Annotated in this window: 47 protein-coding genes and 3 pseudogenes (2 of these 50 running past the window's edge); 29 read left to right on the top strand and 21 right to left on the bottom strand. The window is 63.1% G+C overall.

The window, feature by feature from the left end; genetic code table 11:
• Positions 1-597: the end of a prephenate-dependent tRNA uridine(34) hydroxylase TrhP gene (gene trhP, locus AC3ISR_RS10140; RefSeq protein WP_192300331.1), read on the top strand. Its footprint begins 717 nt before the window's first position; only the last 597 of its 1314 coding nucleotides appear in the window; its start codon lies off the left edge, out of view; the stop codon is at positions 595-597.
• A gap of 28 nt (positions 598-625) precedes the next feature.
• Here trhP and AC3ISR_RS10135 read toward each other — a convergent pair whose 3' ends face one another.
• The 3 genes and pseudogenes from AC3ISR_RS10135 to AC3ISR_RS10125 form a co-directional block, all read right to left on the bottom strand.
• Positions 626-1381, bottom strand: a complete 756-nt coding sequence (locus AC3ISR_RS10135) for a methyl-accepting chemotaxis protein (RefSeq protein WP_412547884.1) — start codon at positions 1379-1381, stop codon at positions 626-628.
• 102 nt (positions 1382-1483) lie between these two features.
• Positions 1484-2305 (bottom strand): annotated as a pseudogene (locus AC3ISR_RS10130) (cache domain-containing protein); the annotation flags it as partial.
• Between the two features lie 200 nt (positions 2306-2505).
• The gene (locus tag AC3ISR_RS10125; RefSeq protein WP_192300425.1) at positions 2506-3825 is read right to left on the bottom strand and encodes a Na+/H+ antiporter family protein; all 1320 of its coding nucleotides are present in this window, start codon (positions 3823-3825) and stop codon (positions 2506-2508) included.
• A 338-nt stretch (positions 3826-4163) separates the two neighbouring features.
• Here AC3ISR_RS10125 and AC3ISR_RS10120 point away from each other — a divergent pair.
• Together AC3ISR_RS10120 and AC3ISR_RS10115 are read left to right on the top strand one after the other, a co-directional pair.
• A pseudogene (locus tag AC3ISR_RS10120) lies at positions 4164-5453 on the top strand (methyl-accepting chemotaxis protein); the annotation flags it as partial.
• A gap of 348 nt (positions 5454-5801) precedes the next feature.
• Positions 5802-6311, top strand: a pseudogene (locus tag AC3ISR_RS10115) (methyl-accepting chemotaxis protein); the annotation flags it as partial.
• Between the two features lie 58 nt (positions 6312-6369).
• Here AC3ISR_RS10115 and AC3ISR_RS10110 read toward each other — a convergent pair.
• Genes AC3ISR_RS10110 through AC3ISR_RS10095 form a run of 4 tightly spaced genes read right to left on the bottom strand, consistent with a single transcriptional unit; the run spans position 6370 to position 8958 of the window.
• Positions 6370-7683 carry a sensor histidine kinase gene (locus AC3ISR_RS10110; protein WP_192300328.1) on the bottom strand — a complete coding sequence of 438 codons (1314 nt, stop codon included), beginning with the start codon at positions 7681-7683 and terminating at the stop codon, positions 6370-6372.
• Positions 7680-8348, bottom strand: coding sequence for a response regulator transcription factor (locus AC3ISR_RS10105; protein ID WP_192300327.1), 669 nt, complete (start codon positions 8346-8348; stop codon positions 7680-7682). Before AC3ISR_RS10105 ends, AC3ISR_RS10110 begins: the two co-directional genes overlap by 4 nt.
• Positions 8348-8659: a PepSY domain-containing protein gene (locus AC3ISR_RS10100; RefSeq protein WP_192300326.1), complete on the bottom strand. Its 312-nt coding sequence runs from the start codon at positions 8657-8659 to the stop codon at positions 8348-8350. The genes AC3ISR_RS10105 and AC3ISR_RS10100 overlap by 1 nt, the downstream gene beginning before the upstream one ends.
• The gene (locus AC3ISR_RS10095) at positions 8659-8958 is read right to left on the bottom strand and encodes a PepSY domain-containing protein (RefSeq protein ID WP_192300325.1); all 300 of its coding nucleotides are present in this window, start codon (positions 8956-8958) and stop codon (positions 8659-8661) included. Before AC3ISR_RS10095 ends, AC3ISR_RS10100 begins: the two co-directional genes overlap by 1 nt.
• A gap of 159 nt (positions 8959-9117) precedes the next feature.
• Here AC3ISR_RS10095 and AC3ISR_RS10090 point away from each other — a divergent pair, with 159 nt between their 5' ends.
• The 3 genes from AC3ISR_RS10090 to codA all read left to right on the top strand — a co-directional run bounded on the left by AC3ISR_RS10090 (position 9118) and on the right by codA (position 11964).
• Positions 9118-10197: a patatin-like phospholipase domain-containing protein gene (locus AC3ISR_RS10090; RefSeq protein ID WP_192300324.1), complete on the top strand. Its 1080-nt coding sequence runs from the start codon at positions 9118-9120 to the stop codon at positions 10195-10197.
• 76 nt (positions 10198-10273) lie between these two features.
• A complete protein-coding gene (gene queD, locus AC3ISR_RS10085; protein ID WP_003173033.1) occupies positions 10274-10630 on the top strand; it encodes a 6-carboxytetrahydropterin synthase QueD in 357 nt (118 codons plus the stop codon).
• Between the two features lie 92 nt (positions 10631-10722).
• Positions 10723-11964, top strand: coding sequence for a cytosine deaminase (gene codA, locus AC3ISR_RS10080; protein WP_192300323.1), 1242 nt, complete (start codon positions 10723-10725; stop codon positions 11962-11964).
• Here codA and AC3ISR_RS10075 read toward each other — a convergent pair.
• Positions 11957-12931 carry a diaminopimelate epimerase gene (locus tag AC3ISR_RS10075; RefSeq protein ID WP_192300322.1) on the bottom strand — a complete coding sequence of 325 codons (975 nt, stop codon included), beginning with the start codon at positions 12929-12931 and terminating at the stop codon, positions 11957-11959. The genes codA and AC3ISR_RS10075 overlap by 8 nt on opposite strands.
• 142 nt (positions 12932-13073) lie before the next feature.
• On the opposite strand from AC3ISR_RS10075, the gene AC3ISR_RS10070 reads away from it, so the two are divergent.
• A complete protein-coding gene (locus tag AC3ISR_RS10070) occupies positions 13074-14225 on the top strand; it encodes an MFS transporter (RefSeq protein ID WP_192300321.1) in 1152 nt (383 codons plus the stop codon).
• A 48-nt stretch (positions 14226-14273) separates the two neighbouring features.
• Here AC3ISR_RS10070 and AC3ISR_RS10065 read toward each other — a convergent pair whose 3' ends face one another.
• The 6 genes from AC3ISR_RS10065 to bglX form a co-directional block, all read right to left on the bottom strand.
• The gene (locus tag AC3ISR_RS10065) at positions 14274-15212 is read right to left on the bottom strand and encodes a hypothetical protein (RefSeq protein ID WP_225595661.1); all 939 of its coding nucleotides are present in this window, start codon (positions 15210-15212) and stop codon (positions 14274-14276) included.
• Between the two features lie 561 nt (positions 15213-15773).
• Positions 15774-16679: a hypothetical protein gene (locus AC3ISR_RS10060; protein ID WP_225595660.1), complete on the bottom strand. Its 906-nt coding sequence runs from the start codon at positions 16677-16679 to the stop codon at positions 15774-15776.
• 167 nt (positions 16680-16846) lie between these two features.
• Entirely contained in the window at positions 16847-19243 is a 2397-nt protein-coding gene (locus AC3ISR_RS10055) for a TonB-dependent siderophore receptor (protein WP_192300320.1), read from the bottom strand.
• A gap of 97 nt (positions 19244-19340) precedes the next feature.
• Positions 19341-20291 carry a FecR family protein gene (locus AC3ISR_RS10050; protein WP_192300319.1) on the bottom strand — a complete coding sequence of 317 codons (951 nt, stop codon included), beginning with the start codon at positions 20289-20291 and terminating at the stop codon, positions 19341-19343.
• 14 nt (positions 20292-20305) lie between these two features.
• Complete coding sequence (locus AC3ISR_RS10045) at positions 20306-20806, bottom strand: sigma-70 family RNA polymerase sigma factor (protein ID WP_192300318.1); 501 nt, start codon at positions 20804-20806, stop codon at positions 20306-20308.
• A 73-nt stretch (positions 20807-20879) separates the two neighbouring features.
• Positions 20880-23135, bottom strand: a complete 2256-nt coding sequence (gene bglX, locus AC3ISR_RS10040; protein WP_463984871.1) for a beta-glucosidase BglX — start codon at positions 23133-23135, stop codon at positions 20880-20882.
• Between the two features lie 184 nt (positions 23136-23319).
• Here bglX and AC3ISR_RS10035 point away from each other — a divergent pair, with 184 nt between their 5' ends.
• The 4 genes from AC3ISR_RS10035 to AC3ISR_RS10020 are packed head-to-tail and all read left to right on the top strand — an operon-like array spanning position 23320 to position 27017.
• The gene (locus tag AC3ISR_RS10035) at positions 23320-24120 is read left to right on the top strand and encodes a glucose 1-dehydrogenase (RefSeq protein ID WP_226456159.1); all 801 of its coding nucleotides are present in this window, start codon (positions 23320-23322) and stop codon (positions 24118-24120) included.
• Positions 24113-25939 (top strand): glycoside hydrolase family 15 protein, encoded by a 1827-nt coding sequence (locus AC3ISR_RS10030; RefSeq protein ID WP_463984872.1) that lies wholly within the window; start codon positions 24113-24115, stop codon positions 25937-25939. The genes AC3ISR_RS10035 and AC3ISR_RS10030 overlap by 8 nt, the downstream gene beginning before the upstream one ends.
• Positions 25940-25980: 41 nt before the next feature.
• Entirely contained in the window at positions 25981-26460 is a 480-nt protein-coding gene (locus AC3ISR_RS10025) for an isochorismatase family protein (RefSeq protein WP_192300314.1), read from the top strand.
• Entirely contained in the window at positions 26457-27017 is a 561-nt protein-coding gene (locus AC3ISR_RS10020) for a GNAT family N-acetyltransferase (RefSeq protein WP_463984873.1), read from the top strand. The genes AC3ISR_RS10025 and AC3ISR_RS10020 overlap by 4 nt, the downstream gene beginning before the upstream one ends.
• A 199-nt stretch (positions 27018-27216) precedes the next feature.
• Here the strand turns inward: AC3ISR_RS10020 and AC3ISR_RS10015 are convergent, their stop codons facing one another.
• Entirely contained in the window at positions 27217-28224 is a 1008-nt protein-coding gene (locus AC3ISR_RS10015; RefSeq protein WP_463984874.1) for a GlxA family transcriptional regulator, read from the bottom strand.
• Positions 28225-28314: 90 nt separating this feature from the next.
• Between AC3ISR_RS10015 and inhA the strand changes: the two genes are divergently transcribed.
• Positions 28315-28995 carry an isonitrile hydratase gene (gene inhA / locus AC3ISR_RS10010; protein ID WP_463984875.1) on the top strand — a complete coding sequence of 227 codons (681 nt, stop codon included), beginning with the start codon at positions 28315-28317 and terminating at the stop codon, positions 28993-28995.
• Between the two features lie 164 nt (positions 28996-29159).
• On the opposite strand, the gene AC3ISR_RS10005 is transcribed toward inhA, so the two are convergent.
• Positions 29160-29789 (bottom strand): LysE family translocator, encoded by a 630-nt coding sequence (locus tag AC3ISR_RS10005; protein ID WP_305392372.1) that lies wholly within the window; start codon positions 29787-29789, stop codon positions 29160-29162.
• A gap of 160 nt (positions 29790-29949) precedes the next feature.
• Between AC3ISR_RS10005 and AC3ISR_RS10000 the strand changes: the two genes are divergently transcribed.
• From AC3ISR_RS10000 to AC3ISR_RS09930, 15 genes are all read left to right on the top strand, one after another.
• Positions 29950-30465 carry a sigma-70 family RNA polymerase sigma factor gene (locus AC3ISR_RS10000; protein ID WP_192300309.1) on the top strand — a complete coding sequence of 172 codons (516 nt, stop codon included), beginning with the start codon at positions 29950-29952 and terminating at the stop codon, positions 30463-30465.
• Positions 30452-31402 carry a FecR domain-containing protein gene (locus AC3ISR_RS09995; RefSeq protein ID WP_463985033.1) on the top strand — a complete coding sequence of 317 codons (951 nt, stop codon included), beginning with the start codon at positions 30452-30454 and terminating at the stop codon, positions 31400-31402. Before AC3ISR_RS10000 ends, AC3ISR_RS09995 begins: the two co-directional genes overlap by 14 nt.
• Before the next feature lie 107 nt (positions 31403-31509).
• Positions 31510-33996, top strand: coding sequence for a TonB-dependent siderophore receptor (locus AC3ISR_RS09990; protein WP_463985034.1), 2487 nt, complete (start codon positions 31510-31512; stop codon positions 33994-33996).
• A gap of 428 nt (positions 33997-34424) precedes the next feature.
• Positions 34425-35864, top strand: a complete 1440-nt coding sequence (locus tag AC3ISR_RS09985) for an undecaprenyl-phosphate glucose phosphotransferase (RefSeq protein ID WP_463985035.1) — start codon at positions 34425-34427, stop codon at positions 35862-35864.
• Complete coding sequence (locus tag AC3ISR_RS09980; RefSeq protein WP_192300305.1) at positions 35864-37324, top strand: mannose-1-phosphate guanylyltransferase/mannose-6-phosphate isomerase; 1461 nt, start codon at positions 35864-35866, stop codon at positions 37322-37324. The genes AC3ISR_RS09985 and AC3ISR_RS09980 overlap by 1 nt, the downstream gene beginning before the upstream one ends.
• A 1-nt stretch (position 37325) precedes the next feature.
• The gene (locus AC3ISR_RS09975; protein ID WP_192300304.1) at positions 37326-38237 is read left to right on the top strand and encodes a glycosyltransferase family 2 protein; all 912 of its coding nucleotides are present in this window, start codon (positions 37326-37328) and stop codon (positions 38235-38237) included.
• Positions 38238-38266: 29 nt separating this feature from the next.
• The gene (locus AC3ISR_RS09970) at positions 38267-39043 is read left to right on the top strand and encodes a polysaccharide biosynthesis/export family protein (RefSeq protein ID WP_463985042.1); all 777 of its coding nucleotides are present in this window, start codon (positions 38267-38269) and stop codon (positions 39041-39043) included.
• Between the two features lie 14 nt (positions 39044-39057).
• Complete coding sequence (locus AC3ISR_RS09965; RefSeq protein ID WP_192300303.1) at positions 39058-41049, top strand: GumC family protein; 1992 nt, start codon at positions 39058-39060, stop codon at positions 41047-41049.
• A complete protein-coding gene (locus tag AC3ISR_RS09960) occupies positions 41049-42239 on the top strand; it encodes a glycosyltransferase (protein ID WP_463985036.1) in 1191 nt (396 codons plus the stop codon). Before AC3ISR_RS09965 ends, AC3ISR_RS09960 begins: the two co-directional genes overlap by 1 nt.
• Complete coding sequence (locus AC3ISR_RS09955; RefSeq protein WP_192300301.1) at positions 42229-43557, top strand: GH39 family glycosyl hydrolase; 1329 nt, start codon at positions 42229-42231, stop codon at positions 43555-43557. The genes AC3ISR_RS09960 and AC3ISR_RS09955 overlap by 11 nt, the downstream gene beginning before the upstream one ends.
• Before the next feature lie 6 nt (positions 43558-43563).
• A complete protein-coding gene (locus AC3ISR_RS09950) occupies positions 43564-44781 on the top strand; it encodes a glycosyltransferase family 4 protein (protein WP_463985037.1) in 1218 nt (405 codons plus the stop codon).
• Positions 44772-45875, top strand: coding sequence for a glycosyltransferase family 4 protein (locus AC3ISR_RS09945; RefSeq protein ID WP_463985038.1), 1104 nt, complete (start codon positions 44772-44774; stop codon positions 45873-45875). The genes AC3ISR_RS09950 and AC3ISR_RS09945 overlap by 10 nt, the downstream gene beginning before the upstream one ends.
• Positions 45872-47305: an O-antigen ligase family protein gene (locus tag AC3ISR_RS09940; RefSeq protein ID WP_192300298.1), complete on the top strand. Its 1434-nt coding sequence runs from the start codon at positions 45872-45874 to the stop codon at positions 47303-47305. The genes AC3ISR_RS09945 and AC3ISR_RS09940 overlap by 4 nt, the downstream gene beginning before the upstream one ends.
• Positions 47305-48714: a lipid II flippase MurJ gene (locus AC3ISR_RS09935; protein WP_463985039.1), complete on the top strand. Its 1410-nt coding sequence runs from the start codon at positions 47305-47307 to the stop codon at positions 48712-48714. Before AC3ISR_RS09940 ends, AC3ISR_RS09935 begins: the two co-directional genes overlap by 1 nt.
• Before the next feature lie 43 nt (positions 48715-48757).
• Complete coding sequence (locus AC3ISR_RS09930; protein ID WP_192300296.1) at positions 48758-49792, top strand: acyltransferase family protein; 1035 nt, start codon at positions 48758-48760, stop codon at positions 49790-49792.
• Positions 49793-49849: 57 nt separating this feature from the next.
• Here the strand turns inward: AC3ISR_RS09930 and AC3ISR_RS09925 are convergent, their stop codons facing one another.
• The 3 genes from AC3ISR_RS09925 to AC3ISR_RS09915 all read right to left on the bottom strand — a co-directional run bounded on the left by AC3ISR_RS09925 (position 49850) and on the right by AC3ISR_RS09915 (position 53646).
• Positions 49850-50425 (bottom strand): DUF4174 domain-containing protein, encoded by a 576-nt coding sequence (locus AC3ISR_RS09925; RefSeq protein ID WP_226456175.1) that lies wholly within the window; start codon positions 50423-50425, stop codon positions 49850-49852.
• A 165-nt stretch (positions 50426-50590) separates the two neighbouring features.
• Positions 50591-51223: a glutathione S-transferase N-terminal domain-containing protein gene (locus tag AC3ISR_RS09920; RefSeq protein ID WP_192300294.1), complete on the bottom strand. Its 633-nt coding sequence runs from the start codon at positions 51221-51223 to the stop codon at positions 50591-50593.
• A 65-nt stretch (positions 51224-51288) separates the two neighbouring features.
• Complete coding sequence (locus AC3ISR_RS09915; protein ID WP_192300293.1) at positions 51289-53646, bottom strand: DNA polymerase II; 2358 nt, start codon at positions 53644-53646, stop codon at positions 51289-51291.
• Positions 53647-53827: 181 nt separating this feature from the next.
• Here AC3ISR_RS09915 and AC3ISR_RS09910 point away from each other — a divergent pair, with 181 nt between their 5' ends.
• Positions 53828-56053, top strand: a complete 2226-nt coding sequence (locus AC3ISR_RS09910) for a TonB-dependent receptor (RefSeq protein ID WP_192300292.1) — start codon at positions 53828-53830, stop codon at positions 56051-56053.
• A 138-nt stretch (positions 56054-56191) separates the two neighbouring features.
• Here AC3ISR_RS09910 and AC3ISR_RS09905 read toward each other — a convergent pair whose 3' ends face one another.
• Positions 56192-56650, bottom strand: coding sequence for an SRPBCC family protein (locus AC3ISR_RS09905; protein ID WP_192300291.1), 459 nt, complete (start codon positions 56648-56650; stop codon positions 56192-56194).
• Positions 56651-56945: 295 nt separating this feature from the next.
• Between AC3ISR_RS09905 and AC3ISR_RS09900 the strand changes: the two genes are divergently transcribed.
• Entirely contained in the window at positions 56946-57347 is a 402-nt protein-coding gene (locus AC3ISR_RS09900) for a GFA family protein (RefSeq protein WP_192300290.1), read from the top strand.
• 1 nt (position 57348) lies between these two features.
• Here AC3ISR_RS09900 and mrdA read toward each other — a convergent pair whose 3' ends face one another.
• Positions 57349-57671: the end of a penicillin-binding protein 2 gene (mrdA, locus tag AC3ISR_RS09895; RefSeq protein ID WP_463985040.1), read on the bottom strand. Its footprint extends 1570 nt past the window's final position; 323 of the gene's 1893 nt are visible here — the last part of the coding sequence; its start codon lies off the right edge, out of view; the stop codon is at positions 57349-57351.

The following is a 57671-nucleotide window of genomic DNA, read 5'->3' as shown; positions in this document are numbered from 1 at the left end:
GCCAACCGTCCCGACGAGCAGATGCCCGCCTTTGAAGACGAACACGGCACCTACATCATGAACGCCAAGGACCTGCGCGCTGTGCAGCACGTGGAGCGCCTGACCCACATGGGCGTGCACTCGCTGAAAATCGAAGGCCGCACCAAGTCCCACTTCTACTGCGCACGCACCACCCAGGTGTACCGCCGGGCGATAGACGACGCGGTGGCCGGGCGTGAATTTGACCGCAACCTGATGACCGACCTGGAGTCCCTGGCGCAGCGCGGCTACACCGAAGGCTTCCTGCGTCGGCATGTGCACGACGAATACCAGAATTACCAGAACGGCAGTTCAGTTTCGGAGCGCCAGCAGTTTGTCGGGGAATTCACCGGCGAGCGTCGGGGCGAACTGGCCGAGGTGAAGGTAAAGAACCGTTTTGCCGTAGGCAATCATTTGGAATTGATGACGCCTGCGGGCAATTTCCACTTCGACCTGGAGATGATGCACAACGCCAAAGGCGAAGCCGTCGAGGTGGCGCCGGGGGACGGGCACACGGTGTATGTGCCGGTCCCGGCGCAGATGGATCTGCGTTTTGGTCTGTTGATGCGCGATGTCTGAACACGCCTAGGCTGTGTGCTTGTCGGGCTCAGATCCGGAACTGCCCGACCAACTGCCCCAAGCGCTGGCCCAGGTCCGCCAGGCTGCGCGAGGTCTGGGCGCCCAGTTGGGTCTCGTCGGCAACGCTGTCCACCGCCACGGCGATCTGATGCACGCTGCGGTTGATCTCTTCGGCTACGGCCGTCTGTTCTTCAGCGGCGCTGGCGATCTGCGCGTTCATCGAATTGATGGTACCGATCAACTGCGCCATGGTGTCCAGGGACGCGCCGGCCTGGTTGGCCTGTGCCGAGGTGCCGTCGCCGGCATCGCTGGAGCGGCGCATCGCATCCACGGCGGCTTCCGTGCCCTTTTGCAGGCGGTCGATCATGCCCTGGATTTCCTGGGTGCTGGTCTGGGTGCGGCTGGCCAGGGCGCGTACTTCGTCGGCGACCACCGCAAAACCACGCCCGGCCTCCCCCGCCCGTGCGGCTTCAATCGCGGCGTTGAGTGCCAGCAGGTTGGTCTGTTCGGCGATAGAGCGGATCACGCCAAGCACGCTGACAATCGATGACACGTCCTGTTGCAGGCTGTCGAGGGACACGCCACTGCTGCGAATATCGCTGACCAGCGCGTGGATCTGCGCGATGCTGCCGTCCACCACGCGCTTGGCAGCCTGGCCTTCGGCGTCAGTCTGTTGCGCGGCGACGGCAGCGCCCTGGGCACTGCGCGCCACTTCATGGGCGGCCGACGACATCTGATTGATCGCCGTCGCCACCTGATCGGTTTCGTGGCGTTGGCGCTCCATGGCCTGCTCGGAACGCTGGGCCTGGTCGGAAACCTGGCTGACCAGCCCGGTGAGCTGCGCCGTCATTTCAGTGATCTGGCGCACCAGGCCATGGATCTTGTCGACAAAACGGTTGAACGCCCCGGCCAGATCGCCCAATTCGTCCTGGCTGGTGATGGCCAGGCGGCGGGTCAAATCGCCTTCGCCGGCGGCGATGTCATCGAGGTTGGCTTTCATCAGGTGCAACGGCCGCAGGATGGTATTGGCCACCACCAGGCCCACGGCGGCAATGACCAGCAGCACCACCACCGCCACGCCGAGGATGCTCAACAACACGCCTTCCATGCGCGTCTTCACCTTGGCTTCGACCACCGCCACCTGGGCTTCGATGCCGTCCAGGTTCACCGATGTACCGATGACCATGTCCCATTTGGGCAGGTATTCGGTGTAGCCCATTTTGGGCACCAGTTCGGTTTGCCCCGGCTGGGTCGAGCTGTATTGCAGGTAATGGGTGCCGTCCTTGCCGACCTTGACCAGGTCACGGTTGACGTACACGCCGTTGGGGTCGCGGTTGTCCTTGAAGCTCTTGCCCACGCCGTCGGGGCTGTTGCCCTTGAACAGGCGGATGGTCTCGGAGTCGTAGCCGAAGAAGTAGCCGTCCTTGCCATAGCTGGTGTTGGACAACAGCTTGACCACCTCGGCGCGTGCGCCGGTATCACCGGGGGCGGCTGCGTCGTAGAGCGGCTTGATGGTGGTCATGGCCACTTCGACATAGCTTTGCAGGGTGGCCTTGGCGTCGTTGAGCAGGCGCTGGCGGGTTTCATCCACCTCGTTGCGCGCCTGGCCCTGGAGAATCCACACGGTGGTCAGGCTGATGACCACGGCAAACAGCAACACCGGCACGACAGCCAGGGACAAGACTTTGGCCTTCAGGCTCAGACGCATGGTTTTTCTCTCTTATTAGGGGCGACTTGAGAGGTTAACGGCTGCGCAGGAAATAACTGTAGTGAGCGGGCTTGCCCGCGCTGGGGGGGCGAAGCCGCCCTAAATCCAGCCACCGCGGTCCTCCTGAAACACCGAGGCGGACTGGTTGGGGCGGCTTCGCAGCCCGGCGCGAGCAAGCTCGCTCACTACAATCAGCGGTGTCAGAGGGTCATTGCGGCCAACCAGCCGAAGGCCAGCAGCGGAATGTTGTAGTGCAGGAAGGTCGGCACCACCGTGTCCCAGATGTGGTGGTGTTGGCCGTCGATGTTCAGGCCGGAGGTCGGGCCCAGAGTTGAGTCCGACGCGGGCGAACCGGCATCGCCCAGCGCGCCAGCGGTGCCGACGATGCAGACGATGGCCATCGGGCTGAAGCCCAACTGCACACACAACGGCACAAAAATCGCCGCCAGGATCGGCACCGTGGAGAACGACGAACCGATGCCCATGGTCACCAACAACCCCACCAACAGCATCAACAACGCACCCACGCCACGACTATGGCCGATGAACGCCGCCGAGGCTTGCACCAACGAGCGCACATCGCCGGTGGCCTTGAGCACTTCGGCAAAGCCCGAGGCGGCGATCATGATGAAGCCGATCATCGCCATCATCTTCATGCCTTCGGTGAACAGGTCGTCGGTGTCGCTCCAGCGCACGATGCCCGACACCGAAAAGATCAGGAAACCCGCCAGCGCGCCGATGATCATCGAGTCCAGCCACAGCTGGATGATGAACGCCGAGGCGATCGCCAGGCCGGCCACCAGCAGGGTCAGCGGGTTGTACTGCACCGCCACTTGTTCGACCCGTTCGATTTTCTCCAGGTCGTACACGCGCTTTTTGCGATAACTGACAAACACCGCCACCAGCAGGCCTACAACCATGCCCAGTGCAGGCAGGCCCATGGCGTGGGTGACGTTGACCTGGCTGATGTCCACGCCGCTCTTGGCCACGTTGGCCAGCAGGATCTGGTTGAGGAAGATGTTGCCAAAACCCACCGGCAGAAACATGTACGGCGTGATCAGGCCGAACGTCATCACACAGGCGATCAGGCGGCGGTCCAGTTGCAGCTTGGTCAGCACGTACAGCAGCGGCGGCACCAGCAACGGGATAAACGCGATGTGAATCGGCAGGATGTTCTGCGAAGCAATTGCCACCACCCACAGCAGGCCGATCAGCAGCCATTTGACGTGGCTGCCGCCGCTGGCTTCCTGGCGGTCCACCAGCATCAGCGCCTTGTCGGCCAAGGCGTGGGCCAACCCGGATTTGGCAATGGCCACGGCGAACGCGCCGAGCAAGGCGTAGGACAACGCCACGGTGGCGCCGCCGCCCAACCCGCCATTGAAGGCCTTGAGCGTGGCGTCGATGCCCAACCCGCCGGTGAGACCACCGACCAGCGCGCCGACGATGATGGCGATGACCACATGCACGCGGGACAGGCTGAGCACCAGCATGGTGCCGACCGCGGCAATGACTGCGTTAATCATGGATACCTCAAGCAGAAACATAAAAAACAGGCATGCCCGCGCCAAGACAGGCCAAGGGTGGCTGCCAGCGTGCAGGCTTGAAGGAGGTCTTATTAGAGGGCGCGCACTTTGCCGCAGGTGGGGCTGCATGTCAAAAAACCAGCTTTGTAGCGAGCGAATTTACTCGCGCTGGAGTGCGCAGCGCTCCCACTCTTTTTTGGGGCCGCTACGCAGCCCGGCGCGAGCAAGCTCGCTCACTACCGGGCAAAATTCAATTGAACGTTTAAATAATAAAGATCGAGAAAGATCGGCCGATAGCCTGATTCACTGTGTTTTAAGGTTAAGGATGCTCCTCGATGTCCCTCAGACAGCTGTCCATTCAATGGAAAATCACCCTGCTCGCCGGCCTTTGCCTGCTGGGAATCGTGACCCTGCTGGTGGGTCTGTCGCTGTATCGCATGGAGCAGAGTTCGCTGCAGGTCAAGGCGTCCAGCATGCAGATGCTCGACGAAGCGGCCCAGGCGCGCATCGAGGCCCAGGGTGAAGGGCAGGCACTGGGCATCCGTCGCCAGTTCATGGACGCCTATCAATACGGCCACGGCTTTTCGCGCCAGGTGCTGTTCTTGCGTGAACAGGCAGAAAAGCGCTTCCTCGACGCCTTCGACACCCGCGAAGACCTGACCCGCCAGGTCAAGGCCGCATTGCAGGCCAACCCGGACCTGCTCGGCCTGTCCCTGGTGTTCGAAGCCAACGCGCTGGATGGCAAGGACGAACTGTTCGCCAACCAGGCCGAGCTGGGCAGTAACGACAAGGGCCGCTTCGCCTTGTACTGGTCGCAGCCAACCCCCGGCAAACTGGAGTCGATGGCCCTGCCGGAAAGCGATATGACCGACACCAGCATCGGCCCCAGCGGGGAAAAAGCCAACGCCTGGTTCACCTGCCCGCGCACCACCCTCAAGCCGTGTGTGATCGAGCCCTACTTCTATGTGATCAACGGACAAAACGTGCTGATGACCAGCATCGTGTTCCCGCTGATGGTCAACGGTAAAGTCGTCGCCTCGCTGTCGGTGGACATCAACCTCAACAGCCTGCAGGCCGTGAGCCAGCAGGCCAGCCGCAAGCTGTATGACGGCCAGACCCAGGTCAGCATCCTCAGCGCCACCGGCCTGCTCGCCGGCTACAGCCCGGATGCGAGCAAGCTCAGCCAGCGCCTGGATCAGGTCGATAACGCCAGCGGCGCGCAACTGATCGGTTTCTTGGCCAGCGGCACGCAGATCCGCAGCCTGCGCACCGACCACCAACTCAAGGTGCTGGCACCCTTCGCGCCGATCCCCGATGGCAAATCGTGGGGGGTGTTGCTGGATGTGCCGGAAAAAGTCCTGGTCGCTCCCGCCGAAGCGTTGAAAACGCAGCTGGATGCCGACAATGCCAGGGGCACCTTGCTGGAGCTGGGCCTGGGCTTGTTGGCAGCGGTCGTCGGCCTGATCCTGGTGTGGCTGATGGCCCGCAGCGTGACCCGGCCGATCCTCGGCGTGGCGCACATGCTTGAAGACATCGCCAGCGGCGAAGGCGACCTGACCCGTCGCCTGGCCTACGACAAACAGGACGAACTCGGCCAACTGGCTGGCTGGTTCAACCGTTTCCTCGACAAACTGCAACCGATCATTGCCGAAGTGAAACGCTCGGTGCAGGACGCCCGTGGCACCGCTGACCAATCCGCCGCGATTGCAACGCAAACCAGCGCCGGCATGGAGCAGCAGTATCGCCAGGTCGACCAAGTGGCCACCGCTTCCCACGAAATGAGCGCCACCGCCCAGGACGTCGCCCGCAGCGCGGCCCAAGCGGCGCAGGCGGCACGCGACGCCGACCAGGCCACCCGTGACGGCCTGACCGTGATCGACCGCACCACCACCAACATTGGCAACCTGGCGGCCGACATGAGCACCGCCATGGCCCAGGTCGAAGGCTTGGCCGCCAACAGCGAGAAAATCGGTTCGGTGCTCGAAGTGATTCGCGGTATTGCCGAGCAGACCAACCTGCTCGCACTCAACGCCGCGATTGAAGCCGCCCGCGCCGGTGAGGCCGGCCGTGGTTTTGCGGTGGTGGCCGACGAAGTGCGCAACCTGGCACGCCGTACCCAGGAATCGGTGGAAGAAACCCGCCTGGTGATCGAACACCTGCAAAGCGGCACCGAGGAAGTGGTGGGGTCCATGGGCAACAGCTATCGCCAGGCCCAGGGCAGCGTCGAACAGGTCGGCCAGGCCGTCACCGCCCTGCGCCAGATCGGCGAGGCGGTCACGGTGATCAGCGACATGAACCTGCAAATCGCCAGCGCCGCCGAAGAGCAAAGCGCGGTGGCTGAAGAGATCAACAACAACGTCGCGACGATTCGCGATGTGACCGAGTCGCTGTCGGAACAGGCCAACGAATCGGCGCGGGTCAGCCAGGCATTGAACAGCCTGGCGAATCAGCAGCAGGGCTTGATGGATCAGTTCCGGGTCTGAAGACTGGAGCAACACCACTGCGGGAGCTGGCTTGCCAGCTCCCCCATTTTTAACCGCGTCAGCGCTTGGGCAGTTCGATCAACACTTTGAGCCCGCCCAACTCGCTTTCCTGCAACTGCAACACCCCCCCCCAGACCTCGACGATATCCCGCACGATCCCCAACCCAAGGCCATGTCCATCGATTTGTTCGTCCAGGCGCGCGCCACGGCTGAACACCTGGTCACGCTGGATTTCGGGGATGCCGGGGCCATCATCGTCCACCGCCAGCCAGAAACTGTGCGCTGTTTCGCTGACGGTCAAACGCACATCGGCATCTGCCCATTTGCAGGCGTTGTCCAGCAGGTTGCCCAACAGCTCCAGCAAGTCGGCACGGTCCCACGGCAGGTGCAGGCCGGGCGCTGCGTGGTAGCTCAGGTCCAGGTGGTCGCCGTGGATCATGGTCAAGGTGGCCAGCAGGTTCGGCAATTCCTGATCACAGTCGAACAAAGCGCCAGGCAGGGTTTCACCGGCCAGGCGGGCACGATTGAGTTCGCGGTTGAGGCGCTGCTGCACCTGTTCCAACTGCTCGCGCAGGAGTTTGCCGAGTTCAGGGTGATCCTTGAGCGCCTCGCTGGAAGCCGCACTCAGCAACACCGCCAGCGGGGTTTTCAGGGCATGACCAAGGTTGCCCAGGGCATTGCGCGAACGTTTGAGACTGTCCTCGGTGTGCGCCAGCAAGTGGTTGATCTGCGCCACCAGCGGCTCCAGCTCCTGTGGCACCTGGGTGTCGAGCTGCGAGCGCTGGCCCTGTTGCAACTGGGCGATCTGGTTGCGCGCGGTTTCCAGCGGGCGCAAGGCGCGACGCACCGTGACCCGTTGCAGGATCAGCACCAACAGCAAGGCGGCCAGGCCCAGTACCAGACCGATCTGACGCATCAGGCGAAAGCTTTCGCGCACCGGCGTGTAGTCCTGAGCCACGCTGATGGAAATCGACTGGCCGAAGCGCTTGTAGTCCTCACGCAACACCAGCAGTTGCTGGCCTTCCGGTCCCAGTTGCAGGTTGCCCTTGAGCCCGGCCTCGGGCAGGTGCGGCAGGTCCTGGTCCCACAAAGAGCGCGAGCGCCAGTGTTTGTCGGCAAAATCAATGCGGAAATAGTGCCCGGAAAACGGCCGCTGATAGGCCGGCGACACGCGCTTCTCATGCAACTCCAAACCGTCCGGGCCACGTACCAGCGCGACCAGCAGGCTTTCACTGTCATTACGCAGCCCCGATTCCAGGTAGCGCTGCAGACCCGCTTCGAACAGCCACAGACTGGTTTGCGCCAACGCGATGCCGACGATCACCATCACACTGACCAACCCCAGGCTCAGGCGCCGCTGGATCGACCTCATGCAGGGGTGGCGCCAAAGCGGTAACCCTGGCCGCGCCGGGTTTCGATCACGCTGCGGCCCAACTTGCGGCGCAGGTGGTTGACGTGGACTTCGAGCACGTTCGAGTCGCGCTCGGTTTCGCCGTCATAGAGATGCTCGGCCAGGTGGCTTTTCGACAGGATCTGTTCGGGGTGCAACATGAAGTAGCGCAGCAGGCGGAATTCGGCGGCGGTCAGTTGAATCTCCGCGCCATCGCGCAGCACGCACTGGCGCCCTTCGTCCAGGTGCAGGCCGGCGGCTTGCAAGGTGGGTTGGTTGGCGTGGCCGTGGGCGCGGCGCAACAGCGCCTGGATGCGCAAGTACAGTTCTTCCGGGTGAAAGGGTTTACTCAGGTAGTCGTCGGCACCGGCCTTGAGCCCTTCGATGCGCTCGGCCCAGGAATCGCGGGCGGTAAGGATCAGCACCGGGATGGACAGGGCGGCTGCACGCCATTGTGCCAGCACCTCGAGCCCCGGCAGGCCAGGCAGACCGAGGTCGAGGATAATCAGGTCATAGGGCTCGCTGCGGCCTTGATACGCTGCGTCGCGGCCATCAGCCAGCCAGTCGACGGCATACCCCTGGCGCTGCAGGCCAGCCAGTAACTCGTCGGCCAGCGGGACGTTGTCTTCCACCAGAAGCAGGCGCATCAGTCTTCCTCGTCTTTGATCAGCACACCCGTGCTGGCGTCCAGCTTGATCTCGCGCACCACGCCCGCCGCGGTGACCAGTTCCACTTCATAGGCGTACTGGCCGTGCTTTTTCTCAAGCTCGGCCTCCAGCAAACGCGAGCCGGGGTGACGCGCCATGGCTTGTTGCAGCAACTGCTCCAGCGGCAGGATCACCCCTTGCTGGCGCAGTGCCAAGGCTTCGTCCTGATCCAGGTCGCGGGCCGTCAGGCTTGAGCAAAAAACCAGCAGGGCCAGCGCAACTGCACTGCCGGCGCGTCGATATACCTTCATTACGTTTCCTGATGATTCTTGAGGACATGCCCGGTCAGCGCGTCCAATTCAACGTCCCATTCAATGCCGTTGGGGTCTTGCAGCTCGACCTGGTAGAGGTACCTGCCGTATTCCTCGTCCAGGTCGGTGTCGAGCACGGTTGAACCGGGATGCAGCGCCAAGGCCGTGGCCTCCAACTGGTCGAAGGCGACAATAGTAACAGTGCCGGGCAATTTCAGCGGTTTGTCGGGGTCCACTGCACCCGCCTGTGCCGCCACGACGGCGGTGATAGCGGCGACCAGCACTGTAAGGCGCTTCATAGGGAGTCTCCGTTTCAAGGTGTTTTCCTACGCCGGCCACCCTACCTGCAGCAACTTAACTGAAACTGAATTGCCACCATGGCAATTGCCGACAAGCCTCTTTACCCATCATCGTGCGAGATTTCCTATACTGCCCCGCTCGCTTCAACAGAGACCGGTATGACAGCCATCCACATCAAGTTTCCCGCCCTGACCCTCAAGGCCGGTAAGCGGGCCTTTACGCGTATTCGTGAACAAGGCCTCAAGCCGGCTGACGTCGGCATCCTGCCTGGCGCAGCCGGTGGGCCCAAGGCGCTGGGTATCCAGGGCCTGGACCTGGCGCTGTTTGGCGATTGGCTGGCGCGGGCGCCCCGCGAACGAGCGCTGATCGGCGCGTCGATCGGCTCCTGGCGGTTTGCCAGCGCCTGCCTGCCCGACCCGGTGCAAGGCCTGCTCGACCTCGGCCGCTTGTACAACGAGCAGCGTTTCGCCAAGGGCGTGACCATGGCCGAAGTCAGCCAGAGCTGCCAGCGCATGCTCGACGACCTGCTGGCCGGGCGCGATGCACGGGTGCTGGACAACCCGGACTACCGCCTGAACATCATGGTGGTCAAGAGCCACGGCCTGCTCGCCGATGACCACCGCGGGCGCCTCGGGCTGGGCCTGTCGTCGGTGATCGCCGATAACCTGCGCGGCCGTGCGCGGTTGTCGCGGCATTTCGAGCGGTTGATCATCCATGACCCGCGCCAGGCGCCCCCCGTGCATCCGCTGCAGGATTTCCCGTCGCGCTTCCTGGCCCTGGAACTCGGCAACCTGCGCCAGGCCCTGCTTGCCTCCGGCTCGATCCCCATGGTCATGCAAGGCGTGCGCGACCTGCCCGGTGCCGGCGCCGGCACCTACCGCGACGGCGGCCTGCTGGACTACCACCTCGACCTGCCCTACCACGGCGACGACATCGTGCTGTACCCGCACTTCACCGACCGGGTCATCCCCGGCTGGTTCGACAAAGGCCTGCCATGGCGGCGCAGCAACCCAGCCGGCTTGCAGGACGTGTTGCTGCTCGCCCCGTCCAGGGACTACCTGGCCCGCCTGCCCCACGGCAAGCTGCCGGACCGCAGCGACTTCAAGCGCTTCATGGGCGATGACGCGAGCCGCAACAAATACTGGCAAACCGCGATGAGCGAGAGCCGGCGGTTGGGGGATGAATTTCTGACGCTGGCCGATAACGACCAATTGGGCGAGCACCTGCAGGCCCTTTGACCCAGCGGTATGCGCGGCGGTGGGTCAAGCTGTTAAACTCGCCGCCTGCCAGATACCTGACCGAGCTGAAAATACTGTGGAAATCTTCAAAGAGTTTACCTTCGAATCCGCCCACCGCCTGCCGCACGTACCGGACGGCCACAAATGCGGGCGCCTGCACGGGCATTCGTTCAAGGTGGCGATCCACCTGAGCGGCGACCTGGACCCCCATACCGGCTGGATTCGCGACTTCTCGGAGATCAAGGCGATTTTCAAGCCGCTCTACGAACGCCTCGACCACAACTACCTCAACGACATCCCCGGCCTGGAAAACCCGACCAGCGAAGTGCTGGCCAAGTGGATCTGGAACGAGCTCAAACCCCTGCTGCCGGAACTCAGTGCAATTCGCATCCATGAGACGTGCACCAGCGGTTGCATCTATCGCGGCGAATAAACCGCCCGTACGAAAAACCACCCCAGCGGTGGTTTTTTTATGCCTGGCTCCCTTACAGTCATGGCTTCCCGCCGCTCAAAAGGAACTTGCCCATGCACATCATCAACGCCCGCCTGCGCAACCGTGAAGGCCTGCATGATCTGCACCTGGAACAGGGCCGGATTGCCAGCATCACCCCACAGACCACGCCACCGCCGTTGCAGGCCGACGACCTGGATGCCGCCGGCAACCTGGTGATCCCGCCCTTCGTCGAGCCGCACATCCACCTCGACGCCACCCTCACCGCCGGCGAACCGCGCTGGAACATGAGCGGCACGCTGTTCGAGGGCATCGAGTGCTGGGGCGAGCGCAAAGCCAGCATCACCTTTGAAGACACCAAGACCCGCGCCAAGCAAACCATCCAGGCCCTCGCCGCCCACGGCATCCAGCATGTGCGTACCCACGTCGACGTCACCGACCCGGACCTCACCGCGCTTAAGGCCATGCTCGAAGTACGCGCGCAAAGTGCGCACCTGATCGACCTGCAAATCGTCGCGTTTCCCCAGGAAGGCATCGAGTCCTACCGCAACGGCCGCGAACTGATGGAAGAAGCCATCCGCCTGGGCGCCGATGTGGTTGGCGGCATCCCGCACTTTGAATACACCCGCGACCAGGGCGTGAGCTCGGTCAAATTCCTGATGGACCTGGCCGAGCGCAGCGGTTGCCTGGTGGACGTGCATTGCGACGAAACCGACGACCCGCACTCGCGTTTTCTCGAAGTGCTCGCCGAAGAGGCCCGCAGCCGTGGCATGGGCGCTCGCGTCACGGCCAGCCACACCACCGCCATGGGCTCCTACGACAACGCCTACTGCGCCAAGCTGTTTCGCTTGCTGGGGCACTCCGGGATCAACTTCGTCTCCTGTCCGACCGAGAGCATCCACTTGCAAGGCCGCTTCGACAGTTTCCCCAAACGCCGGGGCGTCACCCGCGTCAACGAGTTGCTCGAAGCCGGCATGAACGTGTGTTTCGGCCAGGACTCCATCGTCGACCCCTGGTATCCGCTGGGCAACGGCAACATCCTGCGCGTGCTGGAGGCCGGGTTGCATATCTGCCACATGCTCGGCTACAGCAACCTGCAAAGCGCCCTCGACCTGGTGACCGATAACAGCGCCAAGGCCATGGCCCTGGGCGACCGCTACGGTCTGGAGCCGGGTCGCCCGGCCAACCTGCTGGTGCTCTCGGCGGACAGCGACTATGAAGTGATTCGCAGCCAGGGACTGCCGCTGTATTCAATCCGCCACGGCAAGGTGTTGATGAAACGTCAGCCGGCGCAGGTGGAGTTTTTGCTCAGCTGATTTGCCGCCGGGCGGTGCCGAACAGGCTGACACTGCGCAGCGTCTCGGCCTGCACCTGCAAGCGCACCGGCGCCGTACCGCCCGGCATCACCACCGCGACCTCCCCCGCCGCGACCCAACCCGCCCGCCACGCCGCGCAGGCCACTGCGCTGGCGCTGGTGCCGGACGACGCCGTAGGGCCCTCTCCACGTTCAAACACCCGCGCGAACACACGGTTGGCGCAGTCCCGCGCAGCCCATTGCAAATTGACTCCGGCCGCACAGGGCTGGCCGCGGCCAACCGGCGGCGCAAAGGCAATTGCCTGCAGCGCTTCGAACAACCCGGGCTGCTGCATCTGTGCGTTGTCGGGCAACGCCGAAAGGTGTTCGACCAGCGTCACGCAATGGGGGTTGCCCACCCGCACAAACTGACTGTGCGCCCACTGCGGGTTGATCGCCGCCAGTGCGCTCACGTGGCTGGGTTCAGCAGCGCCGACGCCCGTCGCCCCCACGGCCGACGGCCCGAACGCAGGCTGGCCCAATGCGAGCCAGAACCCGCTCACCTGGGCATACACCGCCGGTTCCACCCAGGTGCTCAACGGCGAGGCGCCAGCCGGTTGGTCGTGATGCACACGTAACTCGCTGGCCTCGGTCATCATGCCTTGGTCCGTCAGGGCCTGGGCAAAGATGGTCAGCCCGTTGCCGCTGCGCTCGGCCAGGGTGCCGTCGGTGTTGACGATCAATAGGTCAAACGGCGGCGCAGCCTGGAACGGCCCCACCAACAGGCCATCGCAGCGGTGGGCCTTGGCCTGCGGCGGGCGCGGGGTTGATCCCCAGCCGCATTCGGCCGCGACCGCCGCCAGCGCCCAGGCCTGGCGGTGATGCGCCGCCACGACGGCAGTGTCGGGAACCGCTATCCCCTGGCGGCGCAAGGCAGCCGGGCTGACCACCCCATAAATATTGCCCCGCGCATCGTAGAACTGAGTCATACCCACGTCCGCCAGGATTGTTTCATTGGCTCATCCATCCACTTGCCCACACACAGGGTCGGCAGCGTATTACAGAACCTTCCATCTGTGGGAGGATGTCGCGCCGGACACCGTTCGTTGAACGCAAAACCAAGGATTTTTCATGACTGCCATCCCCACCTCAGCACCCGTGGTTCCCGGGCGACTGGAGCAAATGTCGACCCGCATCGCGTTTTTCATCGCCGGTTTCGGCATCGCCGCCTGGGCACCGCTGGTGCCGTATGCCAAGGCCCGCGCCGGACTCGATGAAGGCACGCTCGGCCTGTTGCTGTTGTGCCTGGGGGTGGGCTCGATCATCGCCATGCCAGTGGCCGGCCTGCTCGCCTCGCGTTTCGGCTGTCGGCGCGTGCTCTGCGCCGGCACGCTGCTGATCTGCCTGGCCCTGCCGATGCTGGCGACGGTCAGTTCGATTCCCTTGTTGATCGCCGCGCTGTTTCTGTTCGGTGCCGGGTTGGGCACGGTGGACTCCACGGTCAACCTGCAAGCGGTGATCGTTGAGCGCGCCAGCGGCAAAACCATGATGTCGGGATTTCACGGCTTGTTCAGTCTGGGTGGGATTGTCGGTGCGGCAGGTGTTTCGGGGTTGCTCGGGCTGGGCTTGTCGCCGTTGCAGGCAATCCTGGTGGTGGTCGTGATCACGTTGGCGGCGCTGCTCAAGGCCGCCCCGCACTTGCTGCCTTACGGCAGTGAAAGTTCAGGCCCGGCGTTTGCGATTCCCCATGGCGTGGTGCTGTTTATCGGCTGCCTGTGTTTTGTCGTGTTTCTTGCCGAGGGCGCGGTGCTGGACTGGAGCGCTGTGTTCCTGAGCGGCGAACGCGGCCTCGACGAAGCCTATGCGGGTCTTGGTTACGCGGCATTTGCCCTGACCATGACGGCCGGGCGTTTGACCGGTGATGCGATCGTGCGTCGACTTGGGCCTACCCAGGTGATCGTGGCCGGTGGTTCGCTAGCGGCCGCCGGTATGTTCCTCGCCACCTTATCGACGGCCTGGGAAGTGTCGCTGCTGGGTTATGCCCTTATCGGCGCAGGCTGTTCCAACATCGTGCCGGTCCTCTACACCGCGGTGGGTAAACAAAAGGTGATGCCCGAACACATTGCCGTGCCCGCCATTACCACGCTGGGGTATGCCGGGATACTCGCCGGGCCTGCTGTGATTGGCTTCATCGCCCATGGCAGCAGCCTGGCCATCGCCTTCCTGCTGATCGGCGGGTTGCTGGCAGCAGTCGCGGCCAGCGGCAAGATATTGCGGGTGTAGCCATGAGCTTTTTGTGCCAGACAAAGAGCTCATGAGCCCGTCAGGGCATCATTTGCCCTTCTCTTTCTTGTCGTTTTCCAGCCAGCGATCAAGGCTGTAGTTTTTCAGCCAACCGTCACTGTTATGGCTGCCGAAAATGCTGGTGCCGTTGGCTTTATTGCTGTCCAGGGACGCCAGCAAGCCTGGCCGCTCGACCAGGTTCTTGGCCATGTACACCTGCGGCGGACTGTATTTTTTCATCGCAAACCCGGTGTCCGGATCCCGCACCAATGCGCCTTTCTCGTCGGTCAAGTTGGGGTCCTTGCTCATTTCAATGATTTTGTCGGTCTTCACGTAGCGGTGTTTTTCGAAGAAGAAACTGCGGTCTTCCGAGCGATCGCGCAGCTCGTCAAACATGCCCCTGAACGCCTCGACCACCTGCGCATCGGTTTTCGCATGGAACGGGTCGGCACTTTTCGTATTGTTGGGGTTGGTGTTGCCAAGCAGGGTGCTGGCCGCCTTGGAGAGGCTTGAAGGCGTGATTTTTCCGCCTTTGCCCAGGATCGCATCGTTCAGGCGCGGGCGGTTGATGATCTCGTTGGCCAGCATGATCGTGCGTTCGGAAACGGTGCTTAGGTTCGGGTCCTCATCAGCGATTTTCTTCAGTCCCGCCTGGTCCAAGCTCCCGTCCTTGGTGAATTTGTCGAGCAATGAAAAGCTGTTGCTCAACGCCGTGGCCAGCAGGTGGTCATCTGAACTGACATACGGGTTACCCGCCTTCATGCCGCCGTAAAGATTCTGAGCATCGAAATGCGGGTTGTTTAATTGCATCAGCGGACTACCGGTAAAACCCGACATTACCGGACGCTGCCCCACGCCCTGAGGAGCGTAACCCGAGGCTGACGCCTGTGCGTTCGCACCCGGCGTGTTGGCCCGCGCAGCCCCCGAATTCAGCTGGTCTAACGAAGGTAGCAGCCTGAAGCCAGGTTGATTGATCCCGTTACTCATATTTCACTCCACATGATTTGGACGACGTCGCCCGCTCCCCGAATCCTCAATCAGCAAAATGCTCCGATTGAGGATGCAGGTCTGGCGCAAGTTGTGTGGCGTTGCAAAACCGATGGTTCCGGCAAAGCGCAACTCTGCACCCGGACAACCTTGAACATTTGTAACCGCCTGGGCTTCAGTCCTCCTGAAGCGATGATTACCCTCGAAGGGACAACTTGCTCCAGAAGCTCGAAAGTCTTGAAAACAATGGATCGCCGACCGGCGTATCGCTGAGCATGTGAGCGCCTCTGTCAAAGTCCGCAGCCGTCGGCGCCTTGAAGCTGCATTTGGGTGAAGAGGTAAGGTTGAGACTCGGCTGCTGCGCGCTTTGGCAGGGTGCCTCAGGCAACGCAGTCATCAGCGCGGTGACTGAGCTTGGGCAGTGACGAGAGGCAGAGGATGTCGAGTTCATGGGTCCGATCCTGATCCAGTAGATAAAGACTCCCACAGGCCGTCAACCACCAGTGGGTGTCTTCTTCGTGGCAAATCTGCGTAAACGGTTCCCCATATGCAGTGCCGGATTTAACCGAGCAAAGCCAACAGTCTTCGCAGTTCTTCGCGCGAAATCTTGTTATCGCGCTGCGAGCCAAACACGTTGTCCATCAAGTCCTTGACGTCCGAACGGCCCATCACGGCCTTGGCCAACTGGATGGGATAGTCCTTTTGGGGGATGCCCGTCAGGGGTTTATTGGCGAGTGCCTGCAGGTGGTTGAGATTGATGTCGCGGTTCCACCAGCCACCTTTCAACGCATCGAAATTGCGGAGCACCTCCTCAACGAGTTGTTTGTTGTCCAACCGCTTCAACGGGTTATCGGAATGCACGAAATTTCTGACGTCGGCCTTGGAAAAGCTATCGTTTGTCGCCCCGGTGGAGCGGTCCCGATCCAGGGCTTCCATCAGTCCAGGACGACGCTGCAACTCCCTGGCCAGTTTGATATTGGCGTCGGTCCGGGGATTGCCGGTCAGCTCCTGCCTGGCAATTTCCCCCAGGCTCTGGCGCGTGACTTCACGTGAAGGCCAGGGGCCCTTGAACGCATTGAAGTTATCCAGAAGCATCTGCGCCAGTTGTTCATCGCTACGCCTGGAATAGTGAGGGTCCGGTAGCGTCGGGTTTGGACGCGGAGGCGGGCCAGGTTGCGCAATTGGCCGGTAGGGAGGACGGTGATAGTAGCCAGCAACTTTTCCCTGTGGCGTATCACCAAACATCGGGCCGGACAGATATTGCGGTTGCGCAAAGCCCACACGCGCCGAGTATTGTGGAGGTAGCGACCGGGCAGGGAATGCCGCCTGTGGGTCAGCCTGGGTGGGACTCGGCAAGATGTGCCCGGTGGTCGAGGTGGACGCGGATGTTGACATTGGGATCTCCAGTTCGTTTTCAAGCGGCTCGCCTGACTGCGCCAGGCTCAATAGTGGAATCAGCGCGAGCAAGCCTCACCTATGTGGCTGGACACCTGAGGTCAGTTCCGCCTAGACACCGAAAACTGCTCGCTACTGGTAGGAAGATCCTCTGGGGGAAACGGGAAAATACAACATGAAACGTAAATCGCCGTGCCTCCCCAGATAGGAAACACGGCGACAGTGGTCGTTATACCGGATCAGAATCCAACGCTGGCCTGCACAAAAAACGTACGCGGTTCGCCCAGGTACAGCCCGGCGTTGTTGTCGCTGGAGCGCGTGTAGTGCAACTGGTCGAAGAGGTTTTTCACACCCACGCCCAGTTTCAGGTTCGACAGTTGCGCGCCGAAGTCATAACCACTGCGCACGTTGACCGAGACATAGCCGGGAATCTCGCCGTACTGGCCGTCGGCAGTGCCCTGGGTGATGTAGGTGGTGCCGGTGCCCGGCGCACGTTGGCCGGACTGGGCGTAGACGTCCAGATTGTGGGTCCAGTGGTTGACGTCATAACGCAGGCCCAGGGTCGCCACTTCACGGGAGTACAACGGCAGGTCACGGCCTTTGAAGGCAACGTCGCCTTGCGCTGTAGCCTTGGTGTAGGTGAAGCCGGCGTTGGCGGTCAGGCCATCCAGACGCGCATCCAGGTTCGACAGGTCGTAGTGGGCCGAAGCTTCGATGCCGCTGTGTTTGGTTGCGCCGAGGTTGGTCCAGCCCACGGCATTGCTGACGTATTGCAGCTCATCCGAGAAATCGATGTAGAACAGCGTCACTTCGCCGCCCCACACACTGTCGTTGTAGCGCGTGCCCACTTCGTAGGTCTTGGCCTTCTCCGGGTTCAGGCCACTGGCGGTCTGATCGCCCGTACCGCCCTGCCCCAGCTGGAAATACTGCAGGCTGCCGAAGGACGTTTCGTAGTTGGCGAACAGTTTCCACGCATCGGACACGTGGTACATCACGCTCAACGCCGGCAACGGTTCGTTGTTGTGGACCTCACGGCGTTTTTCCAGGGTACGCGCGCCGGTCAACGGGATCACCGGGCGGTCGTGCCATTCGGTGCGGATGTCTTCGAAGCGGATACCGGGGGTAATGGTCCACTTGCCGATGTCGATCTTGTTATCGACGTAGAAGGCGTTGGCCTCGGTGCCGCCAGTGCGGTCCTGGTAGACGTGACCGTCGCTGCGCCCGCCGGGGGTGGGCACGTTGTTGACCAGATTGAGGCTGGTGGCCTGCTCGTGCATGCCTTCCTTGAGGTAGCGATAGCCGACGCTGACTTCCTGGGTGCTCGGGCCCACGTCAAACACATGGCTCACACGGGGCTCGATGCCAAAGGTGTAATAGGTGCGCGGGTACGAGCCGAGGGTGAGCAAGTCGCGGTTGGCGATGTTGCTGCCACGGAAGCTGTCGGAGTAGTAGGTCAGCACTTCAGCCTGGGTGCGGTCGTCGATCTGTCGGATGTACTTGAAGGACACATCCTTGCGACGCCCGGTGAAATTGTCCCAGTCGCGTACCGACTGATACGGGTTGGCGTCGAATTGCTTCTGGGTCAAGCCGCCGGGCATGTCGGCCGTGGCGTCGTAGTAGTGGAAGTTGAGTGAGAAGTCGTCGCTATCGGTCGGCGCCCAGTGGGTCTTGAGGATCACGTCGTTGATGTCATTGGCGTTGTTGCTGCTGCGATAGCCGTCCCCCTTGACCCCGGAATACAGCAGCGCCGCACCGATGCCGTTGTCTGCGGTGCCGCCGACAAAGGCGTTTTCCAGGTGTTTCCAGCCGCCGTGGGCCGAGGTTTGCAGGGTGGTGCCGACTTCACCGGAGAACTTCTCCGGAATGGCACGGGTGACAAAGTTGATCACGCCACCGACGTTTTGCGGCCCATAACGCACGGAACCGGCGCCGCGCACCACGTCGATGCTGTCCAGGTTGCCGGCGGAGATCGGCGCCATCGACAGTTGCGGCTGGCCATACGGGGCGAAGGCGGCCGGTACGCCGTCGATCAACACCGTGGAGCGTGGCGACAGGCGCGAAGTCAGACCCCGTACGCCGACGTTGAGGGAAATATCGCTGCCGCCGGTGCCGTTGGACTCCTGCACCTGCACGCCCGGGACCCGGCGCAACACGTCACCGACGTTCATCGCGCCCTGCTCCACCATGGCCTCGCGGCGAATCACGGTGCGTGCGCCGGGGTGGTTCTGCACCACTTCGGCGTTGGCATCGCCCAGCCAGTCGCCGACCACCTTGATGTCGGTGGTACCCAGTTCCAGGGGCGAACCGGCTTCACCGGCACCGCTGCCCAGCGGACGCAAGGTCACGGAACCGGCGTCGATCTGATAGTCCAGGCCACTGCCTTGCAGCAATCGACGCAGGGCTTGTTCCGGCGAAAGGTTGCCATCCACCGCCGGGGCTTGCTTGCCGGCGACCATGTCGGGGCTGAAGAACACTTGCAGGGAGGTCTGCTGGCCCAACTGGCTCAGCGCTGCACCCAGCGGTTGGGCCTGGATATGGAGGGTGTCGGCAGCATACGCCGAGGTGCTGACAGCCATGGCCAGGGCCAGTGGCGCCCAGCGGGAGATTTTATTGTGGTGGCGGGCAAGTTTTTTCACGTCGAATCGGGTCCTGTGATCGCAAGCGAGTGCGGCCGTTAATGCAAACCAGTTGCAGTTGCAGGAGGAGACGACGAACGCGAAAAAAACCTGACTGTCAGCGCGAAATAATTTCCTGGCTGCCGTCCGGCAAGGCGCGCACGGCCACCGGCAGAATGTGCGGCAGGGCCTTGAGCAAGGCGTCGGTGTCGTTGGCGTTGAACACGCTGGTCAGGCGCAGGTCGCTCACCGCCGCCGAACCGACCCGCACTGGCTGCTGGCGATAACGCGACACTTCCCGTGCCACGTCACCCAAGGTGGCGTTGTTGAACACCAGTTTGCCGCGGCGCCATGCGGTCAGTTCTGCGGCGTTCACCGCGTAGGCCGGCACCACATTGCCCTGGCTGTCGATGTGCGTGCCACGGCCCGCCGTCAGCGTGACGCTTGCATCCGCCGCCCGCCCTTGCACCTTGACCGTCCCGGCCTCGACCGCCACGCGGGTGCTGTCGTCATCGCGGCGCACATCAAAGCGCGTGCCGGTCACCGTGACCTGCCCGGCCCCGGCGGCGACCACAAACGGGCGAGTGGTGTCGTGCTCGACATTGAACATCGCCTCGCCCCGCTTGAGCACCACGCCGCGCCTGCCCTTTTCGAACTGCACCGCGACCACGCTGCGGCTGTTCAACTCCATCACCGAACCGTCGGGCAGCGTCACCTGGCGCTGTTCACCGAGCCGCGTGCTGAATTCAGCGCTGTAGGGTTTTGGTTGAAGGATGCTGAACACGCCCAGGCCAACGGCAACCGCCACCACACTGGCCGCGACCGCGTAACGCAACACGGCGCGCCGCTTGGGGCGCTCAGCCGGTGCATCGCACAACGCGCGCAAACGCGCCGCCGGCAACAGGTCGGTGGCGCTCCACAGGCCTTGCAGCACATCGAATTCGTATTGGTGGTCGGGATGCTCATGGCGCCACGCCTCGAACTGCTGGCGCTCGGCGGCCCCCAGTTCGGCGTCTTGCAGGCGCACAAACCATTGCGCAGCCTCGTCTCGGGCACGGTTATCCATCATGGAAGATCCTTGGTTCATGGGGCCAGCGCGTCCAAGCGGTCACGCAGATGCCGCAGGGTGCGGATCATATACTTTTCCACCATGTTCTTGGACAACCCCAGGCGTTCGGCGATTTCCTGCTGGGTGAGGCCTTCGATTTTCTGCCATATGAAAATCCTGCGGCAGTTGAGCGGCAACTCGGCCAGCGCCCGCTCGATGGAATCCGCCAACTGGATCGCGTGCATGACGTGCTCCGGGTCACCACTGTGCGGCGAACGCAGGTCGAAGGTCTCCAGCGCCAGCGCCTCGCGCCGGTCTTCACGACGATGGGCGTCCACCGCAATGTTGCGTGCGGTTTGGTGCAGATAGGCGCGCGGCTGCTCAACCTCGGTGGACCGTGCCTCAAGCACCCGCACAAACGTGTCATGGGCCAGGTCTTCGGCCTGCTGGCGGTTTCTCAGGCGGCGCGTCCAGGTGCCGATCAACTCTTCGTAATACTCGAAAAAGCCTGTTCTGCGGGGCGGCTGGGGCATCATCGCGGAGGCACTGGGGAGGCGGGGCGTGAATAGTAATGCTTCCTATTAAGTCGGGCAATTGCTTCCCGTCGTGTCAGCGCAGTTCGAAGCGTTGTTCAATGACCTCCCGAGAATCCAAGCCTATCTGCAGCCTGAACTCGCCAGGCTCGGCGACGTGTCGCAAGTGAACGTCGTAGAACTTCAGGTCATCTTCACCCACGGTGAACTCGATTCGTCGACGCTCACCGGCTTTGAGCATGACCTTCTGGAAACCCTTGAGCTCCTTGACCGGACGGCTGACGGATGCCACCGGATCACGGATATACAACTGGACCACGGTTTCGCCATCGCGCTCACCCGCATTGGCCAGCGTGACACCCACCCGCAGAGACTGACCTCGGTGCAACACTGCGCTGGACAACTGCAAGTCTGACAGTGCGAAGCGGGTGTAGCTCAAGCCGAAGCCGAAGGGAAACAGCGGCCCCTCCTGCTCATCAATATATTGGCTCATGTACTTGTTCGGCTGATCGGGGATGAAGGGGTGGCCCGTGTTGAGGTGGTTGTAATAAACCGGGACCTGGCCCACCGAACGGGGAAACGTCATGGGCAGCTTTCCCGAAGGGTTGTAACCGCCAAACAAGACATCAGCGATAGCGTTACCGCCTTCCATCCCGCTGAACCAGGTTTCCAGCAGCGCATCGGCCTGCCCTTGCACTTGGGTCAATGTCAAAGGCCGACCGTTCACCAACACCACCACCAGCGTTTTACCCAAGGCTCTCAATGCAGTGAGCAGGCGCTGCTGGCTATCTTCAAGGTCAAGGCGCGTTCGGCTGATGGCCTCATCGCTGAAATTCCACGCCTCCCCCACCACTGCCACGATGACATCGGCTTGGCGTGCCACCGCCATCGCCTCGTCCAGCAGCGCTTCAGGCGATCGGGGATCAAGGTCCAAGGGCGAGCTATAACGTGCCAATCGATCAGACAACGCCCTGTCGTCTGTGACATTGGCGCCCTTGGCATACAGCAGCGTGGCCTTGCCTTCCACCGCACGCATCATGCCCTCACGGATGCTCACAACTCTTTGTGCTGCGCAATCGCCACAATAGCTCCCGAGCAAATCACGGCGGCTGTTGGCGAGTGGGCCTACCAGCGCGATACGACCGTGCTTGCTCAACGGCAGGGTGTGCTGGCGATTCTTCAACAACACCAGGGTCCTGCGCGCCACATCCCGCGCCGCCGCCCTTTGCAACCGGCGCTCGATGGGTTCCGGAGGCAATCGGGAGAGGTTGCGATAGGGGTCTTCGAACAGCCCCATCTCGTACTTCATCCCGAGCACGCGACGAACCGCCTCGTCCAGGACCGCAACACTCACTGCTCCCGATTTGACGAGGGCGGGCAACTGGCGAACATAGGCCTCGTCACTCAACTCCATGTCGAGGCCCGAGAGAATCGCCAATGAAGCCGCGTGGCGCTGATCAATCGCCACACCGTGCGTAATCAGGCCAGTCACGGCATTGGAGTCACTCAGGGTGACGCCGGCAAACCCCCACTCATGGCGCAGCACATCCCTGATAAGCCAGGGGTTGGCGGTTGAAGGAACGCCGTTGATTGTGTTGAACGCAAGCATCGCGACCTGCGCGCCGGCCTCGACAGCCGCGCGGTATGGCGGGAAATAGTACTGATACATCTGTGCCCGGCTCATATCGACACTGTTGTAGTCCTTGCCGCCCTCCACAGCCCCATACAGGGCCACATGCTTGACGCCGGCCATGATGCTGCCCGCCGCGCGAACGTTGCCGCCCTGATACGCGTTGATCAGGACCCGAGCAATGCGCGACACCAAATAGGGGTCCTCGCCGTACCCCTCCGACACCCTGCCCCAGCGAGGATCGCGGGAGATGTCCAGCATTGGGCCGTAGGTCAGGTGCACACCATCGGCGCTCGCTTCCTGCGCGCTGATCCGCCCCATCAGCGCCAATGCCTGCATGTCCCAACTGGCCGCCAACGCCAGGCTGACCGGAAACACGGTGTGCAAGCCATGGATAACATCCGTGCTGAAAAACAGCGGGATTTTCAATCGGCTGCGCTCAACGGCCATTTGCTGCAACGCGTGCCCATAGGGCGCAGGCGGAACTACGGCCACCCCGCCAATCAGTCCGCCGGCCAGGTGTTCCCGGACGCGCGCATCCGGCGCCACAGGGTCGAGATAGACGATGTCGAGTTGCCCGACTTTCTCGGCAACCGTCATTTTGCTCATCAGCTGATTGATGAACGCGGCTTTATCCAAGGGTGCCTGCGCCACAGCAACCGCGCTACCAAGACTCGCCAGCAACCCGACAACCCAGTGCATGTTCACGCGCTCATCCCCTGACCCCTTGCAAGCCGGTAGCCTCACCTCGGGAGCGAAAGACGTCTACTGTCAGAAATGACAGTTCCTTGCGCCTGCGGCGCTGCGCCCCGTCGAATCCCACGCTGAACTTACACGCGGCCCCGCCAGTCAGCTGACTGAACCCTCTGACAGTGGTGGTTGGTCCATGCACCTCTCGCTCCAGCAACAAGTCGCCCTCATCACTGGCGCCAGTTCCGGCATCGGCGCAGGCGCCGCCAAGGCCCTGGCCGACGCCGGCGCGGCCGTGGTGCTCAATTACAACGCCCAGGCCGCCCCTGCTGAAGCGCTCGCCGCACAGATCAACGCCAACGGCGGCCGGGCGCTTGCCATCGGCGGGGACGTGTCAAAAGAGGCCGATGTGGAACGCCTGTTCGCTCAGACGCTCGACGCCTTCGGCCACTTGGACATTCTTGTCGCCAACTCCGGCCTGCAAAAAGACGCCAACCTGGTCGATATGAGCCTCGACGACTGGAACACAGTGATCGGCGTCAACCTCACCGGCCAGTTCCTCTGTGCCCGCGCGGCCGTGCGTATCTTCAATCGCCAGGGCGTGCGCGAAGGCGTGTCGCGGGCGGCGGGAAAAATCATTCATATGAGCTCGGTACACCAGTTGATCCCTTGGGCCGGCCATGTGAATTACGCCGCCTCCAAAGGCGGTGTCGAGATGTTGATGCGCACCCTCGCCCAGGAAGTCAGCGCGCAGCGCATCCGTATCAACGGCATTGCGCCGGGGGCGATCCGCACGCCAATCAACCGGGCGGCCACCGAAGGCGCGGCAGAAAAGGAACTGCTGAAACTGATTCCCTACGGCCGGGTCGGCGACGTCGAAGACGTGGCCAACGCCGTGGTCTGGCTGGCCAGCGATGCCTCCGACTATGTCGTCGGCAGCACCCTGTTCATCGACGGCGGCATGAGCCTTTATCCGGAGTTTCGTGGCAATGGTTGAGCTAAAGAACGAACCCCAAAGCGCCATCGACGCCCACGGCATCATTGGCGACATGCGCAGCGCGGCACTGGTCAACGACACAGGCAGCGTCGACTTCTTCTGTTGGCCGGAATTCGACAGCCCGTCGATCTTCTGCGCCCTGCTCGACAGCCCCGAAGCGGGCATTTTCCAGCTCACCCCGGACCTGCCAGACGCGCGCCGCGAACAGATCTACCTGCCCGACACCAACGTGCTGCAAACCCGCTGGCTCAGCGACGAAGCCGTGGTGGAGATCACCGACCTGCTGGCGATCAGTGATGACCTCGATGACCTGCCGCTGCTGATCCGCCGGGTGCGGGTGATCAGCGGCACGGCCGACATCCACCTGCGCTGCGCAGTGCGCCACGACTACGCGCGCGCGCCGACCCGCGCCAGCCTCGACAACCACAGTGTGTACTTCAACGCCGATGGCCAGCCCGGCCTGCGTTTGTCCAGCAGCCAAGCCTTGCACATCAAGGATGGCGCGGCGGTTGCGCGCTTCACCCTGAACCAGGACGAAGGCGCCGAATTCGTCCTCGGTGGCCAGGATGATGAGCGGGTGGACAGCGCTTGCACCGACCTCGCCCTCGCCCACACCCTGACGTTCTGGCGCAGCTGGATCGCCCAATCGAACTACCGTGGACGCTGGCGCGAAATGGTCAATCGCTCGGCCCTGGCCTTGAAGCTTTTGACCTCGCGCAAACACGGCGCGATCATCGCCGCCGCCACCTTCGGCCTGCCGGAAAGCCCCGGCGGCGAGCGCAACTGGGACTATCGCTACACCTGGATCCGCGACGCTTCATTCACCGTCTATGCCTTCATACGCCTGGGTTTTGTCGAGGAAGCCAACGCCTACATGCGCTGGCTCAAGGGGCGGGTCAGTGACTGCTGCGGGCAGCCAACCAAACTCAACATCCTCTACGGCATCGACGGCCGCCAGGAGCTGCCGGAAACCGCGCTACCCCACTTCAAAGGCCACGGCGGCGCCACGCCGGTGCGCATCGGCAACGGCGCGGTCGGGCAGATCCAGTTGGACATCTATGGCGAACTGATGGACGCGGTGTACCTGGTCAACAAATACGGCGAAGCCATCTCCCATGACGGCTGGAAACACACGGTGGAAGTCGCCGACCAGGTCTGCGATATCTGGAACACCAAAGACGTGGGCATCTGGGAAATGCGCGGCGAGCAGCATCACTTCCTGCACTCGCGGCTGATGTGCTGGGTGGCGCTGGACCGCGCAATCCGTCTCGCCTCCAAGCGCTCGCTGCCAGCACCGTTCGCCCGTTGGGACCAGACACGCCAGGCGATCTACGCCGACATCTGGAGCAACTTCTGGAACGAGGAGCGTGGGCATTTTGTGCAGCATATCGGCAGCACGGCGCTCGACGGCTCGATGCTGCTGATGCCGCTGGTGCGTTTCGTCGCGGCCACCGACCCACGCTGGCTGTCGACGCTGGAAGCGATCCAGAAAAGCCTGGTACGCGACGGCATGGTCTATCGCTATCGCAACGACGACAACCCAATCGACGGCCTGCAAGGCACCGAAGGTGCATTTACCGCGTGCTCGTTCTGGTACGTCGAATGCCTGGCCCGCGCCGGGCAAGTGGAAAAGGCCCACCTGGAATTCGAACAACTGCTGCGCTATGCCAACCCACTGGGTCTGTACGCCGAAGAGTTCGACAACCAGGCCCGCCACCTGGGCAACACGCCCCAGGCCTTGAGCCACCTGGCGTTGATCAGCGCGGCGACGTTCCTGGACCGCAAGCTCAGCGGAGAGAAGACGACCTGGCAACCCTGAGGCACAATGACCGCCCCACCCCGGCTACGGACTGCAACCCCATGCGCCAGGTACTGCTGATCATCGACGTGCAACCCTGCTTCAACCCGCCGGCATGGCTTGTGGACGGCATCCATGCCCTGCTCGGCCGCCTGCCCAGCGTCGCCACCGTCGAGCGCCACGACGAAAGCATCACCCCCTTCACCCGCCAACTCGGCTGGCAACCGGCGCCGGACGACGACAGCCTGGTGGCGGCGGATCGCATCTTCGTCAAGCACGGTTATGCGCCCACGCCCGAGACGATTGCCTACCTCAAAAGCCTGGAACCGCAGCGTGTGTTGGTGTGTGGCATACAAACCGACACCTGCGTCCTGGCGGCGGGGTTTGCCCTGTTTGATGCAGGGTTGCAGCCGACGTTGATCAGCGATTTGACCGTGGGCTCGTCGCTGGATCGGTCAGGGCAGCTGGGGGTGGATTTGTGGCGGCATCACTTTGGCAAGGTGCTGGATCGGGAGCAGATTTTTGCGGCAACCGCGCCATGAGCCCTTTCCCTACCCTACACACCCAACGCCTGTGCCTGCGCGAGCTTGTAGCGAACGACGCACCGGCGCTGTTCGATATCCACAGCGATGCCGACAGCATGCGCTGGTTCGGCGCCGACGCGATGACCGAGCTTGCCCAGGCCCAAGCCCTGATCGAAACCTTCGGGCACTGGCGCACCCAGCCCAACCCCGGCACACGCTGGGGAATCGAATGGGAGGGTGAACTGATCGGCAGTTGTGGTCTGTTCAAGTGGAACCAGAAGTGGAACAGTTGCGCACTCGCCTGTGAGCTGGCGCCCCACGCGCGTGGCCAGGGATTGATGAGTGAAGCTATGCAGGCAATGCTCGACTGGGGCTTTGAACAGATGCAATTGCATCGAGTGGAAGCCTGGGTGCATCCGCAAAATACCGCTTCGCTCAAGCTGTTGGAGCGACTGGGTTTCAAAGCCGAAGGAACGTTGCGCGACGCGGGGTTCTGGAATGGCCAACGACACGATCTGGATGTATTGGGGTTGTTGAGCCATGAGTGGCTGAACAGGAAAACCACAGGTATTTAACCAACCCTACCTTACACATTGCGCCAGATATTCCAGATGAGAATATGACCTCACGCCTCCTACAAGACATCAGCCCCCCTCGCCCGCCGTTGAGCTGGAGTGAGACACGGGAGACTCACGACCAAGGTTTGATCAAGTACCGGGAAGTTGGTCGAGAGCTCGCAATCAAACGACCTGATCTGGTGAGCCGTGCCAGTTGCTATGGGCGCTGTGCGGTGCAGACGACGGGGTGACTGCTGGAATTGCTCGGCGAAAACCGCTCGCGGTAGGCCTGGGGCGTCACCGACAAGACGCGCAGAAAACTGCGGCGCAAGGTTTCTTCACAGCCAAAACCACATTGCACGGCGATGCGTTTGATTGATGCCGTGCTCTCGGCCAACTGCCTGCGTGCGGTTTCGACGCGGATCAGTTCCACGGCGCGCGCCGGGGTCTGGCCGGTTTCGTTGCGGTAGTGGCGCACGAAGCTGCGTTCGCTCATGCCGGCCTGGGCGGCGAGGGTCGGAATGTTCAGGTCGAGGGTGAGGTTTTCCGCCATCCAGGCGTGGAGTTCGGTGAAGCGGCTGTCGGCCTTTTGCAGGGACAGGGTCACACTGAATTGCGATTGCCCGCCCGGGCGCTTGAGGAACACCACCAGGTGGCGCGCCACTTCCAGGGCTACTTCGCTTCCCAGGTCTTCTTCCACCAGCGCCAGGCACAGGTCGATGCCGGCGGTGACGCCGGCGGAGGTCCATACCGCGCCCTGGCGGATGAAGATCGGGTTGGACTCCACCGTCAACGAAGGAAATTTGCGCGCCAGTTCTTCGCAACGCGTCCAGTGGGTGGCCACGCGGCAGCCATCGAGCATGCCGCTGGCGGCCAGCAAAAACGCGCCGGTGCACACCGAGGTCATGCGCCGCGTATGCCTGGCTTTTTCGCGCACCCAGTCCACTAGCGCCGGGTCTTCGGCGGCGCCGTAGACGCCCCAGCCACCGGCGATCACCAGGGTGTCGCACGGCGCGTCGATGGCCGGCAACGGCTCGGCCACCAGCGCCAGGCCAGCGGAGGTCATCACCGGGGCCGCCTGCGCAGCGACTACCGAAACCGCGTAGGGCAACGGCAGACCGCGCTGGCGCGCCAGGTCATTGGTGGAAGCGAACACCTGCAACGGCCCGGTCACATCGAGCACCTGGGCGTTGTCAAAAGCGAGGACATGGACGATTCGAGGCATGATTGGCGTGATCTGTGGGCTTAATGGCGTATCCGCCAAAGCCTAGGCCCCTAGAGTGGAGTCGTCCACCCCTTTCTCGGAGCGCTGTCCATGACCTTGCAAATCGGCTTTGTGTTGTTCCCCGGCATCCAGCAACTGGACCTGACCGGCCCCTATGACGTTCTCGGTTCGCTGCCGGACGTGAAGTTGCACCTGGTGTGGAAAGACCTCGCGCCGGTCACCTCCAGCACCGGTCTGGTGTTCACCCCGACCGTGACCTACGCCGATTGCCCAACGCTGGATGTGATCTGCGTGCCCGGCGGTTCCGGGGTCGGCGCGTTGATGGAAGACCCACAGACCCTGGACTTCCTCAGCACCCAGGCGCAGACCGCGCGCTACGTGACCTCGGTGTGTACCGGCGCGCTGGTGCTCGGGGCGGCGGGCCTGCTGCGCGGGCGCAAGGCCACCACCCACTGGGCCTACCACGACATGCTCGCCCCGCTCGGCGCGATCCCGGTGCAGGATCGTGTGGTGCGTGACGGCAACCTGCTGACGGGTGGCGGCATCACCGCCGGCATCGACTTTGCGCTGACATTGGCGGCGGAGTTGTACAGCGAAGCGGCGGCGCAACTGGTGCAGTTGCAGATCGAATACGCGCCGGCGCCGCCCTACCACTCAGGCAGCCCGGACACCGCGCCCAAGCATGTGCTGGAAGAAGCACACAAACGCACGGCGCAATCGCGCCGGGTGCGCGGCGAAATCGTCGCACGCGCCGCCGCACGACTCGGCTGACTCCGCCTTGCCCCCACCAACTTGTAGTGAGCGGGCTTGCCCCGCGCTGGGTGGCGAAGCCGCCCCAAAACCAGGCACCTCGGTCTTCCTGAAACACCGAGTAGCCGGGGTTTAGGGCGGCTTCGCCACCCAGCGCGGGCAAGCCCGCTCACTACAAGGGCGAGTCAGGTGGGGCGCGACATCACTGCCAGGCGCACGGCCAGCAGCGTGAGCACCGTCGCCAGTCCCCATTTCTGCAGCCAGGCGCTTTTCGAGCGTTTGGCAAAGAACCGGCTCAACACCCCGCCAAACGCCCCCAGCAAGCCGTGAAACACTGCGGCGATCAACGTCAACACGCCGCCCAGCAGCATCAACTGCACGGCAATCGAGCCTGCTTCGGGCCGGACGAACTGCGGCAAGAACACCACAAAAAACAGCAACGCCTTGGGATTGAGCAAACTATTGAACATCGCTTGCAGAAACACCCGTCCCAGGGGCACGCGGTTGGCCGGGGCCGCCTCCAGCCCCGGGCTTTTCTGCAAGGTCTTGAACACCAGCCACAGCAGGTACACCACCCCGGCATAGCGGATCAGGTCGAAGGACGGCGGCCAACTGGCTACCACCGCCGTCACCCCGGTGGCGGTCAGCGCGGTCAGCAGCAGGTCGGCCACACCGATGCCCAGGGCCGAGGCCATGCCACCGCGCCAGCCGTGGGTCACGCCATGGCTGATGACAAACGCCATGTTCGGCCCCGGCGATAACAGCAACAACAACACCGCACCGCAAAAAACCGCCAGGGTCGCCAGGTCGATCATGCTCAAGCCCTCCACCGGGAAAAGCCTGCAGACTAATCCGCCCACCGCATGCCGACAAAAAATTGTGCTGGATACATTGCCCAGCGGTGATTGCTCATTGCCATAGCCAACGTCTAGAATGCGAAACATTATCAATTAAGACTGTTGCGCCGGGATGCCCATGTCGAGCGATCACCCACTGGACCCTGCCGCCATCGGCCAGCTTTACCAGGCGCATCATTCCTGGCTGAACGGCTGGTTGAAGCGGCGCACCGGCTGCCGCGAGCATGCCGCCGACCTGGCGCAAGAAACCTTTGTGCGCCTGCTCAACGCGCGCAAGCAGCAAACCTTGCTGCAACCGCGTGCGTACCTGAGCAGCATCGCCCGCAGCCTGATGATCGACGGGTACCGCCGCCGCGAGCTGGAACGTGCCTACCTCGAAAGCCTCGCGCACTTCCCACAGGTCGAGGTGCCGTCGGAAGAAACCCGCCTGCTGATCCTCGACAGCCTGGAACGCATCGATCGCTTGCTTGATCAACTCAAACCCCGCGTACGCGAAGCCTTCCTGCTCGCGCAACTGGACGGCCTGACCTGCGCGCAGATCGCCCAACGCCTGGACGTATCCAAGGCCACCGTGGAACGCGACCTGTCCAAGGCGCTGCACGCCTGCTATCGGTTACGTTATGCCGAACGCTGACCAGCGCCTGGTAGACCAGGCCATCCAATGGATGATCACCCTGCGCTTCAACGTCGCCGACGACGCCAGCACCGCAGCGTTTGAACGCTGGCTGCACAGCAGCCCCGAACACCAGCGGGTGTGGCACCGGGTCGCGACAATGAATGACGACTTCAACCATCTGCCCGCCCAGGTCGGGCGCCGCACCCTCAGCGGTGCGCGGCAACGCATCAGCCGCCGCGAAAGCCTCAAGCTGCTGGGCCTGGTGGCCGGTGCGGCCGGCTTGAGCTGGTTCGGTCGCGACTACACACCACTGCCAGCGATGATGGCCGACTACCGCACCGCCACCGGCGAGCGGCGCTGGGTCGCGCTGAGCGATGGCAGCAAGCTGCAACTCAACAGCGCCACGGCGATTGATGCGACATTCACCCCAGAGCGACGCAAGGTCCAACTGCGCCAGGGCGAGATACTGGTGAATCCCAGTGTCGATACCCGCCCCTTCTGGGTGCTGACCCGCCACGGCGACTTGCGCGTCGAAGGCTCGCGCTTGCTGGTTCGCGAAGAGGCCCAAGGCACCTCTCTTGCGGTGCAACAGGGCACGGTGGCGATATTTGCCGACCGCCATGACCCCAGCGCCCGGCAGGTGATCCAGCCCGGCGCGTCGGTGTTGATCGACCGCACAGGCATCCGCACGCCCATCGCCAACGGCCTCGACCCGTGGGCCTGGAGCGACGGCGTGATCAGCGCCCACAACATGCGCCTCGACGCCTTCCTCAGCGAGCTGGCCCGCTACCGCCACGGGCTGCTGCGTTGCAGCGAAGCGGTGGCCGGACTGCGGGTGTCAGGGACTTATCAGTTGAGCGATACCGATCAAGTGCTGGCGCTGGTCGCGCAATCACTCAACGTCGATGTCACCTACCGCAGCCGCTATTGGGTGACGGTAACGCCCCGGGCTTAATCGTCCGAAAAAATAAATGAGGTGAATTCCCATTGCCGCTCGACCTGTAAGGAAAGGCCGATCAACAGGCCAGTACTTTTCACTTCCTTCAGGAGCATCCCGCGGTCATGCAAGCGTTCCCCTCCCCCCGTTCCCCTCTCAAGCGCGCAGTGCAGGCCGCCTTGCTCGGCGTCTGCCTGAGCGGCGGCGCCCTGCCCCTGGCCGTGCTGGCCGATACGCCGGCCAGTGACAGCCAGGCCCAGGACTGGAACATCGCCGCCGGCCCCCTGGCCCACGCCCTTGACCAGTTCGCCCGCCAGGGCGGTATCAGCCTGTCGTATGACGCGACAGGCGTCGCCGGCAAGACCAGCCCGGGCCTGAGTGGCCGTTTCGACCGCGAGCAGGCGCTCGGCCAATTGCTCAGTGGCCAGGGCCTGCAAGCCCAGCGCCAGGGCAACAGCACCTGGCTGCTACTGCCGCAAGTGGCCGACAGCGGCGCGCTGAACCTGGGTGCAACCACGATCACGGGCGATCGCCTGGGCGCCACCACCGAGGGCACCGGTTCCTACACCACCGGCGCGGTGACCATCGGCAAAGGCCAACACAGCCTGCGGGAAACACCACAGTCGGTCAGCGTGATGACCCGCCAACTGATGGACGACCAGAACGTCACCACCATCGACGACGTAATGGAACGCACACCCGGCATCACCAGCTACGAATCGCCCATGGGCGGCAAGTATTTCTATTCCCGTGGTTTCAAGATGCTCGGCCAGTACCAGTACGACGGCGTACCGCTGGACATGGGCAAGGACTACGCCCAGGCCGACAGTTTCAGCGCCAACATGGCGATTTATGACCGTGTGGAAGTGCTCAAAGGTGCCGCCGGCATGCTCAAGGGCGCCGGCACCGCCAGCGGCGCGGTGAACTTCGTACGCAAGCGGCCCCAGGCCAAGCCCACTACCAGCCTGTCGCTGTCCGCCGGCACGTGGGACAACTATCGCACCGACGTCGACGCCGGTGGCCCGCTCAATGACAGCGGCACCGTGCGTGGCCGTGCAGCGATCAGCCAGCAGGATCGCGGTTCCTACATGGACATTGCCAAGCGCAAGGACCAGGCGTTCTACGGCGCACTCGACGTTGACCTCAGCCCCGACACCACCCTGGGCATCGGCGCCAGCTACGATGATGTCGACGCCACGCCGTGCTGGGGTGGCCTGCCGCGCTACGCCGACGGCAAGAGCGCCAACCTCAGCCGTTCGACGTGCCTGGGCCAATCCTGGAACGACTGGCAAAGCCGGCGCGCCACGTACTTCGTCGACCTCACCCACGCGCTCAACGATGACTGGAAACTCAAGGTCGCGGCCGTGCACAGTCGCAACCTGCAAGACACCAAGTACGCTGCCAGCGAAGGCACCATCAACTACGGCGACCCAGCGCCCACTGCCCTCTCCTATGCCGCGCTGATGGACTACGATCACCGCGACTACGGCCTCGACGCCTACCTGGACGGCAAGTTCGAAGCCTTCGGGCTGGAACACGAACTGATCCTCGGCGCCAACGGCAGCCGTGGCACCCAGGACGATGTGTACGCGATCCAGAACCTGCCCACGCGCCAGGGCATCTACACGCCCAACCACCACTTGCCGGAGCCGGCCGACAACACCTTCTGGCCGAACATGTACCGCGGCAGCACGATCAAGGAAACCGCCACCCAATACGGCGCCTACGCGACCTTGCGCCTGCGCCTGGCCGAACCGTTGATGTTCATTGCCGGTAGCCGCGTGAGCTGGTACGACAACCGTCGCCAGTCCTACAGCCTGGGCTGGGGCGAGTGGTCGCTGCAGGATGCGCGCTCCAGGGAAACCGGCGAAGTCACGCCGTTCGCCGCGCTGATCTATGACCTCAACGAGCACCTGTCGGTGTACGCCAGCTACGCCGACATCTTCCAGCCGCAAAGCGCCTATGCCACCGCCGATGGCGCCGCGCTCAAGCCGAAGATCGGCGATAACTATGAGCTGGGCATCAAGGGCGAATGGTTCGACGGCCGCCTCAACAGTTCCCTGGCACTGTTCCGCGCCATCGAGAAAAACGGCGCCGAAACCGATTACGCCAGCTTCTGTGCAACCTCTGCCGATGGCTTTTGCTACACCGACACCGCCAGGGTGCGTGCCCAGGGCGTGGAGGCCGAAGTCAGCGGTGAATTGCTCGAGCGCTTGCAGGTATCTGGCGGTTACACCTACACCCAGACCAAGTCCCTGAAAAACATCGACAGCGCTCTCGAAGGCGGCTCATCCAACACCTACGTGCCCAGGCATATGCTGCGGGTCTGGGGCGACTACCAGCTCGACGGCGCGCTGTCGAAATGGAGCGTGGGCAGCGGCGTCAATGCCCAGAGCAGCAACTACCGCATGCAGACCATCAAGCTGGAACAGGCCGGTTACGCGACCTGGGACGCCCGCGTGGCGTACCGCATCGACGACACCTGGACCGTGGCACTCAACGGCAAGAACCTATTTGATAAAACTTATTACAACACCGTCGGTACCGCGTCCTGGGGCAACTTCTACGGTGAACCACGTAATTTCACCGTTAGTGTGAAAGGTAACTTCTGATTCCGCGAAAGTCCCGGTGGCAGGGCACTTAACGTGCCCTGCCCCTGCCTTGCCCCCCCTTTCCCACGTCTATTCGAAAAAGGTTTTACCGGCTGGCAGGAAAATTCCTGCATTTGTTCCTACACTCAAAATCACACACCCAAACCGAGTGCACGGACAAGGACTGTCAACAAAATGCCGCTAAAAAAACCATTAAGACCGCCTAAAAAGCCAATCCACACCATCGTCAATTCGTTGACAAGGCTTACCAAGGAAACACTCCTTTAATTACGACCCTGCAAGTTCCATTCAAACGGATAGTGCTGTTTGAATTGAACAGTTGCGTATTACCCAGAGTAGCCGTCGTTCGACTTGGCTCTATAAGCAGCATGCTGCCTTATTGATCCAACAACCGAGCAGAAAGTCTGGAGTGCAATGAGGGATGTTTTATGCGAGAGAAGTCGCGCGTCGACAGTTTGTTTTTAACACGTGCAGGTTTTGTTGAATTTTTTGTTGTTTTCGTCAAATTCATCCATGGCCTGAGTGCCATCCTTCCGCCGTTGGTCCTGGTGCTGTTCCTCGACCCGATGGCCCCCCAATTGCGCCCACACTTCATCGGCCTGCTGGTATTTTTCGCGGTCCTGACGATCATCCTGTTCCAGGCCCTGGGCATCTATTCCGAAGAATTGTTCAGCAACCGCCTGCGCCTGAAAACCAAGATCAAAGCCTGGTCGGCCGCGTTCTGCATCCTGCTGTTCATGTACCAGATCCTGCAGATGTTCCCCCAATTGACCCCACGCAATCTGCTGGCGTGGTACATCATCAGCCTGGGCCTGTTCTGCCTGGAACGCCTGATGATGCTGCGCCTGTATCGCAACCTGATGCGCAAGGGCAAATACCTGCAACGCACGGTGATCCTGGGCTTTACCGACACTGCCGTGCACGTCGCCGACCACCTGCAACGCAACGGCGACATCCGATCTGGCCTGATCGGTTTTATCGACGACCGCACCGAGCGCATCCCCAAGGAGCTGAGCAACCTGCCTTTGCTGGGCAACACCCGTGACCTGGAAAACCTGATCCGTGCCGAGCAGGTCAACCAAGTCATGATCTGCCTGCCGTGGGCCGCCGAGCAGCGTATCCACGGGCTGGTCAACCGCCTGCGGCAGATGTCGGTGAACGTGATGCTGGTGCCGGACATGGCCGCCCTGCGCTACGGGCACAGCAAGATTACCGACGTGGGCGGCATCCTGATGTTCAACACCTCGCAGTTGCCACTGCGCGGCTGGTCGCCGGTCATCAAGCGCCTGGAAGACCTGCTGCTGGCCAGCCTGGCGCTGGTGTGCCTGTCGCCGGTGATGGTCGCGACGGCGATTGCAATCAAGCTCGACTCCAAGGGCCCGGTGCTGTTCCGCCAGAACCGCTATGGCTACAACGACAACGAGATCCGCGTGTTCAAGTTTCGCTCGATGTTCACCGACCAGAGCGACTTCACCGCCGAACGCCAGACCACCCGCGAAGACCCGCGCATCACGCGCGTCGGCCGGATCATCCGCAAGACCAGCATCGACGAGCTGCCGCAGCTGTTCAACGTGCTGCTGGGCAACATGTCGATGGTCGGCCCGCGTCCCCACGCCACCGCCACCAAAGCCGCCGGGGTGCCGTTCGAAGTGGCGGTGAGCGAATACAGTTCACGCCACCGGGTCAAGCCGGGGATCACCGGCTGGGCGCAGATCAACGGCTACCGGGGTGAAACCGATACCCTCTTCAAGATCCAGAAACGTGTCGAATATGACCTGGAGTACATCTCCAAATGGTCGGTGTGGTTTGACCTGTACATCGTCTTCATGACGGTCCCGGCCGTTCTTTCCACCAAGGAAGTCTATTGATGAATGCCCTCAACGGATTAATCCCCTGCATCATTTCCGGTGGTTCGGGTACGCGGCTGTGGCCAGTGTCGCGGCAGAACATGCCCAAGCCCTTCATGCGCATGCGTGACGGCCAGAGCCTGTTGCAAAAGACCTTCCAGCGCGCCGCCAAACTGCCCGGCGTGGAAAGCGTATTGACGGTGACCAACCGCGACCTGCTGTTTCGCACCCTTGACGACTACCGTGGGGTGAACAAGGCCCACCTGCCCCTGGACCTGTTGCTTGAGCCGTTCGGGCGCAATACGGCTGCGGCCATCGCGGTGGCGGCGCTGCATGTGCAGGAGCATTTTGGCGATGCCGCGCAGTTGCTGGTAATGCCCGCCGACCACTTGATCCTCAACGAAGTGGCGTTTGCCGCTGCCGTGACCCAGGCCCGCGACCTGGCCGAAGCCGGCTACCTGGTGACCTTCGGCATCCAGCCCGACCACCCGGAAACCGGCTTCGGCTACATCGAACAAGGCGACGCGCTGGACACCGGCTTCCGGGTCAAGCGCTTCGTCGAAAAGCCCGACCTGGCCACCGCCCAAGGCTACCTCGACGGCGGCAAGCACCTGTGGAACGCCGGCATGTTCTGCTTCAAGGCCAGCACCCTGGTGGACGAACTCAGCACCCACGCGCCGGACGTGCTCAGCGCCGCCAGCGCTGCACTGGAACACAGCCAGAGCCTGCAAAACAAAACTTCGCGCCAACGCGAACTGGAGGCACAGGCATTCGGCAGCGCGCCGGACATTTCCATCGACGTGGCCCTGATGGAGAAATCCCGCAAAGTCGCGGTGGTGCCCTGCGACATCGGCTGGAGCGACATCGGCTCGTGGGAAGCCCTGCGCCAGCTCACCCCCAGCGATGCCCATGGCAACCAGGTCAATGGCGAAGCGATCTTGCACGACGTGCATAACTGCTACATCGACTCGCCCAAGCGCGTGCTCGGCGCGGTCGGCGTGCGTGACCTGATCATCGTCGACACCCCCGATGCGTTGTTGATCGCCGACGCCCACCGCAGCCAGGACGTGCGCTACATCGTCGCCGAGCTCAAGCGCCAGAACCATCCGGCATACAGCCTGCACCGCACCGTCACCCGGCCGTGGGGCACCTACACCGTGCTGGAGGAAAGCAGCCGCTTCAAGATCAAGCGCATCGTGGTCAAGCCCCAGGCGTCGCTGTCGTTGCAGATGCACCACCACCGCAGCGAACACTGGGTGGTGGTCAGCGGCGCGGCGCAGATCACCAATGGCGAGCGTGAATTCCTGATCAACGCCAACGAGTCCACCTACATTCCTGCCGGGCACAAACACCGACTGACCAACCCCGGCATCATCGACCTGGTGATGATCGAGGTGCAGAGCGGCGAGTACCTGGGCGAGGACGACATCGTGCGCTTCGACGACATCTACGGGCGCGCACCGGCCGAGGTGAAAAAATGATATGCGCACGGCACTGATCATCCCGACCCGCAACGCCTCCAGCCACCTGACGCGGCTGCTGCCGGCGCTGGCCATGCAAACCCTGCAACCAGACGAGATGCTGGTAGTGGACAGCGCCTCCAGCGATGACACCGTGGCACGCTTTCGCGCGTTCGGCGCACGGGTCGAAGTGATCGACGCCCGCGACTTCAACCACGGCGGCACGCGGCGCTGGGCCAGCGCGCAAGTGGACGGCGACGCCTTGATCGTGATGACCCAGGACGCCATCCCCGCCACCCCTGAAACCTTCGCCAACCTGCTCGACGAGCTGCAACAAGACCCGCTCAACGGCGTGGCCTACGGTCGCCAGTTGCCACACCCCGACGCCGGGGTGCTGGGCGCACAGTCACGGCACTTCAACTACCCCGCGCAGAGCCGCAGCAAAAGCCTGGCCGACGCGCCGGAGTTGGGGATCAAGACCTGCTTCAGCTCCGACTCGTTTTCCGTGTACCGGCGCAGTGCGCTGGAGGCGGTGGGTGGTTTTCCCAGGGACGTGATCGGCAGCGAAGATGCCTTCGTCGCCGCACGCATGCTGCTCGACGGCTACAAGGTGCGCTACGCCGCCACGGCGCTGGTGCATCACTCCCACGATTACAAACTCATGGATGAGTTTCATCGCTACTTCGACATTGGTGTGTTCTACGGCCGCGAGCCGTGGATCAAGCAAGCCTTTGGCGACGCCGGGGGCGAAGGCAAGCGCTACGTGCTCGCCGAGCTTGCCGCGTTGCGCAAGGCAGGCGCCTTGCACCGCGTCCCCGAAGTTCTGGTGCGCAGTGCCTTCAAGTTGCTCGGCTACCGCCTGGGCCACCTGGAACGCCGTCTGCCCCTCGCCCTCAAGCGGCGCATCAGCATGTTTCCCGGTTATTGGAGGTGAGCAGCATGACCCAGAGGAAGTCCCCCGTGATGAAACGAACCGTGCTCGCCCTGGCCATGCTGGCCCTGGCCGCCTGCAATACACCGGCACGCATCGTCGCGCCAGACAGCAAGGCGGTCGAGGACGGCAAACGCGCCCTCGAACAGCTTGCGCAACTACCGCCGGCGGTGGAGCGCATCCGCGTCGGCGATCAGTTGCGCATCGTCCGCGATGCCGGCGAGATGCCGACGCTGTCGGCGTTCAACGTCAGCACCATCTATGAGCTGACGCTGTACACGGTGCAGACCGACGGCAAGATCAACTACCCGTTCCTGGGGCCGATCCATGTCGCCGGGCGCCAGCCTTCGGAACTCGCCACCGAACTGACCGGCAAGCTCGCGCAGACCTACCGCGAGCCACGGGTGACGGTGAACATCAACCAGGCACCGGGCAACTCGGTGATCGTCGGCGGTGCGGTGAACAACCCGACGGTGGTGCAGATCGCCACGGCCAACACCCTCGAACAGGCCATCCTCGGCGCCGGCGGGGTCAGCCCGGCGGGCAATGCGAGCATGGTCGCGCTGCTGCGCGAAGACGCCCAGGGCGCCTATCGCGCGTACTTCCTGGACTTCAGCCAGTTGCTCAACACCGGCCCCAACGGGCGCAAACCCGTGCACCTGCAACGCGGTGATGTGGTGTTCGTGCCCAAATCCAACGTGGGCGAGCGCATCCAAGGAGTGGATACCTACATGAACCAACTGATCCCGTTCACCAAGTCGATCGGGGTTGGCTACAACTACACCCGGACCAGCGGCGGCAATAACTAAAGGAGCGACATCCCATGATCGAGATCCGTTCTTTTCGTGATCTTCTGCGCCTGTTCTTCATCTTCCGTCGCGAGTTCAAGCTGGCGGCGATTGCCGCGCTGGTGATCATCCTGCTCGGCGCGTTCCTGTTGCCGGCCAAGTACGAATCCACCGCGCGCCTGCTGGTCAAGCCGGGGCGCGATTCAACCTTGCCGATCGAGATCAGCAACCGTCAGGCGCTGGTGATGCCCAGCACCCAGCGCGACCCGATTGTCGACGAAGAGCGCCTGCTCACCGGGCGGCCCATCGTGCGCGCAGTCGCCGAGCACTACCTGGAAGTGATCGACAACGCGCCGCCGCCGGAAGGCTTCTTGAAAGTCACCAAGCACTACGTCAAGAAAGGCATCGGCGCAGTGTTCGACGGCATCCGCGTGGTGCTGGAAACCATCGGCATCATCGAAAAAACCACCCCGGTGGAACGCCTGGCCGCCAGCCTGGAAAAGAGCTTCGATGTCAGCCACGCCGCCGGCTCCACGGTGATGGACATCAGCTTTACCTGGGGTGATCCGCAGATCGCCCAGGCGGTGGTCAAGGACTGGGTCGAAACCTACATCAACGAACGCACCGAGGCCTTGGGCCGCAAGAGTCTCTACGTGTTCTACGAAGGCCAGGTGAGTAACAGCGCCAGCGAGATCAAGAGCTACAAGGAGCAGATCCTCAAGCACCTCAACGAGATCGGTGCGGCGAGCATCACCGACCGCCTTGAAGACTTGTCCGAGCGCATCAACGTATTGCGCGGCGAGACCTTCAACACCACGCGCTTGATCGCCTCTTCCGACAGCGCCATCGAGAGCACGCGCACCCAGCTCAAGAGCCAGCCCAAGGAAGTCACCACCGTTCGCCAGATCGCCCTGAACCCGCAGCAGCAGGACTTGCGTCGCCTGCTCAACCAGAAGCTGCTGGAGAAGGCCGACATGATGCGCACCTACACCGACAACGCGCCGCCGGTCAAAGCCCTGGACGCCTCGATCCAGGCGATGCGGGTCCAGGTCGCCAGCGAAAGCAACACGGTGCAAGCCTCGGAAAACCGCGCGCCGAACACCTTGGAAATCCACTTGCAGCGCGTGCTGCTGGATGAAACCAGCAACAACAAGGCACTGCGCACGCAGCTGGTGCAACAGCAGAAGCAATTGCTGAACCTGGAGACGCAACGCACCCAAGCCCTGGAGGTTGAACCGGAGCTGGCGCGCCTGTCCCGCGAGCTGAACGCCACCGAGCGCAACTACGCGCTGTACGTGGACAACCTGGAAAAATCGCGCATCGACCGAGAGCTGGACAACAGCCAGATCAGCAACATCGCGGTGATCGAAGAAGCCACTCTGAACCCTGGGCGGATCTTCCCCAAGACCCTGGTGATGCTGGTGTTGGCGGTTCCGTTTGCCATCGTCGTCGGCCTGCTGGTGATCTACCTGTGCTACCTGCTTGACCAGCGTATCCACGATGGCGGCCTGGTGGAGCGCAAGTTCGGCCTGCGGCTGTGGACCACCTTGCCGGAGCTGGATACCAGCACTGTGCAAAGTACCAACGCATTCCACGCCAGCATCTACCGGCTGTACAGCCAGCTCAAGCCCGATCGCATCGCGCAGAACGGCCTGACCCTGGGGCTGACCTCGGCGCGGCACGGCGAAGGCGTGACCTTTGTGGTCGAGCAACTGCGCCATCTGCTGCTGGAAAACGGCGTGAACGTACGGGTCGGCGGCCTCGCCCCGGCGGAGCCTGGCGAAGTGGTGCTGCTGGATGCCTCGGGCCTGCTGGATAACCGCGACGCGTTTGTCACCCTGCGCCGCGCCGACCTGATCGCACTGGTGGTGGAAGCGCATAAAAGCACGGTGCCGGTGGTGGAGCACGCGTTGTCGATCCTCAACACCGCGTTCGGCAAGGTCGATGGCATCATCATCAACCGGCGTAAATTCGAAGTACCGGCCAAGGTCCTGCGAACCATCGCCAAGTACCGGGGGGCGTTCTGATGCGCATTGCCCTGCTGGCTCCTTTGCCGCCGGAAAAAAACGGCATCGCCGACTATGCGAACCATTTCAAGACGGCGCTGGAGCAGTTGGGCGTGACGGTGGCGACACCGTTGAGCGGCGCGCAGGGAAGTACCCAGGCGATCCAGCAGGCCATCGCCGCGTTCAATTGGCAGAGCGTCGACCTGGTCCACGCCGAATTGGGCGGCGGGCGGCTCGGCGAGTTCCTGGCCCTGCGCGAATTGCGCAAGGCTCACCCGACCCTAGCGCTGACCGCCACGGTGCATGACCCCGAGCGCATCGTCTGGCGGCGCGAGCGGCTGCCCTTCCCGCTGAACCTGCTGGAACGCCTGCCCAGCCCGTTGCCGCAAGCAGCGGTGGTGCTGGCCGACCCACTGACCTTGCGCGAAGAACGCCAAGTCGCCAGAGGCCTGACCCGACTGATCACCCTCACCCGCCTCGGCGCCGACTGCCTGACCCAGCGCATGCAATTGCCACCCGGCAAAGTCGCGGTGATCAACCACGCCAACCTGGCGATCCCACCCGCACCGCTGCCGGCGTTGGACACCTTGCACCTGTTGTACTTCGGCTTTATCTACCGCGGCAAAGGCATTGAAGACCTGCTGCAAGCCCTGGCCGACATGTTCAAGCAAGCCCCCGAATTACGCGGCCGCGTGCGCCTGACCCTGGCCGGTGGCACCGCCGCCGAGATGGCGTTCGGCGCAGGCGGCAATTACCTGGAGCAGTTGAACAGCCAGATCGCCGCACTGGGCCTCACCGACACCCTCGACTGGCGGCTGAACCTGCCGGCGGCCGAGATCGCGCAGACGATCCAGGCGCACCATGTGATGGTGTTGCCGTATCGCGAATCGAAAAAACTCGGCCTGCTCGGGCGCCAACGCGGCACCAGTGGCGCCCTGTCCTGGGCCGCCGCGTGCGGGCGCGGGGCGATCACCTCGGATGCGCGGGCGTTTGCCGAAGAGGTCGCCAGCGGCAACGGCGCGATCTATCCACAAGGTGACGTGGCGGCGCTCACCGCGCAATTGCTGCGCCTGGCACGCACGCCGTCGTTGGTCCGGGACTGGGCCGAACGTGCCGGGGAAATCGGCCGCGAACGCCTGTGGCCGCTGACCGCGCAGCGCTTCAAGCAGCTGTTTGAACAGGCGATTGCGGGGGCCCCGTATGGCACGTAGATACACCTACCTGGCGAGCCTTGCGCTGATCGCCGCCCTTGGCCTCGGCGCGTTTATGTGGGGGCGCCCAGCCGACGCCGAGAACCATGTGCTCAAGGGCAACAAGGAGGTGGTGTGGAAGGATTTCCTGGGGGTGAACGCGCAGTTCCTGTGGTTCAGCCCCGCGCGCTACCAGCTGCAGATCGACCGCCTCAAGGCCCTGGGCCTGCAATGGGTGCGCCTGGATTTGCACTGGGATCAACTGGAACCCGTGGAAAACCAGTACCAGATCGCGACCCTCGATCAGTTGGTCGGCAAGCTGCAAGACAACCAGCTCAAGTCGCTGTTCTACCTGGTCGGTTCGGCCCCTTTCGCCACCACTGCGCCCGCTGGCGCGCCGTATCAGGACCAGTACCCGCCGGCCGATCCGAACATGTTCGCCACACGCATGGCGCTGCTGTCCCAGCGCTACCCCAGCGTTGATGCCTGGCAGGTGTGGAACGAGCCCAACCTGCTCGGCTTCTGGCGTCCGGCGGCCGACCCGGCGGGTTATGCCAGCCTGTTGACCGCCACGGCGAGCGCCTTGCGCGGGGTGAATCCGGCGAAACCCGTGGTGGCCGCCGGCATGGCGTTTTTCAGCGAAATGCCCAACGGCCAGACCATGTTCAACGCCCTCGGCGCCCTCGGCGTGGCCAGCCTGAACACGGTGGTGTCCTATCACCCCTACACCCAGTTGCCCGAAGGCAACGACCCGTCCAACCTGGATTTGATTGCCAAGACCAGCGCGCTCAACCAGGCCCTGCGCAACGGCGGCGTGCAGTCGCTGTGGAGCACCGAGTGGGGCTGGTCGACCTACCCGGGGCCGAAAGACGCGCAAGACCTGATCACCCCGCAACAACAGGCCGATTACGTGGTGCGGCGCGTGGCGCTGATGAGCGCGATGGATTTCGACAGGATCTTCCTGTTCACCCTCAGCGACCTGGACCAACGCGCCAGCGTGCGCGACAGGTTCTACGGCTTGCTCGACATCAACGCCAACCCCAAGCCGGTCTACACCGCGCTGAAGTATTTCCTGGATGTCAGCGGCCCCAGCCTGAGCCCGGCCGACCCACCGGCCGCCGACCAATTGCCCGACGGCCTGTTCAGCATCGGCTGGACCCGCGCCGACGGCCACAAGCTATGGTTCTTCTGGGCGGCCGAGGGCGGCAACGCACACTTGCCCGGGCTGACCCGTGCGACCCTGTACGACCCGCTACGCGGCACGCAAACCCCGGTAAGCGGCACCAACGGCCTGACCGTGACGGTCAAGCCGAACCTGCAAATTCTGTTATGGGATTAAGTGACCATGCGTATTTTATGGATCCTGCCCTACTCACCCTGGCCGGCCACCAGCGGCGGCAAGACGCGCCAGTTCCACCTGCTGCGCAGCCTCGCGGCGCGTGGGCACCAGATCACGCTGTTGCTGCATGACAAGCACCCGGTGGCAGCGGCCGATCGCGCGGTGCTCGAAGCCTTCCTGGAACAGCTGATCGTGCTGCCGCGTCGCCCGCTGCGCAGCGTCAAGACCCTGGTCGCCGGGTTGATCGCGCCCTATCCGCTGCTGGCCAGCGTGAATGGTCTGTCGGGGCAATTGCAGGACACTTTCGAGTGGCTGCTGGGCGAACAGTGGGACGTGGTGCAGATCGAACACAGCTACACCTTGCAGCCCTACGAAAGCGCACTGGCGCGCAAGGCCCAGCCGTTCGTGCTGACCGAGCACAACGTCGAATCCGCCCTTGGCGCCGCCACCTACGACCGCCTGCCGCGTTGGGCGCTGCCGTTCATTCGCTACGATCAGTGGCGCTATGCGCGCTGGGAACGCCGGGTGATGCGCCAGGCCACTCAAGTGATAGCCGTGACCGACAGCGATGCCCAAGTCCTCGAAACCATCGCCGGCAAAGCGGTGCCGGTGGTGGTCAATGGCGTGGATTGCGACCACTTCGCCCGGGCCCATCCCGCCCCGTCGGCGCGCCGTGTGCTGTTCCTCGGCAACTATGAATACGCACCGAATGTGGACGCCATCGAGTGGGCCCTGGATGAAATCCTGCCCAAGGTCTGGGCGCGTTGCCCCGATGTGCGCATGAGCGTGTGCGGCTTTGGCATGCCCGGCAGTTGGCGCACGCGCTGGCCGGACCCGCGCATCGAATGGCAAGGCTTCGTGCCGGACCTGCTGGCGTTGCAATCGAGCAGTTCGGTGTTCCTGGCGCCGTTGCGCCATGGCGGCGGTTCCAAGCTCAAGGTGCTCGAAGCCCTGGCCGCCGGCCTGCCGTTGGCGAGCACTGCGCAAGGTGTGTCGGGCCTGGACCTGGTGGAGGGCCTGGACTACCTCGGCGGCCAAAGCGCGTCCGCCCTGGCGGATGCCGTGGTGCGTCTGCTGCAATTTCCCGAAGCGGCCGCGCCCATGGGGGAGTCCGGACGTGCGTATGTGCGCCGGGCCCATGACTGGAGCGTCGCCGCCAGCCAATTGGAGCAGGTGTACGCCAGCCTCGTGCCGCTCAAACGCAAGGAGCCCACATGCGTATAGGCCTGGACTACCGCACCGTCGGCACCTCGCCGCAATCGGGGATCAGCCGCCAGGTGTATGCCCTGGAAACCGCCCTGCGCGCCTTGCCGCAGGTCGAACTGGAGCGCTTCACCGTGGCGCCCCTGGGTGACGCCAGCCGCTTGCAGGCCCACTGCCCAAGCTGGGGCTGCGCGAAAACCGCGATGCACCAACCGCACAATCGCCTGCGCTTCGAGGCCGGTTTTTTGCCGCGTGCACTGCGCGAGCAACATATCGACCTGTACATCAGCACCTTCAACATGGGCCTGCCGCTGCCGCCCAAACCCAAGGGCCTGCGCACGGTGGTGCTGTTGCACGATTTGTTCCAGATCACTTTGGACAACTACCACGCCAACCGCCTGAAGGCGCTGATCTACAAGACCAGCGATCGGTTGTCGATTGCCTGGGCAGTGCGCAGTGCCGACCGGGTGTGGACACCGTCGCAGTACAGCGCCGATGAGACCGCGCGTTTGTTTCCCGAGGCAAAGGCCAAGATTCGTGTGCTGCCCAATCAGGTCGATGGGTTCGCCGGGCTGCCCGCAGACCTCAGCGCACGCCAACTGCCCAAGGATTACTGGTTGCTGGTAGGCACTCGGGAGTTGCGCAAAAACGTGCCGTTTTGGGTCGACGCCTGGCAACGGGCGCGGCGCCAATCCCCGGCAGTGCCGGAGTTGGTGCTGGTCGGCAGCCTTGAGCATTTGCCCGAGGCCCAACGCAGCTTGCCGGGGATTCGCGCACTGAGTGGCGTGTCGGATGCCGAATTGCACGCGCTGTACCGCCAGGCCTCGCGCTTGTGGCAACCGTCGTATGCCGAAGGCTTCGGCTTGCCGGTGATCGAGGCCCTGAGCGTCGGCACGCCGGTGGCCGTGGCCAGCGGTACGTCGCTGGATGAAATCACCCCGCCGTCGGCGCCGCGTTTTTCGCCCACCGATGGCCCGGCGTTAGTGCAGTTGATGCTGGACCTGGCGCAGCGCCCCGCCGAAGACGCGCCGGAGCAATGCCGCCAATGGGCCGAACGCTATAACCCCGGCGCCTACCGTCGGCGCCTGGCTGAATTGATCGAGGAGCTTCAATGAGAGTAAGCCTGCCAAGCCTCGTCCCGGTGTTCTTTGGTGCGCTGTTCGGCGCCCTGGCGTTGTTGCTGTCCCCGGCCAAGGCATTTGTCGCGGTGCTGGGCCTGGCGGGCGCATTGACGATCCTGCGCTTTCCGCTCTGGGGTCTGTTGCTGTTTGCGGTGGCGGCGACGTTCATGCCGTACTCAACGGTCAACCTGGGCATCCGCACCACCGTCAGCGAAGCGATCCTGGCGCTGACCTGGGGCGCGGTGCTGTGGCAACGCTTTCTGTCGCGGCTGCCCGACTCGCCGCGTTTCTCGCAGCGCCCCACCGACCAGATGCTGCTGTGGCTGATGCTGTTCAGCGTATTGCCGTTTATCGTCGGCCAGGTCATCACCCACGCCGAGAGCAGCGGTCTGGCCAACTGGCTGCGCTGGTTGCTGAACCTGTCGGGGGTGTTTCTCGCGGCCAAGTTGCTGGTGGAACAAAAGCACCGCGAATCCCTGGTGATCGCCCTGCTGCTGGGCACCTTGGCGATGCTGTTGCTGTCGATCGGGGTATTTGTGCGCACCCGCTCGGGGGCCGGGATTGCGCCAATCCTGGGGCTGTTCAACTACGCCAACTTCGACACGCTGAAGTTCGGCCTGGAGGCCATGTCCTCGCGCATGGGTTCGCCGTGGACGCACCCGAATGCCATCGGTGGGATCATGGCGCTGCTGCTGCCGCTGGCGTTCTGCTACGGCATGACCGAACAAGGCTGGAAGCGCGGCCTGGGCCTGAGCGTGGCGTGCCTGGGCGCGGCAGCGCTGTTGTTGGCCAGTAGCCGTGGCGCGATGGTCAGCCTGGCGCTGGTGCTGCTGTGGATGGCCACGCGTCGCGTGCCATACACCGGGCGTTTGCTGATGATCGGCGCGGCCTTGACCGTGGCGCTGGTGATCGCGTACCCACCGTTGCAGGACCGCCTGGCGACGATTTTCTCGTCGAGCAACGCCAGTACCGAAGTACGCGTGGATGAGTATCGCCTGTTCCCGCAGGCGGTGGCCGCGTACCCCCTGGGCATTGGCTTCAAGGTCGACCCGCCGGTGCCGGGCACACATCTGCTGGGGATCTCCAACCTGTGGCTGAACTACATCTACAAGGTCGGCATTGTCGGCATGCTGCTGTTTGTCGCGGTGACCGTGCGCTGGTGGCGTGAAGCGCGCCCGGAAAAAGGCCCGATCCGCCTGACCAAGGACAACGCCCTGTGGCTGGGCACCACGGCGGGGATTCTGTCGGCGCTGGTCAGCGGCTTGTTTGACCACTACTTCAGCTTTGCGGTGGTGATGGTGGCGTTGTTCTGGCTGATGGTGGGGATCAACGTGCTGGAGGCGCGGCGGCTGTTTCCGGCGCGGCTGCCGCAGGTCAAACGCGTGGCGGCACACGCGCCTTTGCTCAACGGCGTACGTCCCTGATGTTCGGCTCCGCCGCCTGGCTGACCGTGGCGACGTTGCTCGGCTTGTGCCTGGGCTTTGCGCGCGAATGGCTGCTGGTGGCGGCCTGGGGCGCGGGCGAGCGCAGTGATGCGTTCCTGATTGCGTTGTTCTTGCCCGAAGCCTTGCGCATGTCGCTGGCCGGTGGCGTGCTGAGCGCCGCCGCACTGCCACTGTACTTGCAACGAGACGAGCGCGGGCGGCTGGACTGGCTGGCAGTGATGTTTGCAGCCTTGCTGCTGATCGCACTGGTGACCAGCCTGTTGCTGACCTTGTTGGCGCCGTGGCTGGTGCAACTGCTCGGCCCCGGGTTGGCGGCAAGTGCCACGGCGTTGGCGGGCAGCAACCTGCAGGTCGTCGCGTGGTGCGTGCCGGGTTTACTGCTGCATGCGCTGTTCAGCATTCCATTGCAGGCGGGCGAGCGCTTTGTGCTGGCGGGCCTGGGCTCGCTGCTGTTCAACCTGCCGCCGGTGACCTACCTCGCCCTGGCCGGCACCGCCACGCAACCGCACACCCTGGCCCTGGCGTGCCTCGCCGGCAGCCTGTTGATGCCGCTGGCGCTGCTGCCGTCGATCTGGCGCCAGGGCTGGCGGCCGTGGCGCTGGCAGCTGGCGCTGGCGCCGTTGCGCGAGTTGGGCCAGCGCATCGGCCCGCTGCTGTTGAGCAATGCTGCCAGCCAGGGCTTGGCGTTGATCGAACGGTTGGTGGCGTCGCTGCTGGGCGAAGGCGCGGTGACCTGGGTCAACCTCGCACGCAAGCTGATGAACCTGCCGCTGATTGCGCTGATGAGCCTCAACCAGGTGCTGTTGGGCATGATGAGCCGCCGTCAGGGCGATGCGCGCCTGGCGCTGCTCAAGCGCGGCCTGGAAACCGCCAGCGTGCTGACTCTGCCCGCCGGTGTCGGGCTGGTGGCCGCCGCGCCGAGCCTGGTGGCGTTGCTGCTGCCCAAGCAATCGGCGGATTCGCCGTTGCCGTTGTTGTTGGCCTGGTTTGCCGTGCCCTTGGTGTTCGGCGCCTGGAACGCCTTGCTGGCGCGTTACGCCTACGCCGCCGGTGACACGCGCCAGCCGTTGCGTTGCGAGTTGCTCGGCAGCCTGGTCAACGTACTGTTGCTCGGCGCGCTGCCGTTTGTCTTCGGCCTGGCGGGCATTGCGCTGGCCGCACTGGCCGGAGTGATCTGCACTGCGTTGCTGCTGATGCAACGCCAGTCCTTGCTCACTGCCCTGCCCTGGGCACGGCAATGGCTGTTGAGCGCGCTGTTGATGGGGCTGGCGGCGCTGTGGCTGTTTGGCATTGAAGGCGTCTGGCGGCAACTGGCGCTGAGCACCCTGGCCGGCGCGCTGGTGTTGCTGGGAATGGGGCTGTGGCTGAAGCCGTGGCGCAAGGCATGAACGATTGTTCGGGAGTGATCAGGTGAAACATCGCTGGATTCAAATGGATATTGCCAAAGGCATCGGCATCCTGGTGATCGTGTATGCCCACAGCTGGTTTGTGGCCACGTCCCTGGACCTGATGTACCCGATTCTGGCGTCGTTCATTCTGCCGCTGTTCTTCTTTTTGTCTGGTGTGCTGTTCAAGCCGGAACAGCCCTTTGGCGAGATGGCCGTGCGCAAGGCCGACGGCCTGCTCAAGCCGTTTTTTTTCACCATGCTGGTGTACGTGGTCGTGCGCGATGTGCTGCGCGGGCAACCGCTACTGGCGGATGTCGGCGGCGTGCTGTATGCCTCGGTGGACACCATCCCGTGGCAGGCGCTGTGGTTTTTGCCGCATTTCTGGGTGGCGATTCTGTTCAGTTGGTGCGTGCTGCGCTTGATCCAACGCCTGCCGTTGGCGCTGAGTTGCGTGCTGACCGGACTGATTTTGGTGGTGGGCACCTGGATACTGCCGTGGTTCTGGCAACTGCCGGTGACCGTCGGCGGACACACCTGGGTGCTGCCGGGTTTGCCCTTCAGCCTGGACGTCACGCTGATCAGCAGCGCGTGTTTCATCCTCGGCTACCTGCTGCGGGACTGGCTGCGCCGGCATGAGGGGTCACTGCTGACCCTGGTGATATCGGCGGTGCTGTTTGCGGCGGTGTTTCTCTGGCGCGGCGACACCATGGACCTGGCGCAACGGCGCTATGACCACTGGTTGTGGACCAGCCTGCTGGCAGTGATCGGGGTTTACCTGTGCTGGGCGCTGGCGCGAGTGCTCATGGTGTCGAGCGTGTTGACGCGGGCGATGACCTACATTGGCCAGTCCACGTTGATCCTGTTGATCTTCCATGGCGAGATCCAGCACAAGACCGTCGACTTGATGGAACGCCTGGGGCTGCATGCGTTTGTGGCGGCGAGTGTCGGGTTGGTGGTGGCGGTGGTGGCGCCGTTGTTGATCGGGGAAGTGATCAAGCGGGTGGCGTTTCTGCGGTTTTTCTACTTTCCGTTTCCAGTGCGCAAGAAAATTGAAACGCCAACTCCAGCACGCAGTTGAACCCAAATGTGGGAGCGGGCTTGCGTGGGAGCCGGTGGGTCCGGCTCCTGGCGTGGGTCAATCGTCCAGTTGTTGCGGGGCGGGCTTGCTGCCGGCTTTGGTCGGTTTGGCGCCCTTGGCCGGGGCCGGTGCAGCCGGTTCGGGTTCTGCGGCGGCGGCGGCTTCTTTTTCGGCCATGGGCATCTGGTCGATGGTGCTGAAGAATTCCTTGAGGTCGAGGGTATCCGGTGGCACGGTCTTCTCGAGTTTCTTCTCGCCGTCCTTGCCCACCAGGATCACCTTGGTGCCGCTGCCAGCGCCGAGCTTGAGGGCACGGATCAATGCGTTGGTTTCCGGTGGCGTGAGCTTCTTGTTGTCTTTGGCGTCCTTGGCGAACTTTTCCCCTTCGGCGCCGATGCTGCCGAATTTCACGGTGTAGAGCACCATGCTGCGCTCTTCAAACGCCTGCTTGGTGGCCGCTTCGTCGAGTTGTTTCTTGAGCGTCGCCAGGGTGGCATTACCCGAATCCAGCTCTACCACCACCAGCGGGCGGGCTTTGCCCAAATCCTGCTTGAGTGGGTTGGTATCATCAGCGGCCAACAGCGGCCCCGTAAAAGCCATCAAGGTAGCCAGGGTCAGCGACCGGATGAGCATGCGCACCTCCTTCTAGTTCCATGCAGGGTTCTTGAGTTTCATGTCTGCGACAGTCAAATTCAAGGATGATTCCTACACCGCTGCAAGAAAGCGTAGGTCAGCACGCCCGCTACGCAAGGGGTTGAGACGCTTTTGCGGTGATTGTTTCCACTGATTGCGGAAACATCATGAGACCTTCCAATCCGGCCAATGCCGCGCAAATACGGGGGCGACGATAGGGTCGGCGTCCACCTGCACCAGGCTTTGGGCAAAACCCGGCGCCAGGCCGTGCAATGCCTCCCGCGACTCATCCCAGCGCGACACCGCCGCCGCCATCAGGCCCAGTGCATTCGGCGTGTCGTTGGGGGCAAACAACTGCCCGGCAAACTGATCGGCAAACACCACCCAGGCCTGATGCAGGTAGCGCCGGGTGCCGGTGACCAACTGCGCCTGCACGGTTTCGTTGACATTGCCGAGCCAGCGTTGCGGGTAGTCGATGATGCCGATGGCCGAGTAGCAGTTGGCGGCGATGTACACCAGCCCGCGGATGATCTGCGCGCGGTTGCCGGCCAACAGTTCGGACGCAGGAAATTCCAGGCCGAGGTGGATCAGGATCGCCGCGCTTTCGGTCAGCACCTGGCCATCGGGGGTGAGCAACGTGGGCACCTGCTTGAGCGGGTTGATGCGCGCCAGCTCATCGCTGCCCTCACCGATGGCCCATGAGGCCGCATCGATCCGTCGCCACGGCACCGCGCACCGCTGCAGGGCGATTTCGATCATGCAGGAGCCGGACTCGTCGATGCCGTAGAGCGTGTACATGGGCTTGCTTCCTATTGCCAAACTGAGCCCAAGATTGCGGGCCTTCGCCGTATCGAATCAAGCGTTTAAAACAGGCCCATCTGCCCACCGACCAGGGTGCTGAAATCGTCGTTGACGAACGGCAGGATCGCATCGGCCACCGGCTGCAATTGACGGGTGACGTAGTGGTCGTAGTCGATGGGCGCCTGGCTGACTTCCAAAGGCTGCGGACCGTTGACGCTGATTACGTAGCTGATCCAGCCACCGCGCTGGTACTGGCGCGGGCGGCCGAGGCGGTCGTTGTAGTCGTCAGCCAGGCGCGCAGCGCGTACGTGGGGTGGCACGTTGCGTTCGTAGTCGTCGAGCGGGCGACGCAGGCGCTTGCGGTAGATCAGCAGCTCGTCGAATTCGCCGCTGAGGGTGCGCTGCACGTAGTCGCGGATGTAATCCTGGTGCGGCAGGCGGTGGAAGATGCGCTGATAGAGTTCCTGCTGGAACTGGCGGGCCAGGGGCGACCAGTCGCTGCGCACGGTTTCCAGGCCTTTGTAGACCATTTCCTCGCTGCCGTCGCTGCGCGTCACCAGGCCGGCGTAACGTTTTTTGCTGCCCTCCTCCGCACCGCGAATGGTCGGCATGAGGAAGCGGCTGAAGTGGGTTTCGTACTGCAGTTCCAGCGCACTTTGCAGACCGAATTCGCTGCGCAGATGCTCGCGCCACCAGTCGTTGACGTGCTGCACCAACGCCTGGCCGATGCGGCTGGCGTCGTCCTGGGAATGGGCGCTGCCGAGCCAGACGAAGGTGGAGTCGGTGTCGCCGTAGATCACCTCATAACCCTGGGCTTCGACCAGGGCGCGGGTCTGGCGCATGATCTGGTGGCCGCGCATCGTGATGGAGGACGCCAGCCGTGTGTCGAAGAAGCGGCAACCACTGGAGCCGAGCACGCCGTAGAAGGCGTTCATGATGATTTTCAGGGCCTGGGACAGCGGCGCGTTGTGTTCGCGCTTGGCCTCTTCGCGGCCCTCGGACACCCGCGCGACGATGGCCGGCAAGCAGTGCCGGGTACGCGAGAAACGGGCGCCGCGAAAGCCTTCCACGGACAGGCTGTCGTCGGGGTACTTGAGGCCTTCGATCAGGCCCACCGGGTCGATCAGGAAGCTGCGGATGATTGATGGGTAGAGGCTTTTGTAGTCGAGCACCAGCACCGATTCGTAAAGACCGGGACGCGAGTCCATCACGAAACCGCCGGGGCTGGCCTGGGGCGGTTTGTCGCCCAGGTTCGGCGCGACAAAGCCCTGGCGGTGCATCAGTGGCATGTACAGGTGGGTGAACGCGGCGACCGAGCCGCCGTTGCGATCCGCCGGCAGGCCGGTGACGCTGGCGCGTTCGAGCAGGAACGTGAGCAGTTCGGTCTTGGCGAAGATCCGCGTGACCAACTCGCAGTCCTTGAGGTTGTAGCGCGCCAGGGCGGGCTTGTCCTCGGCGAACATGCGGTTGATTTCGTCCATGCGCTGGTACGGCGTGGAGATGTCCTTGCCTTCGCCGAGCAGGGTTTGCGCGACGTTTTCCAGGCTGAAGGATTCGAAGCTCCAAGTGGCCGAACGCAAGCCTTCGATACCGTCAATGATCAAGCGCCCTGCCGCTGCGGCGAAGTAGTGATTGCGGCTGCCGTGTTCGCGCCAGGTCATGGCTTCGCCGCCACGACCGAGCAGCAGCGGTACGTTGAGGCGCTGGGCGTGTTCGTGGAGCACGCGCAGGTCGAACTGCACCACATTCCAGCCGATGATCGCGTCGGGGTCATGGATGGCGATCCATTGGTTGAGGCGTTCGAGCAGTTGGGCGCGGGTGTCGCAGTAGTCGAGCTTGAAGTCCACCGCGGTGGTTTTGTTCGGCGGGCCGAGCATGTACACCTGGCGCTCGCCGCAACCTTCGAGGGCGATGGAGTAGAGATCGCCCTTGGCGGTGGTCTCGATGTCGAGGGACACCAGTTTCAGCGGCGGTCGGTAGTCGGGCGCAGGTTTCATCTGCGCATCGGATAGCACGCCGGCGGCGTCGGGCGTACCGCCGAACCACACCGGCGCGGTGATGAAACGCTCCATCATGTAGCGCTCGGGCGGGCGAACATCGCCTTCGTAGACGTCGACACCGGCGGCGCGCAGGCGTTTTTCCAGGTCCATCGCCTGGCGGTGCTGGCGGGTGTAGAGGCCCAGCACCGGGCGGTGATGGAAATCGCACAGTTGCAGTGGGCGCAGTTCGATCTCGCGCTCGCCCTTGAGAAGCCAGTCGAGCGGCTTGCGATGGGCTTCGGGGATGAACATCACCGAGGTCTGCACAGGGAGGCGGACGAACCTGGGGCCCTGGTCGGTGGCCAGCCAGAAGCTGACCTCCGTACCCGCCGGGGTGTCGCGCCAATGCCGGGTCAGGACAAAACCCTGCTGTAAGTCCACCGTACCGCACCTCAGGAATCGCTTTCAGGGCGTGATTCTACTCGGCATCTCGCGCACGCAGACCGCAGAAGTAAATATTTGTTGCGTGACGCTAATACCAATTACTATCATTTGCATCGGAGTCGTATCCGCGCAGTGAGGACGCGCAACGTTTGTTGCCCTTTTCCTCACTGGATCGACCATGCCCTTCCCTATTCCGTTTCGCCCGACCCTGCTCGCCCTGTGCTGTTCCCTGGGCGTCACCGCTCACGCTGCCACCCCCATCCCCCCGCAGGATGCAAACAACCGTCAGGACGGCGACACGCTGGAATTGGGCGCCACCAACATCAACGCTGACGCGCCGACGCCAGGCGCCCTGCCCCCGGTGTATGCCGGCGGCCAAGTGGCGCGTGGCGGCCAGTTGGGGGTGCTGGGCAACCAGGACATCATGGATGTGCCGTTCAGCATGTCCTCTTACACCGAGAAACTGATCCGCGACCAGCAGGCCGAAACCGTCGGCGATGTGTTGCTCAACGACTCGTCCGTGCGCCAGGCGTCGGGCTATGCCAACCAGGCGCAGACGTTCATGATTCGTGGCCTGCCCCTGAACGGTGACGATATTTCCTATAACGGCCTCTACGGCATCCTGCCACGCCAGATCATCTCCACCGACGCCCTGGAACGGGTTGAAGTGTTCAAGGGCCCGAATGCCTTCATCAACGGTGTGAGCCCCACCGGCTCGGGGATCGGTGGCGGCGTGAACCTGCAACCCAAACGCGCCGATGATCTGCCGTTGCGTCGTTTCAGCACCGATGTCAGCAGCGACGGCCGGGTGGGCGAGCACTTGGATATTGGCCAGCGCTTTGGTGAAGACCATCAGTTTGGCGCACGGGTGAACCTGTCCCAGCGTGAAGGCGACACCGGCATCGATGATGAAAACCAGCGCTCGAAACTGTTTGCGGTCGGCCTGGACTACCGTGGCGATGCATTGCGGTTGTCCGGTGACTTTGTGTATCAGAAACAGCACATCAACGGTGGTCGCAATTCGGTCTTCACGGGCACCGCCACCCACATCCCGGATGCGCCTTCGGCACACACCAATTACGCGCCGAGCTGGAGCAGTACCAACCTTGAAGACACCCTGGGCATGCTGCGCGCCGAGTACGACCTGAACGACAACTGGACCGCGTACGCGGCGGGCGGGGTCAAGCACAGTCGTGAAATGGGGCGCTACTCATCGGTGACCCTGACCGACAACCTCGGCAATGCCACCGCCAGCGGTTCGACCATCGCCCACGAAGAAGACAACAGTAGCCTGATGAGCGGCCTGAACGGCAAGTTCCAGACCGGCGCGGTCAGCCATCGCCTCAACTTCGGCCTGGCCGGGATCTGGACCCAGGTGCGCAACGCCTATGTGTTCGCCAGCGGCAAGACCACGACCAATATCTACAACCCGGTGACCGGCGCACCACCGGCCCTGAACAACCCACGCAACACGCCAGGCACCGACTTCAGCGACCCGCAAATCACCGCCAAGACCTTCGTGCGCAGCGCGGCCGTTTCCGACACTGTTGGCTTCTTCGATGACCGCCTGCTGGTGACCGTCGGCGCACGTCGCCAGCAGATGGTGGTGCAGGGCTACAACTACATGAGCGGTAGCCGCACGGCCAACTATGACGAGTCGATCACCACGCCGGTCTACGGCCTGGTGTTCAAACCGTGGGAGCATGTGTCGGTGTACGCCAACCGCATTGAGGGCCTCGCACAGGGCCCGACGTCACCGCTCAAGGTAGGCCCCCGGACGGTCATCGGCGGCGGGCAGGCCTATGCGCCGGCGCGTTCCAAGCAGATCGAAGCGGGCGTCAAGGTGGACATGGGCAGCTATGGTGCGACGCTGGGTGTGTACCGTATCGAACAACCTGGGGCCGGTTACTCCGAAATCGTCGATGCCGACACTGCGCGCTACGTGCGCGAGGGTCTGCAAATCAACAAGGGCGTGGAACTCAATGTGTTCGGCGAACCGCTCAGCGGCTTGCGTCTGCTCGGCGGCGTGACGCTGATGAAGACCGAGCTCAAGGACACGGAAAAAGGCGCCAACGATGGCAACCGTGCGATCGGCGTGCCTTCGTTCCAATTCAACGCCGGGGTGGACTGGGACGTACCGGGCCTGCAAGGCGTGAGCCTCAACGGGCGCATGCTGCGTACTGGCGGGCAGTACGCCGACGCGGCCAACACCTTGAGCCTGCCGGCGTGGAATCGCTTTGATGTGGGCGCGCGCTACAACTTCAAGGTGGCGCAACGTGATGTGACGCTCGGTGCGACCGTGGAGAACGTTGCCAACGCGAAGTACTGGGAGTCGGCGCAGGGTGGTTTCCTGAGTCAGGGCGATCCGCGTGTGGCCAAGTTATCTGCTTCGGTGGATTTCTAGTTCATTTGTGTAGTGAGCGGGCTTGCCCCGCGCCGGGGGGGGCGAAGCCGCCCCAAATCCGGACACCTCGGTTTACCTGAAACACTGCGGCGTACCGTTTGGGGTGGCTTCGCCACCCAGCGCGGGCAAGCCCGCTCACTACAGAGCAGTGGTGTAGGTTTCGATGTTGGCCATTTGTTCGTCCCAGCCACGGGAGTTCATCTTGAAGGCTTTCTGGCGGCGGGATTCGGGAATAGCGTCGAAACCGGATTCAACTACCCGCAGCAAGATGCCGGGGGCGCGGTCTTCGAGGGTGAACTCCACGAGGGTTGGGGTTTCCTGGTCATAGTCGACCCCCTCCTCTACCGCGAATGGATGCCACCGGAACGAGAACAGGGTTTGCGGCAGGATGCGTTCGATCCTGGCCTTCCAAACCACGTGTTCATAACCGGGGTAGGTAATCGGTGCTTCGATGGTTTGCCCGGCCACAAAGGTTTTGCCCTTGAGGGCGATGCCAAACCAGCTGCCGAATTGCTCGGCGTCGGTCAATGCGTCCCAGACCTGTTTGCGTGATGCGTTGAGCAGGACTTTTCGTTCAATTCGATCTAACACGTGCATAAGTCACCTCCTGCATTGACAGTAGGCGACATCAACCAATGCGCAACCCTTTCGGTCGCGTAGTGGTGTTGCTACTTATCTCAGGATTTCCATTTGGCATTGACCGTCCCATGGTGCGGCTCCCGTGGCGCCAGTCCCACAGATGGATACTCGTCCACCAGATAACTGCCCAACGGGTTCGCAAGGTGAACGGAGCAAAACAGATCCAGGCCTAAGGGCAATGATGTGTATCTACGTGATGCGCCGGGTAGCGGTGAACGGTAGATTGTCCCTCTTCTCCCTGAGGTGACGCTCTATGACTCAACAACTCCATGGAAGTTGTTTCTGCAAGGCCGTGCGGTATGAACTGGACAGCCTGGATATGCCCATCAGCCACTGCCATTGCCAAAGCTGTCGCAAGGTCCACGCTGCGGCGTTCGTTTCGACAGCGGGCGTGATGCGCGAGCACTTTCGTTGGACCCAGGGCGAGGCGCTGTTATCGTCGTATGAATCTTCGCCGGGGAAACTCAGGCATTTCTGCTCGCGCTGCGGCTCACATCTGATCGCAGAACGTCCGCATCAACCCCATGTGATTGTGCGTGTGGCAACGCTGGATGATGATCCGGGGGTCACGCCGAGCTCACACATCTGGACCGCCCACGATGTGCCGTGGCTGGCACATGAGGGCGTCGAGCAGTGGGCCGAATGGAAGGCGTGATTTAAACGTGCGGGTCACCTGGGGCTTTGGCCGGCGTCGCATATTGCGGCTTGAGGTGGCCTTCCTGGTCGAGTAACCAGGCATCCATGATCTGGCGCACCACAGGACCGGCAACCCGTCCGCCGGCCTCACCGTTTTCGATCATCACCGAGATCACGATTTTCGGGTGTTCGGCCGGCGCAAAGCCGACGAACAAGGCGTTGTCGCGGTGACGCTCCAAGGTCTTGTTGCGGTCGTAGCGTTCGCCCTGCTTGATCGCGACCACCTGCGCCGTACCACTCTTGCCAGCAATCCGGTATTGCGCGCCTTGCGCTGCGGCGCGAG

It is taken from the genome of Pseudomonas sp. GL_117 (genome assembly GCF_057835125.1).
Note: the sequence above shows the minus strand (reverse complement) of the source record. Positions and strands in the feature narration are given on the sequence as shown.

Bases quoted from the DNA above. Each gene is read 5' to 3' on its own strand.
- AC3ISR_RS10000 (WP_192300309.1), top strand. From the start codon at position 29,950: ATGTCGAGCGATCACCCACTGGACCCTGCCGCCATCGGCCAGCTTTAC.
- AC3ISR_RS09935 (WP_463985039.1), top strand. From the start codon at position 47,305: ATGTTCGGCTCCGCCGCCTGGCTGACCGTGGCGACGTTGCTCGGCTTG.
- AC3ISR_RS09990 (WP_463985034.1), top strand. From the start codon at position 31,510: ATGCAAGCGTTCCCCTCCCCCCGTTCCCCTCTCAAGCGCGCAGTGCAG.
- codA (WP_192300323.1), top strand. From the start codon at position 10,723: ATGCACATCATCAACGCCCGCCTGCGCAACCGTGAAGGCCTGCATGAT.
- bglX (WP_463984871.1), bottom strand. From the start codon at position 23,135: ATGCACTGGGTTGTCGGGTTGCTGGCGAGTCTTGGTAGCGCGGTTGCT.
- AC3ISR_RS10075 (WP_192300322.1), bottom strand. From the start codon at position 12,931: ATGACTCAGTTCTACGATGCGCGGGGCAATATTTATGGGGTGGTCAGC.
- AC3ISR_RS09920 (WP_192300294.1), bottom strand. From the start codon at position 51,223: ATGTACACGCTCTACGGCATCGACGAGTCCGGCTCCTGCATGATCGAA.
- AC3ISR_RS09925 (WP_226456175.1), bottom strand. From the start codon at position 50,425: ATGCTCATCCGGTCGCTGACCCTGGCTACCTTGATGGCTTTTACGGGG.
- AC3ISR_RS09950 (WP_463985037.1), top strand. From the start codon at position 43,564: ATGCGTATTTTATGGATCCTGCCCTACTCACCCTGGCCGGCCACCAGC.
- AC3ISR_RS10070 (WP_192300321.1), top strand. From the start codon at position 13,074: ATGACTGCCATCCCCACCTCAGCACCCGTGGTTCCCGGGCGACTGGAG.
- AC3ISR_RS10105 (WP_192300327.1), bottom strand. From the start codon at position 8,348: ATGCGCCTGCTTCTGGTGGAAGACAACGTCCCGCTGGCCGACGAGTTA.
- AC3ISR_RS09900 (WP_192300290.1), top strand. From the start codon at position 56,946: ATGACTCAACAACTCCATGGAAGTTGTTTCTGCAAGGCCGTGCGGTAT.
- AC3ISR_RS09980 (WP_192300305.1), top strand. From the start codon at position 35,864: ATGAATGCCCTCAACGGATTAATCCCCTGCATCATTTCCGGTGGTTCG.
- AC3ISR_RS09965 (WP_192300303.1), top strand. From the start codon at position 39,058: ATGATCGAGATCCGTTCTTTTCGTGATCTTCTGCGCCTGTTCTTCATC.
- AC3ISR_RS10025 (WP_192300314.1), top strand. From the start codon at position 25,981: ATGCGCCAGGTACTGCTGATCATCGACGTGCAACCCTGCTTCAACCCG.
- AC3ISR_RS10050 (WP_192300319.1), bottom strand. From the start codon at position 20,291: ATGATGGATAACCGTGCCCGAGACGAGGCTGCGCAATGGTTTGTGCGC.
- inhA (WP_463984875.1), top strand. From the start codon at position 28,315: ATGACCTTGCAAATCGGCTTTGTGTTGTTCCCCGGCATCCAGCAACTG.
- AC3ISR_RS09930 (WP_192300296.1), top strand. From the start codon at position 48,758: ATGGATATTGCCAAAGGCATCGGCATCCTGGTGATCGTGTATGCCCAC.
- AC3ISR_RS09910 (WP_192300292.1), top strand. From the start codon at position 53,828: ATGCCCTTCCCTATTCCGTTTCGCCCGACCCTGCTCGCCCTGTGCTGT.
- AC3ISR_RS10110 (WP_192300328.1), bottom strand. From the start codon at position 7,683: ATGAGGTCGATCCAGCGGCGCCTGAGCCTGGGGTTGGTCAGTGTGATG.
- AC3ISR_RS10020 (WP_463984873.1), top strand. From the start codon at position 26,457: ATGAGCCCTTTCCCTACCCTACACACCCAACGCCTGTGCCTGCGCGAG.
- AC3ISR_RS10035 (WP_226456159.1), top strand. From the start codon at position 23,320: ATGCACCTCTCGCTCCAGCAACAAGTCGCCCTCATCACTGGCGCCAGT.
- AC3ISR_RS10005 (WP_305392372.1), bottom strand. From the start codon at position 29,789: ATGATCGACCTGGCGACCCTGGCGGTTTTTTGCGGTGCGGTGTTGTTG.
- AC3ISR_RS09995 (WP_463985033.1), top strand. From the start codon at position 30,452: ATGCCGAACGCTGACCAGCGCCTGGTAGACCAGGCCATCCAATGGATG.
- AC3ISR_RS09975 (WP_192300304.1), top strand. From the start codon at position 37,326: ATGCGCACGGCACTGATCATCCCGACCCGCAACGCCTCCAGCCACCTG.
- AC3ISR_RS10135 (WP_412547884.1), bottom strand. From the start codon at position 1,381: ATGGAGCGCCAACGCCACGAAACCGATCAGGTGGCGACGGCGATCAAT.
- AC3ISR_RS10045 (WP_192300318.1), bottom strand. From the start codon at position 20,806: ATGATGCCCCAGCCGCCCCGCAGAACAGGCTTTTTCGAGTATTACGAA.
- AC3ISR_RS10030 (WP_463984872.1), top strand. From the start codon at position 24,113: ATGGTTGAGCTAAAGAACGAACCCCAAAGCGCCATCGACGCCCACGGC.
- AC3ISR_RS09905 (WP_192300291.1), bottom strand. From the start codon at position 56,650: ATGCACGTGTTAGATCGAATTGAACGAAAAGTCCTGCTCAACGCATCA.
- AC3ISR_RS09985 (WP_463985035.1), top strand. From the start codon at position 34,425: ATGCGAGAGAAGTCGCGCGTCGACAGTTTGTTTTTAACACGTGCAGGT.
- AC3ISR_RS10090 (WP_192300324.1), top strand. From the start codon at position 9,118: ATGACAGCCATCCACATCAAGTTTCCCGCCCTGACCCTCAAGGCCGGT.
- AC3ISR_RS09945 (WP_463985038.1), top strand. From the start codon at position 44,772: ATGCGTATAGGCCTGGACTACCGCACCGTCGGCACCTCGCCGCAATCG.
- AC3ISR_RS09960 (WP_463985036.1), top strand. From the start codon at position 41,049: ATGCGCATTGCCCTGCTGGCTCCTTTGCCGCCGGAAAAAAACGGCATC.
- AC3ISR_RS10065 (WP_225595661.1), bottom strand. From the start codon at position 15,212: ATGAGTAACGGGATCAATCAACCTGGCTTCAGGCTGCTACCTTCGTTA.
- AC3ISR_RS10015 (WP_463984874.1), bottom strand. From the start codon at position 28,224: ATGCCTCGAATCGTCCATGTCCTCGCTTTTGACAACGCCCAGGTGCTC.
- AC3ISR_RS10095 (WP_192300325.1), bottom strand. From the start codon at position 8,958: ATGAAGCGCCTTACAGTGCTGGTCGCCGCTATCACCGCCGTCGTGGCG.
- AC3ISR_RS09955 (WP_192300301.1), top strand. From the start codon at position 42,229: ATGGCACGTAGATACACCTACCTGGCGAGCCTTGCGCTGATCGCCGCC.
- AC3ISR_RS09970 (WP_463985042.1), top strand. From the start codon at position 38,267: ATGAAACGAACCGTGCTCGCCCTGGCCATGCTGGCCCTGGCCGCCTGC.
- AC3ISR_RS10100 (WP_192300326.1), bottom strand. From the start codon at position 8,659: ATGAAGGTATATCGACGCGCCGGCAGTGCAGTTGCGCTGGCCCTGCTG.
- AC3ISR_RS09940 (WP_192300298.1), top strand. From the start codon at position 45,872: ATGAGAGTAAGCCTGCCAAGCCTCGTCCCGGTGTTCTTTGGTGCGCTG.